The 41636-nt window shown below is 68.5% G+C and carries 35 protein-coding genes and 1 pseudogene; 22 read left to right on the top strand and 14 right to left on the bottom strand.

The genetic code is table 11. The features are described from left to right. Positions 1 to 112: 112 nt before the first annotated feature. Positions 113 to 535, top strand: coding sequence for an Imm42 family immunity protein (locus NS2_RS19305; RefSeq protein WP_033088869.1), 423 nt, complete (start codon positions 113 to 115; stop codon positions 533 to 535). Positions 536 to 975: 440 nt separating this feature from the next. Further along, positions 976 to 1416, top strand: coding sequence for a hypothetical protein (locus NS2_RS19300; RefSeq protein WP_036552343.1), 441 nt, complete (start codon positions 976 to 978; stop codon positions 1414 to 1416). Positions 1417 to 1654: 238 nt separating this feature from the next. Here the strand turns inward: NS2_RS19300 and NS2_RS19295 are convergent, their stop codons facing one another. The 4 genes from NS2_RS19295 to NS2_RS19280 form a co-directional block, all read right to left on the bottom strand. After that, positions 1655 to 4246: an SDR family NAD(P)-dependent oxidoreductase gene (locus NS2_RS19295; protein ID WP_081986037.1), complete on the bottom strand. Its 2592-nt coding sequence runs from the start codon at positions 4244 to 4246 to the stop codon at positions 1655 to 1657. 30 nt (positions 4247 to 4276) lie between these two features. Further along, complete coding sequence (locus NS2_RS19290) at positions 4277 to 5767, bottom strand: flavin-containing monooxygenase (protein ID WP_033088880.1); 1491 nt, start codon at positions 5765 to 5767, stop codon at positions 4277 to 4279. 279 nt (positions 5768 to 6046) lie between these two features. Then, positions 6047 to 6853 carry a putative antibiotic biosynthesis monooxygenase gene (locus tag NS2_RS19285; protein ID WP_147207237.1) on the bottom strand — a complete coding sequence of 269 codons (807 nt, stop codon included), beginning with the start codon at positions 6851 to 6853 and terminating at the stop codon, positions 6047 to 6049. Positions 6854 to 7055: 202 nt separating this feature from the next. Continuing rightward, the gene (locus NS2_RS19280; RefSeq protein WP_033088866.1) at positions 7056 to 7391 is read right to left on the bottom strand and encodes a TfoX/Sxy family protein; all 336 of its coding nucleotides are present in this window, start codon (positions 7389 to 7391) and stop codon (positions 7056 to 7058) included. 105 nt (positions 7392 to 7496) lie between these two features. Between NS2_RS19280 and NS2_RS19275 the strand changes: the two genes are divergently transcribed. Then, positions 7497 to 8585: a glutamate--cysteine ligase gene (locus tag NS2_RS19275; protein WP_033088865.1), complete on the top strand. Its 1089-nt coding sequence runs from the start codon at positions 7497 to 7499 to the stop codon at positions 8583 to 8585. A gap of 6 nt (positions 8586 to 8591) precedes the next feature. On the opposite strand, the gene NS2_RS19270 is transcribed toward NS2_RS19275, so the two are convergent. From NS2_RS19270 to NS2_RS19250, 5 genes are all read right to left on the bottom strand, one after another. Beyond that, positions 8592 to 9425 carry an LppU/SCO3897 family protein gene (locus NS2_RS19270; protein ID WP_143161359.1) on the bottom strand — a complete coding sequence of 278 codons (834 nt, stop codon included), beginning with the start codon at positions 9423 to 9425 and terminating at the stop codon, positions 8592 to 8594. A gap of 100 nt (positions 9426 to 9525) precedes the next feature. Continuing rightward, positions 9526 to 10065, bottom strand: coding sequence for a DUF4333 domain-containing protein (locus NS2_RS19265; protein WP_106852341.1), 540 nt, complete (start codon positions 10063 to 10065; stop codon positions 9526 to 9528). Between the two features lie 165 nt (positions 10066 to 10230). Continuing rightward, complete coding sequence (locus NS2_RS19260) at positions 10231 to 10857, bottom strand: MBL fold metallo-hydrolase (protein WP_370737290.1); 627 nt, start codon at positions 10855 to 10857, stop codon at positions 10231 to 10233. After that, positions 10857 to 11942, bottom strand: coding sequence for an S-(hydroxymethyl)mycothiol dehydrogenase (locus NS2_RS19255; RefSeq protein WP_036548150.1), 1086 nt, complete (start codon positions 11940 to 11942; stop codon positions 10857 to 10859). The genes NS2_RS19260 and NS2_RS19255 overlap by 1 nt, the downstream gene beginning before the upstream one ends. A 105-nt stretch (positions 11943 to 12047) precedes the next feature. Beyond that, positions 12048 to 12929 (bottom strand): LysR family transcriptional regulator ArgP, encoded by an 882-nt coding sequence (locus NS2_RS19250; RefSeq protein WP_033088862.1) that lies wholly within the window; start codon positions 12927 to 12929, stop codon positions 12048 to 12050. 72 nt (positions 12930 to 13001) lie between these two features. Between NS2_RS19250 and NS2_RS19245 the strand changes: the two genes are divergently transcribed. Further along, a complete protein-coding gene (locus NS2_RS19245; protein WP_172416803.1) occupies positions 13002 to 13619 on the top strand; it encodes a LysE/ArgO family amino acid transporter in 618 nt (205 codons plus the stop codon). Positions 13620 to 13638: 19 nt separating this feature from the next. Here the strand turns inward: NS2_RS19245 and NS2_RS19240 are convergent, their stop codons facing one another. Continuing rightward, on the bottom strand, positions 13639 to 14382 hold the full coding sequence (locus tag NS2_RS19240; RefSeq protein ID WP_145961813.1) for a hypothetical protein: 744 nt from the start codon (positions 14380 to 14382) through the stop codon (positions 13639 to 13641). 175 nt (positions 14383 to 14557) lie between these two features. Further along, positions 14558 to 15568 (bottom strand): Gfo/Idh/MocA family protein, encoded by a 1011-nt coding sequence (locus tag NS2_RS19235; protein WP_033088860.1) that lies wholly within the window; start codon positions 15566 to 15568, stop codon positions 14558 to 14560. Between the two features lie 225 nt (positions 15569 to 15793). On the opposite strand from NS2_RS19235, the gene NS2_RS19230 reads away from it, so the two are divergent. Further along, positions 15794 to 17014 carry an IS110 family RNA-guided transposase gene (locus NS2_RS19230; RefSeq protein WP_081986035.1) on the top strand — a complete coding sequence of 407 codons (1221 nt, stop codon included), beginning with the start codon at positions 15794 to 15796 and terminating at the stop codon, positions 17012 to 17014. Between the two features lie 20 nt (positions 17015 to 17034). Here the strand turns inward: NS2_RS19230 and NS2_RS19225 are convergent, their stop codons facing one another. Continuing rightward, a complete protein-coding gene (locus NS2_RS19225) occupies positions 17035 to 18039 on the bottom strand; it encodes a LacI family DNA-binding transcriptional regulator (protein WP_147207236.1) in 1005 nt (334 codons plus the stop codon). A gap of 270 nt (positions 18040 to 18309) precedes the next feature. On the opposite strand from NS2_RS19225, the gene NS2_RS19220 reads away from it, so the two are divergent. The 16 genes and pseudogenes from NS2_RS19220 (at position 18310) to NS2_RS19145 (ending at position 38494) form a co-directional block, all read left to right on the top strand. Then, the gene (locus tag NS2_RS19220) at positions 18310 to 19212 is read left to right on the top strand and encodes a TIM barrel protein (RefSeq protein WP_033088859.1); all 903 of its coding nucleotides are present in this window, start codon (positions 18310 to 18312) and stop codon (positions 19210 to 19212) included. A 19-nt stretch (positions 19213 to 19231) separates the two neighbouring features. Then, positions 19232 to 20227 carry a sugar ABC transporter substrate-binding protein gene (locus tag NS2_RS19215; RefSeq protein WP_033088858.1) on the top strand — a complete coding sequence of 332 codons (996 nt, stop codon included), beginning with the start codon at positions 19232 to 19234 and terminating at the stop codon, positions 20225 to 20227. Between the two features lie 20 nt (positions 20228 to 20247). Continuing rightward, positions 20248 to 21303 carry an ABC transporter permease gene (locus tag NS2_RS19210; RefSeq protein ID WP_081986034.1) on the top strand — a complete coding sequence of 352 codons (1056 nt, stop codon included), beginning with the start codon at positions 20248 to 20250 and terminating at the stop codon, positions 21301 to 21303. Continuing rightward, complete coding sequence (locus NS2_RS19205; RefSeq protein ID WP_155239681.1) at positions 21300 to 22103, top strand: ATP-binding cassette domain-containing protein; 804 nt, start codon at positions 21300 to 21302, stop codon at positions 22101 to 22103. The genes NS2_RS19210 and NS2_RS19205 overlap by 4 nt, the downstream gene beginning before the upstream one ends. A gap of 16 nt (positions 22104 to 22119) precedes the next feature. After that, positions 22120 to 23058 (top strand): 5-dehydro-2-deoxygluconokinase, encoded by a 939-nt coding sequence (iolC, locus tag NS2_RS19200; RefSeq protein WP_033088857.1) that lies wholly within the window; start codon positions 22120 to 22122, stop codon positions 23056 to 23058. Next, positions 23055 to 23943: pseudogene (locus NS2_RS19195) on the top strand (Cgl0159 family (beta/alpha)8-fold protein). The gene iolC and the pseudogene NS2_RS19195 overlap by 4 nt, the downstream one beginning before the upstream one ends. Further along, positions 23940 to 24830: a 5-deoxy-glucuronate isomerase gene (gene iolB / locus NS2_RS19190; protein ID WP_071344305.1), complete on the top strand. Its 891-nt coding sequence runs from the start codon at positions 23940 to 23942 to the stop codon at positions 24828 to 24830. The pseudogene NS2_RS19195 and the gene iolB overlap by 4 nt, the downstream one beginning before the upstream one ends. Next, entirely contained in the window at positions 24827 to 26671 is a 1845-nt protein-coding gene (gene iolD, locus NS2_RS19185) for a 3D-(3,5/4)-trihydroxycyclohexane-1,2-dione acylhydrolase (decyclizing) (protein ID WP_186817605.1), read from the top strand. The genes iolB and iolD overlap by 4 nt, the downstream gene beginning before the upstream one ends. A gap of 159 nt (positions 26672 to 26830) precedes the next feature. Further along, positions 26831 to 28333 carry a hypothetical protein gene (locus tag NS2_RS19180; RefSeq protein ID WP_033088853.1) on the top strand — a complete coding sequence of 501 codons (1503 nt, stop codon included), beginning with the start codon at positions 26831 to 26833 and terminating at the stop codon, positions 28331 to 28333. Positions 28334 to 28524: 191 nt separating this feature from the next. Continuing rightward, a complete protein-coding gene (locus NS2_RS19175) occupies positions 28525 to 30477 on the top strand; it encodes an MFS transporter (RefSeq protein ID WP_033088852.1) in 1953 nt (650 codons plus the stop codon). 46 nt (positions 30478 to 30523) lie between these two features. Next, positions 30524 to 31453, top strand: coding sequence for a winged helix-turn-helix transcriptional regulator (locus NS2_RS19170; protein WP_228102757.1), 930 nt, complete (start codon positions 30524 to 30526; stop codon positions 31451 to 31453). A 69-nt stretch (positions 31454 to 31522) separates the two neighbouring features. Then, positions 31523 to 32983, top strand: a complete 1461-nt coding sequence (locus tag NS2_RS19165) for a carotenoid oxygenase family protein (protein ID WP_033088850.1) — start codon at positions 31523 to 31525, stop codon at positions 32981 to 32983. Between the two features lie 29 nt (positions 32984 to 33012). Further along, on the top strand, positions 33013 to 34287 hold the full coding sequence (locus NS2_RS19160) for an LLM class flavin-dependent oxidoreductase (RefSeq protein ID WP_063864975.1): 1275 nt from the start codon (positions 33013 to 33015) through the stop codon (positions 34285 to 34287). Then, positions 34284 to 35468 (top strand): acetyl-CoA C-acyltransferase, encoded by a 1185-nt coding sequence (locus tag NS2_RS19155; protein WP_033088849.1) that lies wholly within the window; start codon positions 34284 to 34286, stop codon positions 35466 to 35468. Before NS2_RS19160 ends, NS2_RS19155 begins: the two co-directional genes overlap by 4 nt. Before the next feature lie 48 nt (positions 35469 to 35516). Further along, positions 35517 to 37241, top strand: coding sequence for a class I adenylate-forming enzyme family protein (locus NS2_RS19150; RefSeq protein WP_081986032.1), 1725 nt, complete (start codon positions 35517 to 35519; stop codon positions 37239 to 37241). A 44-nt stretch (positions 37242 to 37285) separates the two neighbouring features. After that, positions 37286 to 38494, top strand: a complete 1209-nt coding sequence (locus NS2_RS19145) for an acetyl-CoA acetyltransferase (protein WP_033088847.1) — start codon at positions 37286 to 37288, stop codon at positions 38492 to 38494. 9 nt (positions 38495 to 38503) lie between these two features. Here NS2_RS19145 and ilvD read toward each other — a convergent pair whose 3' ends face one another. Then, positions 38504 to 40357, bottom strand: a complete 1854-nt coding sequence (ilvD, locus tag NS2_RS19140; protein ID WP_033088846.1) for a dihydroxy-acid dehydratase — start codon at positions 40355 to 40357, stop codon at positions 38504 to 38506. A gap of 113 nt (positions 40358 to 40470) precedes the next feature. Here ilvD and NS2_RS19135 point away from each other — a divergent pair, with 113 nt between their 5' ends. After that, the gene (locus NS2_RS19135; protein ID WP_033088870.1) at positions 40471 to 41058 is read left to right on the top strand and encodes a TetR/AcrR family transcriptional regulator; all 588 of its coding nucleotides are present in this window, start codon (positions 40471 to 40473) and stop codon (positions 41056 to 41058) included. A gap of 57 nt (positions 41059 to 41115) precedes the next feature. Here NS2_RS19135 and NS2_RS19130 read toward each other — a convergent pair whose 3' ends face one another. Beyond that, positions 41116 to 41508, bottom strand: coding sequence for a nitroreductase family deazaflavin-dependent oxidoreductase (locus tag NS2_RS19130; RefSeq protein ID WP_033088845.1), 393 nt, complete (start codon positions 41506 to 41508; stop codon positions 41116 to 41118). Positions 41509 to 41636 lie beyond the last annotated feature (128 nt).

Raw genomic sequence — 41636 nt, 5'->3', positions numbered from 1 at the left:
GTACTAGCCCGGTCCGTGTTTGCGCTCGCGCAGGATGGCATTGCCCACCTGGGATTATTGGGCTCGTGAGGAGAAAGGCGGCATCTCAGCATTTGGAGGGTGGTAGTCAACGGTGATCGTGGGCGATCCGGACCGGTTTGCCGTCGAGTTCGAGCTCGATAGCAACAGGATGTCCGAGCCGGACTTCTTCCGTTGGCTGTGGGGGCGCATCCGCTGGTGGTGTGGTGGCCAGTCGGTCGGCATCTTCGAGGCGCAAGCCCAGCTGATCGATGAGCCGACTGAGGTCGCCTTTCGCACGGTGATGGCGGCTCTGTACGAGGACCGCGGACAGACTTTCGAGCGAATGCGCGAGGAAGGCGCCCCAGTCGGATCAGTTCCGGTCGGGCCGCAGGTGTACGAGTTCGATGTCCTTGTGCCTGGGGTCCATTTACGGCAGGTCTGGCTGAGGGCTGGGGAGTTCGACGAAGTTCAGAAAATGTTCCTGGACGAGATCGCGGCCGTGGAACGCGAGTTCTCCGCACGTGACGGTCGGTGATCCAGAACAGTCAAGCGCAGCTGGTGCAGAACACCTGGCTCGCGGCATGACAGCGCGTTCGTAGATCGCCAAATCGGTGCCACCCCGGGTGTGCGCACCGTACAAGATCAGGGAGCTCTCACTGCGGAAATTTGTCCACTTCCCCTCGCTGACAGCTCCCTGATCTTGTCGCTGACGGACCGCGCTGGGAGTGGGACGGTGGCAGCCACCCGGCTTTCGATCGGCTGGGGAATCGGTGGAAATCCTCGATCAATGCTGTTCGTCTGATCCGCGGCGCTAGGACGTTGAAGCCGGCGGCCGCTGCCAACCGGTCGAACGGTCTTATCGCACTGGTCGGTTCGGTCAGCGCGCTCTGCGGCAGTACAGGTCGTTTGCTGTTGGCCTGAAGTGTGTGCCGCAGAGGCGGTCTGGTGTCGGTAGTGCGGAGTACTTTGCTGCGCATGACGCTTGCACTTCCACAGCCTGAGTTGCTCTGGGCGCAGATCGTTGCCAAGGGGCGCGCCTTGTTGAATCGCAAGAAGGATGGTGCGCACGCGATCGCGATACGCCCTTCCGATGATCTCCACTGGGCGGCCGGGGACCGGTTGGTCTCCGAAGACGGGACCGGGAACTGGTTCGTGCTGGTTCACGGGAGCAATGGGCGGGCGTTGCTTTTCGGCGGGGACGAATCGAGCGAGCTGTTCGAGACCGAGTTCGATCCATGGGAGGATGCTCCGGAGTGGGTGCTGGCGGTCGATCGAACCGTCATACATCCGAGGCTCTCGGACGCTGACATCGTTACGTTCGCGCGCTGGTGGGACGGGTCAGCCTGGGCCGGAATCCCATTCGAAGCACATCTGCCAGAAGAGTCTGCTGACGACCCGATGCAGATGACGGTCTGAGCATGGGGCTGCGATCGGTAGTCGATCCGGCGTAAGGCCCCACTCCAGCCTCGTATCGACCTGGCCCCAACACCCCAGCACCATCCACTGTCGCACCCTGTCGCCGGGTGGCGAGCCCCGGAGAGGATTTATCCCGAAAACGCCTCCAGGACTTCGCCGCTCGCCGATTCTGGGGTGGCGCCTCCGCGCCGAGGTGGGCGGGGGCTGGGAGTTGTCGGTGGAAGGCATGATTGGGGCATCATGTCCGGGATCGGTCGGATTCGTCTATGTCGGCGGCGGCGCCTGCGATGACCTCCGGAAGTTGTTGGCGCCGTAGTTTGCCAGCTGTCGTGCGCGGCAACTCCGGGACGAACGCGATGTCGCGTGGGACCTTGTAGTTGGCGAGCGTTGCCTTGATGTGCTGTTGCAGCGCTTGTGTGGTCGTGCGTGCCCCGGCCTCGAGCACTACCGCCGCTGCCAGCCGTTGGCCGAACTCGTCATCGGGTACCCCCACTGCCCCGGCGTCGGCGACCGCCGGGTGTGCCAGCAGCGCCTCCTCGACCTCCTGGGGGAAGACGTTCTCCCCGCCTGAGACGATCATGTCGTCGGAGCGGCCGTCCACGAACAATCGGCCCTCGGTATCGAAATGCCCGAGATCGCCGGAGTCCATGTACTTTCCGACCATCTCCTTGGAGCGGCCGTCGCTGTAGCCGTGGAACATGCTGGGGTTCTTGTTGATGATCCGGCCGGTGACACCTGTCGGTAGCTCTCGGCCGTCGCGGTCGACAATGCGGATGTCGACGATCCCGGTCGGCGGCCGTCCGACGGTGCCCGGCGCGGCGCGCAGATCGGCCGGGGTGGCGAAGGTTCCGGCTCCGGTCTCGGTGGAGGCGTAGCCGTTGAACAGCACATCGCCGAATTCGTCCAGGAAGGCCGTGGCCAGCCAGGGTGGCAGGGGAGCGGCCCCGCACACCACCATTTGCAGGCTTTGCGTGCGATAACCGCGTCGAACCTCCGGCGGCAGCGCCATGATGCGGTTCAGCATGGTCGGCACCAGGCAGGCGATGTGCACGTCGTACCGCTCGATATCGGCGAGAACCGTTGCGGCATCGAACCGCTCGTGCACCAGCGCCGTCGAGCCGAGCAGGAAGGCCCCCGCCAGCGCCAGGAAGCCGTAGGTGTGATGCAGCGGCGGTGCGATCACCATGGGCCGTCCCAGCCGGGGAATCGGCTCGATCCGGGCCAGATCGGCCAGGGCCAGCACCATGCGCGGGTGCAGCCCGGCCAGCGCGGGTCCGGCCGCACCCACGCCCAGTTGCCGGGGCGCGCCCTTCGGCACCCCGGTCGTGCCGCCGGTCAGCAGAATGATCGATCCGCCGGACGCGGGCTCGCGCACCGGCGGCCCGCCCGCCGCGACCAGTTCCGCCACGGTCGGCAGCCCGCCGGCCGCGCCCCGCACCACCACCCGGTGTCCCTCGAAACCGGATTTCTCTATCTCCGTGTGGAATTCACCGTCGTACAGCAGCAGCCCCACCTGCTCCCGGTCGAGCACCTCACCGATCTGCGGCCCCGCGAACCCGTAGTTCAACGGCACCAGATCCGCCGACAGCCGCGCCGCCGCATACGCCGCCACCACGAAGCCGCGATGATTGCGGCACAGCACCCCGACCCGCTGCCCGCGCCCCACACCCCAGCGCGCCCGCAGCGCCGCGGCCAGCCGCCGCACCTGCCGATCCAGCTCCGCCGCGGTGATCGCGCCGTCGTCGTCGATCACCGCGGGCCGATCCGGAAACCGGGCCGCGAACGACGACAGCGTGGTCGCCAGGCTGATTCCATCGCGGAAAGCGGCCGCCAGCTGCGGGATCCGCGCCGGAGGCAGCAGGCCCAGCGCGCCGCTGGCGGGAATCCACCCCGCCACCGTGACCGCGTCATCGAGCAGGTTGGCGGTGCGCTCGACCCGCCCGAGCGGCCCGGCCCAGTCCGCGGGCCGGTTGTTCCAGTTCCCGGCCGTGGAGTACAACGTCAGCAGCCGTTGCACCGCACGGGAATTGTCGAGCGCGTACGACAGCGGCGCACCGGCGCGCTCCCACCACGGGCGAATCGCCAAGGGACGGTCCACGATCGCCCGGCACACCAGCGCGGCCGCCTCGTCGATCGACATGCTCGGGGTGTAGCGGTACATCCGATACGGCCCCAGCATCTCCGAACGCACCAATTGCAGATGGATGGAAGTGACGGCGATGCCGTCGGCGCGCAATTCCGTTGCGGCACCGCGTATCCAGGCGTTGAACGCGGCCTTCGAGGCGATGTACGCGGTCCAGCCGACGGCCGGGCCGTGCACCCCCGCGGTGCTGATGTTCACGATGTGCCCTCGCCGCCGCGCCCGCATGGATGGCAGTAGACTCAGCACCAGCCGCACCGGACCCAGATAGTTGATGCGGGCGGTGTCGTCGAAATTGTCCCAGCGATCCAGCGAATCCGACAGCCAGCGGCGAATGGACTTGCCCGCGTTGTTGACGAACACATCCACGTGCCCGTGCTCGGCCAGGATCCGCGTGATCAAAGCGGCGCAGGCGTCGGGATCGGAGAGATCCGCGGTGTAGGGGTGCACGGAACCGGGGAATCGCGCTGTCTCCGCGCACAATTCGTCCAGCAGTGCGGTGCGCCGCGCCACCGCGAGCACGGTCGCGCCATTGGCGGCCAGCCGTCGCGCGGTGGCGCGGCCGACCCCCGAGGATGCCCCGGTCACCAGAATTATCTTGCCGCGCACGGCCGGTGCCAGCCGGTCGTCGCTGATTCCGTATCCGGCCGCACCCAGCGCGATGCGGACCGATTTCGGCAGTTCGAACATGGGCTCGAAGTTCCTTGTCGAGCAGAAGGGTCAGGCGGTCGGACAGTCGAACTCGTAGTCCGAGAAGGGGAATCGATGGTGCGCGCGCCGCGCCGAGAAGAATCCGGTCGGGCGGATATAGGTGCTGTCGCCCTGCGAATTCCGGTAGTAGGTCGGCACGTGGGCATTCAATTCCGCCAAGTAGTAGCGCATGGCCGCACCGTGCCGGTAGATCCGGCGATGGTAGGCGTCGTGCACGTCCTGGCGGATCGCCACGAACGTCGCCCCCCGCCGCCGCGCCTCCGAAATCGCGCGCACCGCATGGTCGGCCGTCATCTCCACGAAGGCGTGCCAGCCGCTGCCCGACCAGGAGTACGGGCCGACCAGCGTCCACCGATTGGGCAGGCCGGGCAGCGAGACGCTCTCGTACGCCTGCAATCCCGCCGCGGTGTAGTACTTCCCGAGGTCGAGCCCGTCACGGCCGACCACCATGCCCGGGGTGTAGGTCTCCGGATCGGAGAACACGTGATAGCCGGTGGCCAGCACGACCATGTCGAATTCCCGCTCGACCCCGTCGGTGGTGCGGATGCCGTGCGCGGTGAACCGCTCGATCGGAGTCGTCACCAGGTCGACATTGGGCCGGTTGAACGCCAGCAGGTACCCGGTGTTCGCGGTCGGCCGCTTGGCGATCGGACCGTAATCCGGGGTGAGCCCGTCCCGGGTCTGCGGATCCCGCACCATGAGCCGCAGCATGCCGCGATAACCCCGGATCGCCGCCGCGTCGACGGCCCGCATGGTGGGCCGCACCAGCGGCATGGGCGCGTTGGACATGGTCCGCAGCGCGGCGTCCACGACCACCAGCGCCGCGCCGTGCACGGCGGCCTGCACCCCGGGGACCCGCAGCGCCAACCGCACCGCGCGCGGAATCCGCGGATTCGGTTTGGGCACACACCACACCGGTGTGCGCTGATACACGGCGAGACTGCCCACCGCACCCGCGATCGACGGCGTGATCTGCACCGAACTCGCGCCCGTGCCGATGACCGCCACCCGCTTGCCCGTCAGGTCGTAGCTCTCGTCCCAGTCCGAGGGCCGCTGGATCTTGCCGCGATACTCGGCCAGACCCGGAATCCCGGGGTCGATCTTCGGACTGATGAACGCACCCACCGCACTGATCACGAACCGCGCGGTGGTGACCCCGCCGTCGGCGAGGTGCAACCGCCAGCAGTGTCGTTGCTCGTCCCATTCCTCGCCGACCACGGTGGTCCCGAACCGGATGTGCGGATACAGCCCGAAGCGCCGGGCCACCGCCACGTGATACCGCTTCACCTCGGCCCCGGCCGCGAACAGCCTGCTCCAGTCGGGATTTCGCGCGAAGGAGTACTGGTAGGCCAGCGACGGGATATCGACTTCCAGCCCGGGATAGTGGTTTCCGTGCCAGCTGCCGCCGACCTCGTCGGCGCGCTCGAGGATGACGAAATCGTCGACCCCGGCCCGCTTCAATTTCACCCCGGCCGCGATCCCGCCGGGCCCCGCGCCGATGACCGCGACCTCGTGGTCGGGAGCCGTGGGCGCTGCCGCCGCCGTGTCTTCGGCTGCGGTGCCGTGTTCGAATGCGGTGCCGTGTTCGAATGCGGTGCCGTGTTCGAATGCGGTGCCGTCTCTGGCTGCGATGCCGTCTTTGGATGTGCTGGTCACGACGGTTGGGACCTTCCGGACAGACTCCGGCGCTACGCTGCGCCCGTCCCACCAGGGTAAGTCTGTCTGGGACAGTGATCAAGGCCCCTGTGGCAAAGGTGATCTCGTGAATCCGCCGGCTCGTCAGGGTCGGCGGGTGGTGACCAGGGCCAGATCGGTGAGCCGATGCGCCCGCGCGATCTCGGCCGGTGTGAACGGCTCCCCGGTGCGCAGGAAGGTCATGGCCGCGAGCCCCTCGGGCGCGTCGAGCTCGAGCAGGGTGCCGCCCGGAACACGATCCGAGTCCGGATCCGGGACATATTGCGCACCAAGCAATTCCGCGATCACCAGGGGCAGCTCGGCCGGATCGGCGGCGACCCGCGCGGCCAGGCCCAGTGCCCGGGTCTGGCCGTCGACCAGGGTCAGCGCCGAGGCGGGCCAGATCCCGACCGTGATGCCGCCCGCCCGGGAGAGGGCGTGGGTCAGCCGCGGCGCGCCGACGTCGGCGGGCGTGGACACCACCAGCTCGTCGAGCACGCCGTTCTCCAGGTGGTGCACGTGCACGGCGAGAATATTGGCCCGCCGATCCGCCAGCTGCTTGGCGAGCAGCTCGAGCCGGCCCGGCTTGTTGTCCAGGCGAACCCGGATGCGCCACAGCTGTTCGGCACTGTCGAGCCGGTCGCGGTGCCGCAGTTCCGGGGCGTGCAGCCAGCGGGCGAAATACCGCATGGCCCCGGGTTCGACGACCCAGATGACGAGAATGGTGGCGGCCACGGCCAGGATCGACACCGTTGCCAGATAAGGCAATTCGAGGTGGATCACCAGCGCGTGCAGGGCCAGCTCGACCGGGAACACCGCGGCCAGCTTGGCCAGCGCCATCCGGGTGCGACGGGGGTGGGGCAGACGACCGCACACCTCGCACGCCAGCGCATGTATCTCGGTTTGCCTCATGTTCACCACAGTGCGCGACCGAGGTTTCCACACTGTGGTGTGGTGTAAAGACCCGGTGACGGAACGGGACAAAGAGCTTGCGGCAGCTGGAGATTCAGTGAATCGAGCCACAGTCGCGACAGGGCTGTGCCGCGGCGCACATTGTTTGCCTGTAATCCACACGGCCCGCTCGTGTGACCCACGTCCGCGTGGCCTCGTCGTGCTACTTGGGCGGGAGCGTCTTCGCGTAATCGACTCCGCGTCGCACCCACTCGTCGAGCACCTCGTCGTCGGCGACGGCCTCGGCCGAGACCCGTAGCCACCCCGGCATCTTCTTGCCGCGCATCTCCATGGGCTCCACCGACCCGGCGCGCAGCAGCGGCCCGGAGGTCGCGGGATCGGTGCGGGCCAGCAGCCCACCCTGCCCGCTGGCGGCCACCGCCATATTGCCGCCGACCAGAAAGGCCAGCCCGCCGAACATCTTCTTCTCGACCACGTTCACGACCTCGGGCCCCAGCGCGTCCCGGATGCGGTCGGCCAGCTTCTCGTCGTATGCCATACCCGGCATTGTGACCCATCCCACCGACAGATCCGGGCGACGGCACGGCCCGGAGAGACCTTTCCGGCAGGTGTCAGGCCCGCGCGGCTGAGGTACACCTAGTGGGTGGAAGCACCGCCGACCGTCGGTGTCGAAGAGGAGTTCCTCCTCGTGGATCCGCGCACCGGTGTGCCGGTCGGCAGAAATGCCGACGTGGTCCGCACCGCAGCGGATTTCGGCACGGAGCTGCAATTGGAAATCATGCGGTGCCAGGTGGAGACCAGCACCCGCGTGCACACGAATACCGTTGAGCTGCTGCGGGAATTGCGGGAATTGCGCCGCGCCGCCGCGGCTTCCGCGGAGAAGAACGACGCCCTGCTGCTGGCCGCCGCCGTCCCGCCGACCGTGCCCGACGACCTCTCGATCACCGCGACCCCGCGCTACCTGCGGATCGCCGAGAACTTCGGCCGGCTGGCGCACGAGCAGGGCCTGTGCGGCTGCCACGTGCACGTGGCGGTGCCGGACCGCGCCGCCGCGCTGCGGGTCAGCAACTTCCTGCGACCCTGGCTGCCGGTGCTGCTCGCGATGACCGCCAATTCGTCCATCTACCGCGGCGGCGAAACCGGTTACGCCAGTTGGCGAAACATCCTGTGGCGGCGCTGGCCCAGCGCCGGGCCGCCGCCGCACTTCGACTCGGTGCGCGAGTTCGAGACGGCCGTCGAGTCCATGCTGTCGCTGGGGGTCATCCTGGATCGCAAGATGGTCTACTGGGATGTCCGGCCGTCCAGCACCTTTCCGACGGTGGAGGTGCGCGTGAGCGACGTGCCCGCCACGGTGGAGGAGACGGCGCTGCTGGCCAGCCTGGTGCGCGCCCTCGCGATGACCGCCCGCACAACCGATTCCGTGCCCGTGATCGCCGAAGACCGCCTGCGCGCGGCCTATTGGCGGGCGGCGCACGAGGGCATCGACGGCACCGCCGTCGATCCCGTCGACGGCCGCACGGTTCCGGTGCGCGATCTGCTGGACCGCCTCATCGACCGAATCCGGCCCGCCCTGAACGAATTGGGCGACCTCGGCTGCGTCACCGACGCGGTGGCCGCCCTGCTGGTGCGCGGCAATGGCGCACGCCGCCAGCTCAACGCCTTCCGCGCCCGCGGCGAACTCGGCGATGTGGTGGACGAACTGGCCGAGGCCACCCTGCACTCGTGCCGCTAGCCGGAACTACTTGAGCTGCAAGCAGAGTGCGAAGTCTTCGATCTCCGGTCCGTTGCCGATGCTGGTCTTGTGAGTGATGACCACGTCCGCGTTCGGATACTGGGAATCGCACTGGGTGTCGGCCGTGGGCCCGGTCGGCTTGCCCAGCACCGTCGCCTGGGCGCGCGCGTCGCCGCAGTCCACCACCTCGAGCTTGGGGTGGTCGTCGGTGGCGATATCGCCGTTCTTGTCGTGCACGCAATCCCCGACCCGCGCGGACTTGGCGTCGCGGACGGCGGGCGTGGTCGGCACTACCGGGAGGCTGGGCATCGAGGGGATGACCGGCATCGAATAGGTGGTCGGCGGCGAATAGTACGGGCGGCTGGAACTGGATTTCGTCGACGAGCCCGACGCGGCCGCGGCGATGAGGGCCACGATCAACCCCAGCGGCACCAGCGCACCGACGATCGAGGCTCGCTGCCACAGCGGCTTGCCCGGATCCATCGGCAGCGAGTGCGCACCCGGAATCGGCGGCGGCAACTGCCCGACGCGCAACCGGTTCACCAGATTGGCCAGCAGCGTGATCGGGTTGGCGATCAGGAACGAGAACGGTCCCCACCAGCCCTGCACCAGGCTGTCACCGGTCATCTTCCGGAACGACGCCAGCCCGCAGTCGCGGCAGTAGGGTCCGGGCAGCTTCCGGTACTGCATGACGAAGACCATGCCGCGGTGGGCGCGGAAGTCCAGATCGATCGCCGGGGTGGCGCCGCAGAAGCGGCAGTACACGCCATTGGCTTGGCCGAACTGATTGGGCGCCGGCGCGGATTGGGTTGCGCCGAACGGCGATTGCGGCGTTGACACGCTGAGGATCCCCCTGGGGCAGAGCTGGAAACCGCCGTATTGAAACACACCCTGGTGACAATCGCAGATTCCAGCCTGAACGCCCGTCCAGTATCTGGGATCAGGGTAGCGGCTGGTCGTCCACGATCATGTCGTAGTTGACCTTGGTGCCTTCGACATTGGTGGTCTTGGCGGTGACACCCCAGCGGGTGCCGTCGGATTCGGTGATGACGCAGCGGATGGTGGCGCCGGTGGCGCCGCGCAGCAGGCCGTTGCAGGTGGAGGATTTCGGCGCGACGCCGACCTTCTCGCGGTAGAAGTCGGACACGCTGGAGGTGACATCGTCGGGCCCGACGAAGGCGTCGGTGAAGCTCAGGTCGTAGTAGACGTCCTTGCCGTCCACCTTGGTGACCTTGACGGTGATGGGCCAGGATTGGCCGTCGGCGGCGGTGGCGGTACAGCTCTGGGTGGCCTCCACCTTGGCGGGCAGGCTCCCGTCGCAGGACACGGATTTCGCGTCCTCGTGTGATTTGTCCTTGTAGAAGCTGCCGGTCTTGGTCTGCACATCGCTCTTGCTCACCGATCCGGAACCGGACGAGGAGCAACCCACGGCGATAAACGGCACGAACGTCAAAGCCAGCGCGGCTGTCAGCTTTTTCATGAACAACTTTAGGCGCGCGGGCGCTGGGAAAATCCTCGGCATGAAGGTGCAAAACCGACGAACCCGGCGTGTCTGGCTCTGACGCGCCGTCTTTGGGGGCTGGTTAGGGATTTTGACAGCGGTCCGGTCCGGGGCGTGCCCCCGGACCGGACCACCGTCGGTACCTCACTCGACGCGCTTGCGCCACTCGTCGAGCTGCTCGGATTCCGCGCCGATGGTGGTGGATTCGCCGTGGCCGGTGTGGACCAGGGTGTCCGGCGGCAGGGTGAGCAGCCGGTCGGCGATCGACTCCACGATGGTGCCGAAATCCGAGTAGGACCGACCGGTCGCCCCGGGCCCGCCGTGGAAGAGCGTGTCGCCGGTGAACACCGCGCCCAGATCGGGGGAGTAGAAGCAGACCGCGCCCGGCGCGTGGCCCGGCGTGTGCAGCACGTGCAGCTCGGTCCCGCCGACCGAGATCACCTGCTTGTCCGAGAGCTCACCGTCCGGGGCGGTCTCCGGATGCGTGTGCCGCCACAGCACCATGTCCTCCGGGTGCATGAGCACGGGAGCGCCGGTGGCCCTGGACAATTCGGGCGCGACCCGGACGTGGTCGTCGTGCGCGTGGGTGACCAGGATGGCCTGCACCTTGCGGGTGCCGATGACATCGAGGATGGCCTCGACATTGTGCGGGGCGTCGATGACGACGCACTCCAGATCGTCGCCCACCACCCAGACATTGTTGTCGACGTCGAAGGTCTCGTTGTCGAGGCTGAAGGTGCCGACGGTGACGGTGTGGTCGATGTGCGCCATCAGAACACCACCACCGATCGCAGCACGTCGCCGTGATGCATCTTGGTGAAGGCGGCCTCGACCTCGCCCAGCGCGATGGTCTCGGACACGAAGCTGTCCAGATCCAGGCGGCCCTGCTTGTAGAGCTCGATCAGATACGGGAAGTCCCGCGAGGGCAGGCAGTCGCCGTACCAGGAGGACTTCAAAGAGCCACCGCGCGAGAAGAAGTCGAGGAGCGGCATCTCCAGCTTCATATCCGGCGTCGGCACGCCGACCAGCACCACGGTGCCCGCCAGATCGCGCGCGTAGAAGGCCTGCTTCCAGGTTTCCGGCCGCCCCACCGCGTCGATCACGACATCCGCGCCGAAGCTGTCGGTGAGTTCCTGAACCCGTTCCACCGCATCCTCTTTCGCGGCATTGACGGTGTGCGTGGCCCCGAACCCGGTGGCCCACTCCAGCTTCCGCTCGTCGATATCGACCGCGATGATGGTGGTCGCACCCGCCAGCTTGGCGCCCGCGATGGCGGCATTGCCGACCCCGCCGCAGCCGATGACCGCGACCGAATCACCGCGGCTCACCCCGCCGGTATTGATGGCCGCGCCCAGCCCCGCCATCACGCCGCAGCCCAGCAGGCCCGCGGCCGCGGGGGAGACGCTCGGATCCACCTTGGTGCACTGCCCCGCGTGGACCAGGGTCTTCTCGGCGAACGCGCCGACGCCCAGGGCCGGGGTGAGCGGGGTGCCGTCGGTCAGCGTCATCGGCTGCGCGGCATTGAAAGTCGAGAAGCAGTACCAGGGCTTGCCCTTGCGGCAGGCGCGACAGGACCCGCACACCGCCCGCCAGTTGAGGATGACGAAATCCCCGGGCTCCACATCGGTGACGCCCTCGCCCACCGATTCCACGATGCCGGCGGCCTCGTGCCCGAGCAGGAACGGGAATTCGTCGTTGATGCCGCCCTCGCGGTAATGCAGATCGGTGTGGCAGACCCCGCAGGCCTGCACTTGCACCACGGCTTCGCCCGGACCCGGGTCCGGGATCACGATATCGGTGACTTCCACGGGAGCGTTCTTGGAGCGTGCGATGACGCCGCGCACGATTTGGGACAACGAAATTCCTTCCTGGCCGACCGCAATGCCATCGACTATGGCATCAGACCCCGCTCACGTCATCTATTACCCGGGGATACATTCAATGAATCCCGTTGTGTGCTATCACAACAGGACCTGTGCCGCGCCCTCGGCAATGGCGGCCGCGACCAGGCTCAACGCGGGTGAGTCCAGCTTCCACTGCTGCCAGTAGAGCGGAACGTCGACGAATACCTTCTCGTCCAGCGGCACCAGGCCGTCCTCGGGCCGAATCATGATGTCCGGGATCATGCCCCAGCCCATACCGACCCGCACCGCGTCATTGAATCCGGCCGAGGACGGGATGTAATGCCGGGGCGGATCCACCGGCTTGCGGGTGTAGTGGCGCACGAGCCGGAATTGCAGATCGTCCTTGCGATCGAAGAGCACCACCGGCGCGTGCGTGAACGACTTCGCGTTCGGGCCGTCGGGGAACCAGGTGCGCGCGAATTCCGGTGCCGCCATGGGGCGATAGCGCATCGCGCCCAGGCGGCGCACGGTGCAGCCCTGCACCGGGGCGGCGGTGGAGGTGATGGCCGCCATGACGGTGCCGTCGCGCAGCAGGCGGGTGGTGTGCTCCTCGTCCTCGCGGTGCAGCTCCAGGCAGACGCCGCCCGCGGCCGCGTGGCCGAGCGCGTCGATGACCCAGGTCTGCAGTGAATCGGCATTGACGGCAATGGGAATCACCACCGGCCGGTCGGCGGGCTGATGCACGTCGCCGAGTTCGCGCGCGGTGTCGCTGGTGAGCAATTGGATCTGGCGGGCCAGCCGCAACACGGTCAGACCCGATTCGGTGGGCTGCACCGGTTTGGTGCGCTGCACCAGAATGCGCCCGGCCGCGTCCTCGAGCGCCTTGATGCGCTGGCTGATTGCCGAGGGTGTCACGCTGAGTTTGCGCGCGGCGGCGTCGAAAGTGCCCTCGCTGATCACCGCATCGAGGGCACGCAGTTGGTCGAGCTGCAGGTCCATATTAAGAAATCGTAATGGTGCCTCAGAATCTTTAGCTGGCCTGGTCCTGGACGTTCGTCCTAACTTGGGCGGGTGAACGCATCATCGGCGGCCCTGGCGGCCATCTCAGGACTCGGTTTCGGACTCTCCCTCATCGTGGCGATCGGCGCCCAGAACGCCTTCGTGCTCAGACAGGGCATTCGAAGAGAGCACGTCCTGCCGGTGGTGGCGGTCTGCATCGCCTCCGATGTGATCCTGATGACCCTCGGCGTCGCGGGCTTCGGGGCCATCGTCGATTCCGCCCCGATGATCATGACCATCGCCAAGTACGCGGGCGCCGCGTTCCTGCTCGGCTATGCCTTCCTCGCCGCCAAGCGCGCCTTCTCCGCGTCCGGTCTCGCCGCGGGCGGCGGCGCGCCCATCGCCCTGGGCGCGGCCATCGCCACCTGCCTGGCCGTCACCTGGCTCAACCCCCACACCGACCTCGACACCGTCGTCCTGCTCGGCTCCTTCGCCAACACCTACGCCACCCCCGACCGCTGGTTCCTCACCGCCGGAGCCATTGCGGGCAGCCTCATCTGGTTCATCTCGCTGGGTTTCGGCGCGCGCCTGCTCGCCCCGGTCTTCGCCGAACCCAAGGCGTGGAAGGTGCTGGATTCGGTTATCGCCCTGGTCATGACGGCGCTAGCGGTCGGATTGCTGGCGAGCTGACCGGCGATTCGCCCCGGAGTCAGGGCTGGTATTTCCAGTTTCCGATGTACTGGCCGTTGCTGGGGTTGTTGGTCGGCAGGCAGTAGACGGCCCGGCCGCTCGAGGATTGGGCGATGACGTCCTTCGTGAGGTTGCACACCTGGCCCGGGTCGTGGATGCCCGTGGTCAGGGTGCCGGGGTTGTCCCAGACGTATACGGGGGTGGTGGAACCGGCACGGCGCGAGCAGACGAGCTGGGTTCCGTTCGGGGCGTAGGCGAAGGTGCCGGATTCGGAGGCGGCGCAGGCGGATCCGGCCGTCGGCTTGGACACCGGCATCCAGTGCGTCGTGTCGTCCCCGGCGATGACGCAGGTGAGGACCGTGCCGTCGGAGGTGGTGGCGGTCGTGCCGGGCTGCTCGCACGGGGCCTGGGCCGCGATGGTGGCGGGTGTGGTGGTCACCGCGGTGGTGGTCGTCGGCGACGGTCTGGGCGTGGTCGCGTCGGGCGTGGTCGCCGAGCCCGCCGATTGCGTGGTGGTGGTGACGCTGGTGTGCGGCGGCGGTGTGAGAACGACCCTGGGCCCGGTGGTGCCGGTCGCGGCATTGGGGGCGGCATTCCACGAGCCGTGGCCCGACAGCAGCAGACCGCCGATGGCGAGCAGACAGACGACAATCGTCACGCTCAGCCCGATGATCAGGTACTTGCTGGTCTGCGGCTTTTTCGGGCCGCCGCCTCCGCGCGGGCTCGATCCGGTGCCGTAATCGCCGCGAACCGGTTCGAACACCTCCGTGTTCTGGTTCCACAGCTCATCGTTGCGATGATAGCCCGGAGGTATCGAATTCCCGTTCATGCCAATAGCTCTCGTTCGGTGGTCCCGCTGTGATCACCGGGCATACGGAGGATAAACAGGGATGCCGCCGGGCGGTAGCCGAAGTTTCAGCGGCGGCATCCGGCGGGTTTCAGCGGCGGATATCGGACAACCGCACCGGGGTGCCCCGATGGCGGGACAGTTCGCAGGCCTCGGCGATGTAGAAGGCCTCCAGCGCATCGGCGGGAGGGCAGGGATTGGGCACCCGGCCGGTGACGACATCGAGGAAGGTGGCGAGCTCCTCGGTGTAGGCGCCATGGAATCGGTCCATGAAGCCCGGATAGGCGGGTAGCGCCGAAGGCGGGTAGCCGGGCTCCACCGAGTGCAGCGGGGCCCGCTCGTCGAGGCCGACGATGGCATTGCCGTTGGAGCCCAGCACTTCCAGGCGCACGTCGTAGCCCGCGCCGTTGTATCGGGTGAGCGAGACGGTGCCCAGGCAGCCGTCGTCCAGGCGCAGGATGACCGCGGCGGTGTCGACATCGCCGGAGTCGGCGAAGAACTGCTCGCCGCGATTGGCCCCGGTGGCGTACACCTCGACCACCTCACGGCCGGTGACCCAGCGGATGATGTCGAAATCGTGCACGCCGCAGTCGCGGAACAGCCCGCCCGAGCGCGGAATGTACTCGGCGGGCGGCGGCGCGGGGTCGAGGGTGGTGGCGCGCAGGGTGTGGATCCAGCCCAGATCCCCGGCGGCGATGGCGGCCCGCGCGGCCCGGTAACCGGCGTCGAAGCGGCGCTGGAAACCGATCTGCACCGCGACATTCGAGCGCTGCACGTGCTCGACCACCCGCAGCGTGCCGAGAATGTCGGCGGCGATGGGCTTCTCGCAGAAGACCGGAATACCGCGATCCACGGCGGCGGTGATGAGCGCCGGATGCGAATCGGTGGCGGTGGTGATGACCAGGCCGTCGATGCCGGCGGCCAGCAGCGCCTCGATATCGGGAGCGAACTCCACCTCCAGTTTGTCGGCGGTGGCCCGGGCCCGTTCGGCATCGGCGTCGGTGACGATCACGGTGCCGACGCCGGGCAGGGATTTCAAGGTCTCGGCGTGGGAGGCGCCGATGCGGCCGGTGCCGGCGAGGCCCACAGTGATCGGGGACATGGTTGCTCCCTAAGTTTGTAGGTGTCTGGGGTTGGTGCCCCGGATGCCCAGGGCGGTGGGGTGTAGCTGATGGTTGCTTGCCTTTGTTGTGGCTCGACAGGAATGGCTGCCCCGCCGTGCTGGACGCTCCGGCCTCTGATTGAGATCTGATGCGGTTCGTCGCTGATTAGGGACCTGGTGGCGGGGTTGTCCACGGGCTTCGGTTGCGTGAACGGAAGTGCGAGAGTGGCGCTGCGTCAAAAGATCTGGATTGGCATCGATGTCGGCAGGATCGGCCATCACGTGTGCGTGGTCGATGAGAACGGCAAGGTGTGCTGGTCGGGGAAACTGGCCAACGACCAGCGGGCGATCGAAGCGGTGATCGACCGGGCCCGCAAGACCGGGATCGAGTCGCAGTGGGCGATCGAGCTGACCAGTCCGCTTGCCGCACTGCTGATCACGGTGCTGCTGGCCGCCGGCGAGTCGGTGGTGTATGTGCCCGGCCGCATGGTGGCCACCATGACCGGGGTGTTCCGCGGCGAGGGTAAGACCGACGCCAAGGACGCCCACGTCATCGCCGACACCGCCCGCATGCGCGGCGATCTGCAACCGGTGACCGCGCCCGATGAACTGGTGGCTGAGCTGACCCAGCTGTCGAGCTACCGCAGCGACCTGATGGGCGACTGGGTGCGCGGGGTCAACCAGCTGCGCGCCATGCTGGGTGCGATCTTCCCCGCATTGGAGGCCGCGTTCGACTACTCGGCGCGTTCTCCGCTGATCCTGGTCGCCGGGATGTGCACCCCGGCCGAGATTGGGGACGCCGGAATCGATGGTGTCACTGCGCATCTCACCGAGAATGGGGCCTGGCGCAAAGGTATCGACGCCATGGCAGCGGCAGCGGTAGCCGCAGCCGGAACTCAGGACATCGCCGTGCCCGGCGAGGCCACCACCGCCATACTGATCAAGCGGCTGGCGGTCAAACTGCTCGAGCTCGACCGCGAGATCAAGGATCTCGACAAGCAGATCACCGCCCGATTCCGCGAACACCCCCAAGCGGCGATCATCGAGTTGCTGCCCGGGATGGGTCCGCACCTGGGCACCGAATTCCTGGTGAGCACCGGCGGCGACGCGGTGGCCGAATTCCACACTCCGGGCCGGTTGGCCTCCTACGCAGGACTTGTACCGGTGCCGCGCGACTCCGGTCGCATCAGCGGCAACCTGCACCGGCCCAAACGCTACAACCGCAGGCTGCGGCGCGTGTTCTTCATGGCTGCCTTGTCCTCGATCAAGAACGAGGGGCCCTCGCGAACGTTCTACCAGCGCAAGCGAACCGAAAGACTCATTCATACCCAAGCACTCCTAGCCTCGGCCCGGCGCCTGGTCGATGTGCTGTGGGCCCTGCTGCGCGACAACCGGCCCTTCGACACCAAGCCCCCGAGCATCACCGGAGTCCCAGCTGCGGCTTGACATCGTCATTGAGATTCCTGTCAGTCGTGGGGTGGGGCGGTGGTCGAGCGGACGACCAGGGAGGGTTCCAGGCGTTTGCGCAGCGGATCGGTGCGCTCGCCGCGCAGCCGTTCGTGCAGCGCCGCAATGGCCAACTGGCCGATGCGTTTCCGCGGTTGATCTATGGTGGTCAGGGCGACGTGCCGCAGCGCCGCCAGCGAGGTGTTGTCGTAGCCGACGACCGAGACGTCCTCGGGCGCACGCAGACCCGCCTCCTCGAGCGCGGCCATCGCGCCCACGGCATTGAAATCATTGCCGCACACCAGTGCGGTGGGAAAGTTGGTGGGGGAGAAGATGTTCAGCAGCTTGCGGACCGCGGCCGCACCGGCCTCTTCGGTGTGCTCGCTGGCGATCACCATGGGCTCGAGGCCGTATCGGGTCATGGCGGCCGTATAGCCCTTGCGTCGGGGCGGGGCCGCGAAGGCCGCGCCGCCGTCGAGGTGCACGATGCGCCGATGGCCCAGGGCCACAAGGTGATCCACCGCCAGCGCCGCGCCGAGTTCGCCGTCGTCATTGACGGTGTCGACGGCCGGGCTGGTGGAGGTCCGCGACACCAGCACGATCGGGCACCGCGCCGCCGCATCGCGAATCGCGGCCGCGGGCAGCACCGGCGACAGCAGGATGATGCCGCCCGGCCGGAACCCCAGCAGGCTCTCCAGCGCGGTGCGCTCCCGGGTCGCGCTGCGGCGGCCGGTATTGAGGATGAGTTCGAGCCCGGCCTCCTGTGCGGCCTCGTCCATGCCCTCGATCACGTCGGCGAAGAAGGGATTTCGCAGGTCCGAGACCATGACCTCGACAATGTTGGAGGTCCGGCTGGCCAGCGAACGGGCCATGGCGTGCGGCTGGTAGCCGAGTTCGGCGGCCGCGGCCAGCACCGCGCGGCGGCGATGCTCGCTCACCTTGGGCGAATTCCGCATGACCAGCGAGACCAGGGCCCGGGAGACGCCCGCGGCGGCGGCGACGTCCTCCATGGTCGGTCTGGTCATGGTCGCCTCCATGTCCTCGGGATCGGTGTTGTCGGACTCGGGATCGGTGTGTGTCGCACGCTACAGCGTTGCCACCGGGCGAGGCAATAGAGCGCTCTAATCAGATATTCGGGGCATGGATTCGGTCCGGCATTTGGCCTGCAAGACCATGTTTTCCGTGGCCACACAGCAGTTTTCGATGCATGTCGGACTCTTGACACGGGAGTGAGCCAGGTTACATTGTTGGAGCGCTCCAATGCTGAGTACATACGACGGGTCTGGGAAGTGCCGATGACCGAATCGCTGAATCCACTGCGTATAGCTGCCGCGCCGATCTCCTGGGGAGTCTGCGAGGTACCGGGCTGGGGAGAAGTCCTCGCCCCCGAGACGGTGCTCGCCGAAATGGCGGCACTGGGAATCACCGCCACCGAGTTCGGGCCACCGGGGTACCTACCCGATGCGCCCGGCGAGCTGTCCAAAGCCCTGCGCGCCTACGGAATCGCGCCGATCGGCGGCTTCCTCGCGCTGGCGCTGCACCGGGAACCGAGCCGGGCCCTGGCCGCCGCCCGCGAGACGGCCGCGCTGTTCGCCGCCGCCGGGGCCGAGATCCTGGTACTGGCCGCTGCGACCGGAGACGACGGCTACGACACCCGCACGTCGCTCACCGATCGCGAGTGGAAGACCCTGATCGACACCGCGGCCACCGTCGGCGATATCGCCGCCGAACACGGCCTGCGCGTCGCACTGCATCCGCACGTCGGCACCCATGTCGAGACCGCCGCAGAGGTGGCGCGTTTCCTCGCCGACTCCGAGCTGGACCTCTGTCTCGACACCGGCCACCTGCTGATCGGCGGCACCGACCCCGTCGAGCTGGCCCGCCGCCATGCCGACCGCATCGGCCACATCCACCTCAAGGATGTGCGCGCCGCACTGGCGGCCGAAGTGCGCGACGGCACTGCCGATTACAGCGACGCCGTGCGCCGCGGGCTCTACGTCCCGCTCGGCAGCGGCGATGTCGATATCGCGGCCCTGGTTCGCGAGGTGCACGCGGCCGGTTACCGCGGCTGGTACGTGATCGAGCAGGACACCGCGCTGGCACCCGGCGACTCCGCCGCGGTCCCCACCGCCGACGCTCGAGAAAGTCTGCGACACCTGGCCGAGATCGGCGCTGGTCTCGCCTCGGCTCGGATTTAGTGGGGAGGTGAAGACGACGATGTCCGCGAACCCCCGATCGCGCCGCCCTCGTTGGCTGCGACTGTCGCCCTGGCTCGCCGCGGCGGCGGTGCTGGCAGCCTGCGCCGGCCCCGGCGCCGATGTCACCGGACCCGCCCAGGCCCCGGCCGCGGTGGGCACCCTGAAATCCGTGGCCGTGGTGACCCACGGCTCACCCGGCGACGCCTTCTGGAATGTGGTCAAGAACGGTGCCGAGGCCGCTGGGAAGGATCTCGGCGTCCGGGTCGAGTACAACTCCTCGGGCGATCCGACCCAGCAGGCCAAGCTCATCGACAATGCCGTGGCCCAGGGCGTCGACGGCCTCGTGGTGTCCATGGCCAATCCGGACGCCCTGAAGCCGTCTGTCGAGAAGGCCGTCGCCGCGGGCATTCCCGTGGTGACCATCAACTCCGGTGAGGCCGAGAGCGTCCAGTTCGGCGCCATCGGCCACGTCGGGCAGAGCGAGCGCATGGCCGGTGAATCCGCCGGCAAGCGACTGGCCGCGGCCGGGAAACACAAGCTGCTGTGCGTGATTCACGAGGCCGGGAACGTCGGCGCGAACGAGCGTTGCGCCGGAGCCACCCAGGGCTTCGGCACCGCGACCACGCTGCAGGTGGACATCAACAACCCGACCGACGTGCAGTCCCGGCTCAAGGGCGCGCTCGAGGCCGATCGCTCCATCGACGCCGTGGTCACCCTGAACTCGCAGATCGCGGCCCGCGCCGTGGATGCGGTGAAGGAGTCCGCGTCGCAGGCCACGATCGCCACCTTCGACCTGAATTCCGATGTGGTGAGCGCCATCCGGGCCGGGTCCCTGCTTTTCGCGGTGGATCAGCAGCAGTACGAGCAGGGCTACCTGCCGGTGGTCATGCTGCAGCTCTACAAGACGAACCTGAACACCGTCGGCGGTGGCCATCCGGTGCAGACCGGTCCGGCGTTCGTGGACAAGTCCAATGTGGAAGCCATTGCCGCGCTGGTCGGCCAGGGCACACGGTGAGCGGGCCGGGAGAAAATGAAATGACTGCTACGACAACGACATCCGAGACGACACCGGCCGCACCGCCGCCGGACCGGCTGGCCATCCTCAACCGGCTGGTCGCCCGCCCCGAAGTGGGCGCGCTGCTCGGCGCGGTGGTGGTGTTCGTGTTCTTCACCCTCATCACCACCAAATTCGTGAAACCGCTGGGCATCTCGACCTGGCTCGACGACGCCTCCACCCTGGGCATCATGGCGGTGGCGGTGGCGCTGCTCATGATCGGCGGCGAATTCGATCTGTCCACCGGCGTGATGACCGCCTCCACCGCGCTCATCGCCGGCCTGCTGGCGGTGCACGCGGGCTGGAATATCTGGCTGGGACTGGCGGTTTCGCTGGTCTTCGCGCTCACCGTCGGCGCGCTCAACGGCTGGGTGGTGATGCGCACCGGGCTGCCGAGCTTCATCGTCACGCTGGGCACATTCCTGGCGTTGCAGGGCTTGAATCTCGGCGTGACCCGCTGGGCCACCGGCACCGTGCAGGTCTCGGGCGTGCGCGGCGCCGACGGATATCATTCCGCCGGTTGGGTTTTCGCCTCCACCACCAAGATCGGCAGCGCCAGCGTCCAGGCGTCGGTGGTGTGGTGGATCGTGGTGACCGCCATCGCGGCGATCGTGCTGGTGCGCACCAGGTTCGGCAACTGGATCTTCGCGGTCGGCGGCTCGCTGCCCACGGCCCGCGCGGTCGGCGTCCCGGCCACCCGCACCAAGATCCTGCTGTTCATGACCACCGCCTTCGCGGGCTGGATCGTGGGCGCGTGCAACCTGCTGCGCTTCGCCAGCGTGCAGGCCAATCAGGGTGTGGGACTGGAATTCCAGTACATCATCGCGGCCGTCATCGGCGGCTGCCTGCTCACCGGCGGCTTCGGCTCGGTGGTCGGCGCCGCCATCGGCGCGCTCATCTTCGGCATGGCGCGCCAGGGCATCGTGCTGGCCGGGTGGAACAGCGACTGGTTCATGCTGTTCCTCGGCGTGCTGCTGTTCTCGGCCGTGCTGGTCAACAACGCATTCAAGAAGCGGGCGGAAAGGGTACGCCGATGACCGAGCAGACCGGAACAGCCGGGGTGCCGTTGATCGAGACGATCGGCATCGGAAAGAGTTACGGCGGCGTGGTCGCGCTGCGCGATGTCTCGACGGTGGTGAATCCCGGCGAGGTCACCTGCGTCCTCGGTGACAACGGCGCGGGTAAATCCACCCTGATCAAGATTCTGGCGGGCGTGCACCAGCACGACAGCGGAGAACTGCGCATCGAGGGCGAGGCCACGCGATTGTCCTCCCCGCGTGCGGCTTTGGACCTCGGCATCGCCACCGTCTACCAGGACCTGGCGGTGGTGCCGCTGATGAGCGTGTGGCGCAATTTCGTGCTCGGCTCCGAGCCCGTCAAACGCTACGGCCCCCTGGAACTGCTGGACCGCAAGCAGGCGCAGGAGATCGCCCGAAAAGGTCTGGCGGACATGGGGATCGACATCCCCGACCTGGAGCATCCGGTCGGCACCCTGTCCGGCGGCCAGCGTCAGTGCGTGGCCATCGCGCGGGCGGTGCACTACGGGGCCAAGGTGCTGATCCTGGACGAACCGACCGCAGCCCTGGGCGTCAAGCAGGCCGGTGTCGTGCTGCGCTACGTCGTGCAGGCCCGCGATCGCGGCCTGGGCGTCGTGCTGATCACCCACAATCCGCATCACGCCTACCCGGTCGGCGATCGCTTCCTGCTGCTCAAGCGTGGCGCCATGCTCGGCAGCTACGAGAAGTCCGAGATCGACCTCACCGAGCTGACCCGGCAGATGTCCGGCGGCGCGGAACTCGAGGCGCTGCAACACGAATTGGAACGGGTGGTGTCGTGAGAACGGGGCTGGTGTCGTGACCGGGCTGGAGGTACTGACGATCGGCCGGGTCGGGGTCGATCTGTATCCCGAGCAGAGCGGTGTCCGGCTCGCCGAGGTGAAGACGTTCGCGAAATTCCTCGGCGGGACGGCCACCAATGTGGCGGTGGCGGCGGCGCGGCTGGGTCGCCGCACCGCGATCCTCACCAAGGTGGGGCCCGACGGGTTCGGGGACTTCGTGCGAAACGCGCTGGAGGAGTTCGGTGTTTCGGCGCGCTACGTCGGGACGTCCGCGAATTTGCAGACGCCGGTGGTGTTCTGCGAGCTCGTGCCGCCCGCGGATCCGCCGCTGCTGTTCTATCGCGCCCCCATCGCGCCGGACCTCACCCTCACCGAGGACGAGATCCCCTGGGACGTGGTGGATTCGGTGCCGCTGCTGTGGGTGACCGGGACCGGCGTCAGTGCCGAGCCCGGCCGCACCACCCAGCGCGCCATCCTGGAACGCCGGGCCCGGCGCGGCCACACCGTCCTCGATCTCGACTACCGGCCCATGTTCTGGCCCGATGTCGAGACCGCGCGCGCCGAGATCGGCTGGATGGTCGACCACGTGAATGTGGTGGTGGGCAATCGCACCGAGGTCCAGGTCGCCGTCGGCACCGCCGATCCGGACGAGGCCGCCGATCGCCTGCTGGCCCGCGGCGTCCGGCTGGCCGTGGTCAAACGCGGCGCGGACGGCGTGCTGATCGCCACCGAGACCGAGCGCTGGACGGTGCCGCCCTGCCCGGTCGAGGTGCTGTGCGGCCTCGGCGCGGGCGACGGCTTCGGCGGCGCGCTCATCCACGGTCTGCTGTCGGACTGGGATCCGCACCGCCTGGCCAGCTACGCCAATGCCGCCGGGGCGCTGGTGGCCTCGCGCCTGGCCTGCGCCGACGCCATGCCCACCGCCGCCGAGATCGAGGAGCTGCTGTGCACCTGACCGATGCACGCTGGTACGACCTGCTACACACCCGCGCCACCGACCCCGAGGCCGTGCGGCGGGCCTACGCCGACCGCCGTCGGCGGCCGAACCTGCTGTCGGACAAGGGAACCCTTTTCCTGGTGGCCGCCGACCACCCCCCCCCGAGGCGCGCTCGGCGTCGGCGCGGACCGCACCGCCATGGCCGATCGCCGCACCCTGCTGGAACGGCTGCTCATCGCCCTGGCCAACCCGGCAGTCGACGGCGTGCTCGGCTCCCCGGACATCGTCGAGGAACTGCTGCTGCTCGACGCCGTGCACGAGAAGATCGTCATCGGTTCCATGAACCGTGGCGGCCTGGCCGGAGCCGACTGGGAAATCGACGACCGCTTCACCGGCTACGATGCCGAATCGCTGGTGAAGTACCGCCTCGACGGCGGCAAAATGCTGCTGCGCCTGGTGGATTCGGACCCCGGCACCATTCCCACCCTGGAAGCCTGCGCCCGCGCGGTGTCGGAGCTGGCCGAGCACGGCCTGATGGCCATGGTCGAACCGCTGCCCTATGCCCGCGACGGCTCGGGGGCGCTGACCATGCACAAGGACGCCGCCTCCCTGCAACGCGCCATCACCGTCGCCTCCGGACTGGGTGTCACCTCCGCCTACACATGGCTGAAAATCCCCGCGCCCGACGAGGTCTCGGTGCTCGACGCCACCACCCTGCCGGTGCTCGTGCTGGGCGGCGCTCCCTCCGGCGACCCCGAAGCCGATCTGGCCTCGTGGGGAGCGGCCCTGCGCCACGACGTCGCCCGCGGTCTGGTCGTCGGACGCAGCCTGCTCTACCCGCCCGACGGCGATGTCGCCGGAGCGGTGCAGGCGGCGGCCCGCGTACTGGAGGCAGCGAGATGAAGCACCTGCACAGACCCGCTGGGACACTGGCGGATTCGGGCGATCCCGTCCTGCTGACACCGGAGGACGCGGGCTGGTCCTACGCCGGGTTACGGGTGCTGCGGCTGGAGCCGGGGGAGCGTCGGGTGATCGACACCGGGGAGTTCGAGGCGTTCGTGCTGCCGCTGTCCGGATCGTGCACGGTGCGGGTGGACGGGACGGTGTTCGAACTCGCGGGCAGGGATTCGGTTTTCACGCGGGTCACCGACTTCGCGTATGTGCCGAGGAATGCCGAAGTGGAGTTGTCCACCGAGGATGGCATCGAGGTGGCGCTGCCGACGGCCCGATGCCTGAACCGGCTCGAACCCAGATACGGCCCGGCCGAACAGGTTCCGGTGGAGGTGCGCGGGGCGGGCCGGGCGACGCGGCAGGTGACGAACTTCGGTACGCCCGGGGTGTGGGACCACGCCGACAAGCTCAATGCCTGCGAACTCATCACACCGGACGGCAACTGGTCCTCGTATCCGCCGCACAAGCACGACGAGGCATCGGAGTGCGAGGTCGTCAACGAGGAGATCTACTACTTCCGCATCGCCGGTCGCGACGGAATCACCCCCGGGCGTGAGGGATTCGGCATGCACCGGACCTACACCGCCGACGGTTCCCTCGACGAGAACGTGGCGGTCCGCGACGGCGACGTGTTCCTCGTGCCGCACGGCTACCACGGTCCCTGCATCGCCGCACCCGGCTACCCCATGTACTACCTGAACGTATTGGCCGGTCCCGCACCGGAACGATCCATGGCCTTCTGCGACGACCCCGCACACGCCTGGGTGCGCTCCGCCTGGGCGGGGGAGCCGCTGGATCCCCGGTGCCCGGTCACCTCCCACGAAGGACGGCTCGGATGAAACTCACGACCGCGCAAGCGCTGGTCGCCTGGTTGGCCGCGCAGCGGTCGGAAACCCTCGACGGTCGCGAAGTTCCGCTGTTCCCGGCGGTTTTCGGAATCTTCGGGCACGGCAATGTGCTGGGGCTGGGCACCGCGCTGGTGGAACGACGCGACGAGCTTCCGGTGTGGCGCGGGCACACCGAGGAGGGCATGGCCCTGGCCGCGGTCGGGCTGGCCAAGGCGACGCACCGGCGGCAGGTCGGCATCGCCACCTCCTCCATCGGGCCCGGAGCACTGAACATGGTCACCGCCGCCGGTGTGGCGCATGCCAATCGGCTGCCACTGCTCCTGCTGCCCGGGGACACCTTCGTCAGCCGCGCCCCCGACCCGGTGTTGCAGCAGGTCGAGCACTACGGCGATCCGACGATCACCGTCAATGACGCATTCCGGCCCGTGAGCCGGTATTTCGACCGCATCACCCGGCCCGAGCAACTCATCGCGACCCTGCCGCAGGTGGCGCGCGTCCTCACCGACCCCGCCGACGCCGGACCGGTCGTGCTCGCCCTGCCGCAGGACGTCCAGGCCGAAACCTACGACTTCCCCGATGCCCTGTTCGAACCGGTCGTGCACCGCGTGCCGCGCCCGCGCCCCGACCGGCGAGTCCTCGCCGAGGCCGCACACGTACTGCGCGAGGCGCAGCGTCCGCTGCTCGTGCTCGGCGGGGGTGTCCGCTATTCCGGCGCGGGGGAGCGGGTGCTGGAATTCGCCCTGCGCCACGGCATCCCGGTCACCGAAACCACAGCCGGACGCACCCTCGTCCCGCACGACCATCCGCTCTACGCGGGCCCGCTCGGCATCACGGGCGCGGCCTCGGCCAACACCCTCGCCGCCGCGGCCGACGTAGTCCTGGCCGTCGGCACCCGGCTCCAGGACTTCACCACCGCATCCTGGACGGTCTTCGCCCCGGAAGTCCGCATCGTCCATATCAATACGGCCCGCTTCGACGCCGTCAAACACGGCGCGCTGGCGGTCGTCGGCGATGCCGACGCGACGCTGCACGACTGCGGCCCCGAACTCCGGGACTGGCGCGCCGACCCGACCTGGACGGCCCGGGCCGCCACGGTCCGTGTCGAATGGGACGCCCACATCGACAAACTCCGCTCACCCACCCCCGGATCGCCCAGCTACGCCCAGATCGTCGGCGCGGTCAACGACCTCAGCGACCCCACCGACTACGTCATGACCGCCTCCGGCGGCCTCCCCGGCGAACTCATCGGCGGCTGGCGCGCCACCGGCGGCACCCCCACCATGGACGTCGAATACGGCTTCTCCTGCATGGGCTACGAACTCGCCGGTGCCTGGGGTGCAGCCATGGCCCGTCCTCAGGGCCTGGTCACCACCCTGCTCGGCGACGGGTCGTACCTGATGCTGAACTCCGAGTTGTTCTCCGCCGCCTTTGCCGGACATCCGCTGGTGGCCGTGGTGTGCGACAACGACGGGTACGCGGTCATCGCGCGGCTGCAGGAGGGGCAGGGCGGGCAGGCGTTCAACAACTTCTACGCCGACTGCCGCACCAACCACGCCGATCCGCCGCGCGTCGACTTCGCCGCGCATGCGCGTGCCCTCGGCTGCTCGGTGTTCACCGCGGGCGAACTCACCGAGTTCCGCGAGTCGTACGCCCGGGCGCGTAGCGCCGCCGTGGCCGAGCGGCGGCCCGCCGTGGTGGTGGTCCGGACCCAGCCGTCGGCCTGGACCGAGTCCGGGGCCTGGTGGGAGGTGGGTGTGCCGCGATATCTCTCGGGGCGCGCGGAATTCGAGCGCGGCAAACCGCGGCAGGTGCGCTACACGCGGCCGAGCTGATCGCTCCGGCGTTGCGCGGATGATCGTCGATCCGGGCAAACCACCAGTTGGGTGACCGGCGCGCCGAATCTGTGGCAGACTCGGCGCAAACACACGTAGGCCCTGGTGGCCACGGTTGTTCATCGCACAGGGCACAGCTACGGGAGTTTGAAGGTCGCAATGGATCTCAGCGCCATCGAGCGCCAGGTGGCCGCGGATCGCACGGCCGCGCGGGACCGGACGCCCGAAACCGAGCTGGCCTTGGCGACCTCCCTGTGCGCGTTGGCCCGCGCCCTGATGGCCACCAAATCCGACCCGGCGCAGCGCGATCGCTCGCCCTCGGCGCTCGAGCCCGCGCAGGAGGCCGTGCTCATCCGGCTGCGCTGGCTCACCGCAGGCCACGTCACCGCCCCCTTCGCCGCCGAGGTGACCGAGGCGCTGCGGCTGTTCGAACAGGCCGCCCGCACCATCGGGCACCGCGAACTGGCCACCTCCACCATCCGCAATGCCTGCCAGGCGTATCGGCATGTGGCGCAGAACTATCCGCTGGCCGCGGGCGCGTCCGCGGACGCGCTGTCGAAGTGCAGCGTCTGGCTGTGCCGCCTGGATCCCAAGGCCGCGGTGGCCGCGGGCGAGGACGCGGTCCGCATCCGCGCCGGCCTCTTCGCCGCCGACCCGGACCAGGCCAACCGCTACCTGAGCTCGCTCAACACGCTGCTGCGCACCCTCATGGTGGGCCGTCAGCGCAAGCAGACGCTGGCCATGTACCGCGAGTGCTACGCGGGCGTCACCTCCCCGGCGATGACCCAGCGGCTGCGCGAAATCCGGGTGGAGGACATCGGATTCACCAGCAAGACGGTGACCGCCCTGCGCAAGCTGGAGTGCGCCACCCTGGAACGGGCGGGCTTCCTGACCCAGCAGCAGATCCTCTACCAGACGGCCGGTGACCTGGCCACCATCGAGGAGATCAACTGGCAGCTGGCGCTGGTCGGACTCAAGCCGATCGCCGCGGGCGCGCTGCCCGATCAGCCCTCCAAGCCGGTGGAGATCAGCACCTCCTTCGGCGCGCTGGCGGTGCGCTGCTCCTCCCGCAATGCCGTCACCCTGGTCCGCGCCGCCATCCTGGCCGCCTACGGCGGCGACGACGCCCAGCCCGTGCCCAGCACCGCCTACCTCGGTGTAGACGAAAAGCACTGGAGCACACCGGAACCCGAACCCAACCCGGCCGAACGCCTGGGCGAGGACGTGGTCCTCGTCGAAAAGGTCTCCGAGCACTGGGTCTCGGTGAAGAGCCTGAACTGGGAGGTGACCCCGGTCGGCCGACACCCCCTGGCGCTGCGCCTGTCCCAGGAATGGCCGGTGGTCAGCGTGACCACCACCGAGAACATGTCCTACGAACTGTGCTGGTACGAGGGCGGAGCCGCCACCCAATACGCGGCCCTGGGCCTACCGGCCGCCCAGACCCCTCTCGAAAAGCCCCTGGCACCCCTGGATTTCAAGGTCCTCTCCGACTACGGCGCCGACTACGCCTCCGAAACCCAGGTCCGCTCCGCCTTCGGCAACACCACCATGTTCACCAAACTCACCTGCCTCCCCGGCAGCGGCATCCGCCAGGCCGCCGAGGCGGGCCCGCTCGCCGCCCACGGCTCCAACATTCTCTATTTCCGCGCCGCCGCGAAGTAATCCGCGCTGTAGAACAGGCATTCTGCGGGTGTCCGATTGGCGCAGTTTGTCGCAACTGTCCAGTACTAATTTCGGTAACAGTGATCCAGGCCACTCATGACCGCTACCCTGTGTTCACCCGGCTGGTCGTGCTGTGTCGCGAAGGGTCCTCCGGTCGCACGAAAAGCCGTGGAGAGAAAGGCGTCTCGATCATGAGTAGCACTCCTACCGCGGTGCCCCCGGCCGCGGAGTTCCCCCCGCCCACGTTGGTCACCGGATTGTGGCAGCGCAAGCTGCCGCACTATCCGGACACTCCCGCACGGTCCTGGTATCTATTCCTCGTTGTCGTCGTGTCGGTCGGGCTGTACTACCAGCTGTTCGTCTCGGGCGCGGTGGGCAATCAGCTCATCGCCTACTTCCACCTGACCTTCGCGTATTTCGTCGGAATCTTCATTGTCGGTGCGGCTTTCGGGGCCGTGGCCTCGGTGGTGACCGGTCTGCTCGATCGGTGGGGGCGCGCGAACATCGTCGCCTACGGGACCGTCGTCACCTCGCTGCTCACGCTGTTCGCGCAGCCGGCGTGCACGTCCAAGGAGGCGTTCCTCGCCGTCTACTGCATGATCAGCATTGTCGAGGGCGCGGTGCTGGTGGCCACGCCCGCCCTGGTGCGCGACTTCTCGCCGCAGCTGGATCGCGCCTCGGCCATGGGCTTCTGGACCCTGGGGCCGGTGCTGGGCGCACTGGTCACGACCGAGATCTCCACCCACACCCTCGACGCGCACCCGGACTGGCAGTACCACTACCGGCTGGCGGGCGTGATCTGCACGGTGATCTCGATCATCGGCCTGGTCGGGCTGCGCGAGCTCAGTCCCCGGCTGCGCGATCAGATCATGGTCTCGCTGCGCGACCGGGCGCTCATCGAGGCGCGGGCGCGCGGGCTGGATGTCGATGCGCTGGAACGCAATCAGTGGAAGCAGATGATGCACCTCGACATCGTCGGCTCGGCGCTGGCCATCTCGATCTTCCTCGCGTTCTTCTACACCATCGTGTCGTTCCTGCCGGTCTACATGGCGACCAACTTCGGCTTCACCGCCGCGCAGGCCAATGCCCTGGGCAACTGGTACTGGATCGCGAGCGCGCTGTCGCTGGTGCTGACCGGGATCGTGTCCGACGCCCTGAAGGTGCGCAAACCCTTCATGGTGTTCGGGGCCATCATCTCGATCATCGGCACCTTCGTATTCCTCGGCTACACCGACAACCCCGGGACCGACTACTACACCTTCGCGGTGGTCATGAGCTTCACCGCGGTCGGATCCGGCATCGCCTACTCCACCTGGATGGCGAGCTTCACCGAGACGGTGGAGAAACGCAATCCGGCGGCCACGGCGGTCGGGCTCGCGGTGTGGGGCGGCGTGCTGCGCACTGTGGTGACCTTCGTACTGCTGGGTCTGCTGTTCGTGGTCACCGCGGCGGGCACGCTGGTGAACTACGGGCCGCGGTTGCAGACGATCAGTGCCAAGTACCACGACGAGATCACCACGATTCAGACCGTGGGCGCGGATACGCTCACGGCGCTGGGCAAGAATCCGAACGACGAAGCGGCACAGGTCGATGCGCTGGTCAAGCTGACCGGGGCCGCCCCGGCGGATGTGAAGACCACCGTCGAGCTGCACGCCAAGTATCCGAACGAGCTGGCCACCCTGCAGGCGATCGATCAGAAGGTGCTGGTGGCGCTGCTGACCAATCCGAACGATCAGGCGGCCGCGGCCACCGCGGTCGGGCAGGTCGCGCAGAAGTTCTCGGTGCCGCCGGATCAGGCCGTCGCGCGCATCACCGCGGCCAAGCAGGTGCCCGTCGATCAGCTGGCCGTGGCCTCGCAGACCGGTCCGGCGCTGACCGCGGGCAGTGCCAAGCTCAAGGCCGTGAGCGCGGTGCCCGCCGACGACCTGGCCTACCTGTCCGCGCACGGCAAGGATGTGCAGCAGGCGCAGGCGGATTCGCCCAAGCAGTGGAAGCGCTGGTGGTGGATCTGCCTGATCGCGCAGATCTGCTTCATCCCGTTCGTGTTCATCATGGCCGGGCACTGGAGCCCGAAGAAGGCGGCCGAGGAGGCGGCCGAGCACGATGTGGCCGTGCAGCGCGAGCTGGCATCCATATCGAACTGAACGCACCGGCTCGGACTGAACGGTTCGTTCCAGTACAGTTATCGAAGTGACGAATCCGGTGGCCGCGACCTTCGATCTGCTCGGCGATCGACTGACGCTGACGATCCTGCGGCACGCCTTCGTCGATCACGCGCGCCGGTTCACCCAGTGGGCCGACCGCACCGCGGCGCCGCCCGCCGTGCTCACCGCCCGGCTGGCGGCGCTCGTCGATGCCGGGGTGCTCGAACGCGTGTCCCGGCCCGGAGCCGCGGAGCGCCCCGGTGCGGCGGAACGCTGCGAATACCGGCTCACCGCACTGGGTTTGGCGACCTGGGAGATCCTGGTCTGCGTCTGGTCCTGGCAGCGGGAATGGACGCCGGAGTGGGCGCTGCTGCCGGAATTCACCCACGGTGAGTGCGGGCACCGCGGGCCGCCGGTGGTCATGTGCCGCGGCTGCGGGCGCGATGTCACCACCCAGGACACCGAGGTGGAGCTGGACCGGGAGGCGTTGTGGCAGCTCACCTCCGGGCGGCGGCGCTCCGGGCGGACGGTTCCGGCGCGCGGTGACGCGCGCTTCGACGAGATCATGGAGGCCATCGGCGACCGGTGGAGTGCGGCGGTCACCGGGCTGGCGCTGGCCGGGGTGCGGCGGTTCTCGGAATTTCGTGCCGCGCTGGACATGTCGCCGACCACCCTGACCGAGCGGCTGTCGCGGCTGGTCGAGGCGGGCATCCTGGATCGGGCCGGGGCGGGCGGGCGCGACTATCGATTGACGCCGCGCGGGCGGGCGCTGTTCGGCGTCTTCGCCTTCCTGCTGGCGTGGTCGACCCGGGCCCATCCCGAGACCCCGGAACCGGGATTGCTGATCCGGCACAAGGAATGTGGCGCGGTGCTGGTCCCCGCGCTGCGCTGCCGGGGTTGCGGGGCGGTGCTCGGCCGCCGCGACGTCCGCTTCGAGCCCCTGGCGATCCGACCGGCTATTGACAGCCAACGATGAGATGCGTATCACTTCATTAACTGTAGTGAAATTGCCGGGTGTTGCTCGCCCGACCGCTGGAGGCTCCGCATGCCGCTCAATGAAGAACTCATCGCGCCCGCCGCGGCCGCGCTCACCAATCCGTACCTGGAAGGCCCCTACGCGCCGTGCGCCGAGGAGATCACGGCCACGAATCTGCCTGTGCTGCACGGTGAACTGCCCGCCGACCTCGACGGCGTGTACGTGCGCAACGGGCCGAACCCGCAGTTCGCGCCGCTGGGCCGCTACCACTGGTTCGACGGGGACGGCATGCTGCACGCGGTGCACTTCGAGAACGGCCGGGCGACCTACCGCAATCGGTTCGTCCGCACCGCCGAATTCGAGGCCGAGCACACGGCGGGAACGGCACTGTGGCGCGGGGTCATCGAGCCCTGGGACACGAATCCGGCCGGAGATCGCCGGGAGCGTAATTCGGCCAATACCGATCTCGTCTACCACCACGGCAATCTGCTTGCCCTGTGGTACCGGGCGGGCAAACCCTATGCGCTGGACCCGATCAGCCTCGAGACCCGCGGTGTCGACACCTTCAACGGCACGCTGCACGGCGAGGTCTCGGCCCACGCCAAGGTCGACGAGCACAGCGAGGAACTGCTGTTCTTCGACTACGGCATCCACTCGCCGTACCTGCGCTACGGCGTCGCCGACCCGGACGGCACGGTCAAGCACTTCACCGGGCTCGAGCTACCCGGCCCGCGCCTGCCGCACGACATGGCGATCACCGAGAACTATTCGATCCTCATGGATCTGCCGCTCTACAACGATCCCCGCGCGGCCGCCGCCGGACGGTTCAAGATCTTCTTCGATCGCACGCTGCCCAGCCGCTTCGCCGTGCTGCCGCGTTACGGCGCAGGGGCGCAGGCGAAGTGGTTCGAGGCCGAGTCCGGCTACATCTATCACACGGTGAATTCGTGGGAAGAGGGCGAGGAGATCGTCCTGGTGGTGTGCCGGGTCAGTGAGCCCAGCCCCGTCTCCGACCGCGCCCACCCGCTCGCCCAGCTGCTCGCGTATCTGCGGCCCGAGGCGAAGCTGCACAAGTACCGCTTCAACCTCCGCACCGGTGCCACCACCGAGGAGGTCATGGACGACGTGAACACCGAATTCCCGGCCATCGACCAGGGTGTCACCGGGCACCGCGGCCGCTACTCGTATCAGATGCGCCTGTCGGTGGACCGCACCATGATCTTCGATGCCGTCATCAAATACGACATCCTCACCGGCGCAAAGCAAACCGCTCCCTTCGGCGACGGCATCTTCGGCAGCGAACTGACCGTGGTCCCACGCCCCGGCGGCACCGGCGAGGACGACGCCTGGCTCACCATGTTCGCCCACAACAACCACACCGGCCGCGGCGAAGTCTGGATCTACGACGCCGCCGACCTCACCGCCGGACCCGTCTGCCGCCTCGGCCTGCCCGTCCGCGTCCCCCTCGGCTTCCACGCCACCTGGGTCAGCGCCGACCGGATGCGCGCCGCCGCGCAACCGGAGCAGTGAAATGGGTTGTCCGAGTGACTTTTCCGAAGTTGAGTGTCAGCCTACCCTATTGGCAGAACCGCCCGCCCCTCGATGCCCTGGCGGTAGCCGAAGCCGCCGAGAAGCTCGCCTACCACCGCCTCTGGATAGGCGAAATGGCCACCTTCGACGCCTTCGCCCTCGCCACCGCCATCGGCCGCAGCCCGGGCCGAATGCCGCTCTGCCTCGGCCCCTTACCTATCGGTGTCCGCACCCCAGCCACCATCGCCATGGGCGCGGCCACCGTCGCCGCCCTCACCGGCCGCCCGGTCGACCTGGCCCTCGGCACGTCGAGCACGGTCCTGGTCCGCGACTGGCACGGCCGCCGAAGACACCGCACCGCAAGACATCTGGATGAAACCACCCGCATCGTCGGTGCGCTGCTGGCGGGTGAGAAGGTCGAATACGACGGCCTGATCGAACGCACGAGAGGCTTCCGGCTGCGCCTGCCCGCCCTGCGCCCCACCCGCGCTCACGCCGTACTCGGTTCGGGCGCGGCGGCCCGCGGCTGGCCCAGCGTCGGATCCACCACCGGTCGTGGACCTTCCACCGGCGACCGGCCTTCGGCGGCTCACCGGGCGGCTCCGGCCGATGTGGGCCCGGGTGGCGAGATCGCGGTGGCGGCATTCGGGGAACGGGCGCTCGACGTCGCGGCGCGGTGTGCGGACCGGGTGGTACTGAATCTGGTCACGCCCGCTCAGACCGCGCGATGTGTCACGGCGATAGGGGAATTCGCGGCTCGGGCGGGGCGGGCAGCGCCGCCGGTGTCGGTCTGGGTCACCGCCGGGGCCGATCCGGATGCGGACATGTTCACCACCGTCCGGTCCGGGGTCGTGGGATACCTGCGGGCACCCGGTTACGACGCCATGTTCACCGAGGCCGGGTTCGGCGAGGTGGTCCGGCTCGCGCATGGCGGTGCCCATCCCCGCGACGTGCTAGCGGCCATCCCGGACGAATTGCCCGCGGCCGTAGGCATGTTCGGCGATCCGGCTACCCTCGCGGCCCGGCTCGGCACCTACCGCGACGCCGGAGCCGACGAAGTGGTCGTCGTACCGGTGACGACGGCCGCGGATCCGGCCGGATATCGAACGCTCGACGCGCTGGCCGCGATTCGCGAGTCCGCCACGCGCCCCGGGGCCGAACTCCGAGGCCGGCTGTTGCCCGGATCGGGGTCTGGACCGCATGCGAATGGTGCTTCCCGGTCCGGATCCGGTCCGGCCACGGGCGAGGTTCCCCGATTCGAGACACCGGGTGCGGCAGGAGATTCGGCGGGGTCGGGCCGATGACCGAGGCGTTCGTCTATGACGCGGTGCGGCTGCCGCGGGGGCGGGTGCGCAAGGGTGGGGGAACGTTGGCGGAGGTACCGCCGTACGAATTGCTCGGGCAGTTGCTCGTGGCGCTCGAGGAGCGGGGATGTCCGTCGGCGGCGGTCGACGATGTGCTCGTCGGGGTGAGCACGGCGGTGGGGGAGCAGGGCGGGGATATCGCGCGGGCGGCCGCCATCTGGGCAGGGTGGCCGGATTCGGTTCCGGGGGCGGTGGTTTCGCGGCTGTGCTGTTCCGGACTGGACGCGGTCGAGAGCGGCGCCGCGCGGGTGGCGGCGGGGTTCGCGGATCTGGTTGTCGCCGGTGGGGTGGAGTCGATGTCGCGGGTGCCGATGCTGGCGGATCGGCCCGCCATCGCGGTCGATGCCGACCTGGGGGAGCGGACCGGGTTCGTGACCATCGGGGTATCTGCGGATCTGACGGCGGCCGAGTACGGGATCACGCGGGCGGAACTGGATGCCTTTGCGGTGCGGTCACATCGAAAGGCCAGTGCGGCAGTCGTTTCGGAGTCGTTGATTCCGGTGCGCAAGGGTGAATCCGTAGTGCTGGCCGCCGACGAGGGTGCACGGCCTGACGCGTGCGTCTCCGCGTTCGCCGCGTTGCCCACGCTGTTCGGTGCGGATCCGGCCTGGGAGCGGGTGGCGCGGCGGCTGCCGGGCGCGGCGCATCCGGTCGGCGGGCTGCACACGATCGCCACCGCGCCACAGCTCGCCGACGGGGCTTCGGCACTGCTGCTGGGCAATCGGCGAGCCGAGCAGGCACTCGGACGGCCACCGGTGGCGCAGATCGTGGGCACCGCGCAGACAGCGGTCCGGTCGCCGCTGCTGAGCGCGCCGATCAGCGCCGCGCGCGTGGCCCTGCGACGCGCGGGCATCTCGGCCGCCGACCTGGACGGGATCGAAGTGAACGAATCCTTCGCCGTCACACCGCTTTTACTGAGGCGCGAACTGAGCCTCGACCCAGCGCGCGTGAACCCGTCCGGCGGCGCGATGGCGGTCGGCCACCCACTGGGCGCAACTGGCGGCATCCTCCTCGTCTCGGCCCTCGACGAATTACGCCGCCGTGACGGCGAATTCGCACTCATAGCCATACCCGCCGCCCTCGGCCTGGGCTCCGCCACCGTCCTGCGGCGTATCTCCTGAGCTCCGGCTCGGGGCTGTGACCGGAACATCTAGCACCAGGGAAACGAAATGGTCGAAACATCCACCTCCACGGGCACTTCGAGCAGTCGGCGGATGGTGCATCCGTGTCATTCCGAGGAGACGGTGCGGGAGTATCTGGAGCGTGGGTGGTGGCAGCCGGAGACGATTCCCGAGGTGTTCCGGCAGCGTGTCGACGAGACGCCGGATGCTCCGGCGGTCAGCGATCCGGCGAATCTGGTCCAGCTGACCGGTGCGGAACCTCGCACCCTCACCTGGCGCGAACTCGACGATCTTGTCGGTGATATCGCGGCGGTGCTGCTGGCCAACGGGATCCGCCAAGGTGCCGTCGTTGCGGTGCAGCTGCCCAATTCCGTCGCCTTGACCGCAATCTATCTGGCGCTGTGGCGGTTGGGCGCGGTGGCGACACCCATGCCGGTGTCCTTCCGGCGGCACGAACTGTCGGGGATCGTGGCCGCGACCGGGGCGGAGGCGCTCATTGCCGTTGGAGCGCTGGGCGATCGGGAACTCGCGGCGGAAGGCCTCGCGACGCGCGGACTGCGTACCGTCTTCGCCTTCGGGCCGGGTATTCCGGGGCGGGCGGTGGCGATCGGGGAACCGGTGGACGCGCACGCGCGGAATCGGGTGCGTGACTATGCGTTCACGCTGCCGGTGACGGTGAACGATCGGATCACCATCTGCTGGACCAGTGGCACCGAGGCCACGCCGAAGGGGATTCCCCGTTGTCATGGTGATTGGCTGGCGGTGGCGAACGGTGTTCAGGACGGGCTGGGCGTGACTACGGATTCGGTGGTGCTCAATCCGTTTCCGATGGTGAACATGGCCGGGTTCGCGGGCTCGTTCCTGCCGTGGCTGCTGGCGGGCGGGCATCTGGTGCAGCATCATCCGCTGGATCTGGCGGTGTTCTTCCGGCAGATCGCCGAGCATCGGGTGACCCACACCAGCATGCCGCCCGCGCTGCTCACCATGCTGTTGCAGAACGACGACCTGCGCGCCCGCGCCGACCTGTCCTCGCTGCGCACGGTCGGTTCCGGTGGGGCTCCGCTGCCGCCGCCGGTGGTGCGGCGCTGGCAGGAGGAGCTCGGCATCCAGGTGCTGAACTTCTTCGGCTCCAACGAGGGTGTGAGCCTGCTGGGCGCGCCTACCGATATCCCCGATCCGGAGGTGCGGGCCCAGCACCTGCCGCATTACGGCGCGGCCGGGGTGCGCTGGTCCACGCGGCTGGCCGACAGTACGGCGGTGAAGCTGGTCGATGTCACCACCGGGGCAACCGTCACCGAGATCGGCGGCCGCGGCGAACTGCGGCTGCGCGGCCCGGCCGTGTTCGGCGGCTACCTGCCGGGCACCGCCGCCACCGAGCCGTTCGACGCGGACGGATACCTGTGCAGCGGAGACGTTTTCGAGCTGTGCGGCGAGGGCGGCCGGTATCTGCGTTTCGTGGACCGGGTGAAGGAGATCATCATTCGCGGCGGGATGAATATCGCGCCCGCCGAGATCGAAGGACTGCTCATCGGCCATCCGGCGGTCGCCGATGTCGCGGTCGTCGGCTATCCGGATGCGGTGCTCGGTGAGAAGTGCTGTGCCGTAGTCGTTCCCGCGCCCGGTGCGAGCGTTGCCCTCGCGGATCTGGTCGCGCATCTGAAGGCCCGGGAGGTCGCCTCCTTCAAACTTCCCGAGCGCCTGGTGATCACCGATGCTCTTCCGCGCAACCCGGTCGGCAAGCTGCTGCGCCGCGAGCTGCGCGCTCGACTCTGAATCCCATCGATCGACAGCAGGAGGTCCTCGTGTCCGTGCATATTATGGGCGGCGCTCAAACCGATTTCGCCGTCAACTGGCAGCGCGCCGGAGCCTCGTTCGATGCTCTGGTCCGCACCGTCCTGGAGGAGGCGCTGGACGCCGCGCGCGTGGCGGTGACCGACATCGGCGTGATCCACGTGGGCAATGCGTTCGGTCAATTGTTCACCGGTCAGGGCCATCTCGGCGGCATGCCCGCCACCGTCCATCCGGAGCTGTGGGGCGTGCCCGCCTCCCGGCACGAGGCGGCGTGCGCCTCGGGCAGCATGGCGGCCCTCGCCGCCATGGCCGACCTCGAGTCCGGGCGCTACGACTGCGCCCTGGTGCTCGGGGCCGAATTGGAGAAGACCGTCCCCGGCGCGCAGGCGGCCGCCTACATGGGCGCGGCCGCGTGGGCGGGCCACGAGACGCTCGACACCGACCTGGTCTGGCCCACCCAATTCGCCGCCGTCGCCGATGAATACGACCGCCGGTACGGCCTCGATCCCGCGCATCTGCGTGCCATCAGCGAGCTGAATATCACCAATGCGCGCCTGAATCCCAACGCCCAGACCCGGGATTGGCGTTACGGCGAGGCCGCCTTCACCGCCGACGACGCCGCCAATCCGCCGGTCGCCGGGATGCTGCGCTGCCAGGACTGTAGCCAGATGACCGACGGCGCGGCGGCGGTCGTCCTGGTGTCGGATCGATTACTGAAGCGGCACAATGACATCCGTGTCGATCGCACCGCCGTGATCACCGGCGGGGGTCACCGCACCGTCGGCCTGCCGCTCGACGAGAAGTTCCGCGTCTCCGCGGCCGATCAGTACGTCTTCCCGCACGTCCGCACCGCGGTCCTCGACGCCCTGTCGCGGGCGCGGCTTGCCGACATCCACCAGCTCGACGGTGTCGAAGTGCACGACTGCTTCTCCATGTCGGAGTACATGGCCATCGACCACCTCGGCCTCACCGCCCCGGGCGAGAACTGGAAAGCCGTGGAATCCGGCATGATCGCCCGCGACGGCAGCCTGCCCATCAACCCGGGTGGTGGTCTCATCGGCATCGGCCACCCCGTCGGGGCCACCGGCGTCCGCATGCTGCTCGACGCCTACCGGCAGGTCACCGATCAGGCGGGCGAGTTCCAGCTCCCGAATGCGCGGCGCTACGGCACCGTCAATATCGGCGGCAGCACGACCACCGTCGCGAGCTTCGTCGTGGCGGCGGCCGACGACTGAGGCCGGGGCTCACCCGTCGAGTTTCGCCGGATCACGGACGGCGCCCTTGTCGGCCGAAGTGGCCAGCAGGGCATAGGTTTTCAGGGCGGCGGACACCTGTCGTGCGCGGTTGCGCGGCCCGTAGCCGCCATGGGCTTCCAATTCCTTTCGGCGGGCGGCGAGTTCGTCGTCGTCGACGTGGACGGTGAGGCCGCGGGACGGGATGTCGATGGTGATCGAATCCCCGTCCCGGACCAGTGCGATCGGGCCACCGGCGGCGGCCTCGGGGGAGATGTGGCCGATGGAACAGCCCGAGGATCCGCCGGAGAACCTGCCGTCGGTGATCAGCGCGCACTGTCCGGCCAGACCGAGACCCCTCAGATATGACGTGGGGTACAGCATTTCCTGCATGCCCGGTCCGCCGCGCGGGCCCTCGTAGCGGATCACCAGGACATCACCCGCCTTGACCCGCTTGGACAGGATGGCCTCGACCGCATCCTCCTGGGACTCCAGCACCACGGCCGGGCCGGTGAAGGTGTGCATGTGCGGGGCCACACCGGCGGACTTCACCACCGCACCGTCGGGGGAGAGGTTGCCGCGCAACACCGCCAGGCCGCCGTCGCGCGAATGCGCGTGGGCGACATCGCGAATGCAGCCCTGCGCGGCATCCAGGTCGAGGGTGTGCCACCGCTCGGACTGCGAGAACGCCTCGGCCGAGCGCTTGCCGCCGGGGGCCGCGTGGAACAGCTCGAGCGCGGCGTGGCTCGGAGCGGCCGCGCGGACATCCCATTCGGCGAGCCAGCCGTCGAGCGAATCCGCGTGCACCGCACGGACATCGCGGTGCAGCAGTCCGGCCCGGTTCAGCTCGCCCAGCAGCGCCGGAATGCCGCCCGCGCGGTGCACGTCCTCGATCAGATAGGTGCCATTGGGTGCGACCTTGCACAGGCACGGCACCTGTAGCGACATCTTCTCGATATCGGTGAGGGTGTAGTCCAGTCCGGCCTCCTGGGCTGCGGCCAGCAGGTGCAGCACCGTGTTGGTGGAGCCGCCCATCGCCAGATCCAGGGCCATCGCATTGTCGAAAGCACTGCGGGAGGCGATATTCCGGGGCAGGACCGAATCGTCGTCCGCGTCGTAGTAGCGGCGGGTGATGTCCATGACCGTGCGCCCGGCCGCCCGGTACAGCTCGGCGCGGGCGGTGTGGGTGGCCAGCACGGTGCCATTGCCGGGCAGGGCCAGGCCCAGCGCCTCGGTCAGGCAGTTCATGGAGTTCGCGGTGAACATGCCCGCGCAGGAACCGCAGGTGGGACAGGCGTTCTCCTCGATGCGCGCCATGTCCTCGTCGGACACCTCCGGCGACACCGCCTCGGACATGGTGACGATCAGGTCCAGACGGCTGCGCACGGTGCCGTCCACCAGCACCGCGGTGCCGCCCTCCATCGGGCCGCCGGAGACGAACACGGTCGGGATGTTCAGCCGCAGGGCGGCCATCAGCATGCCGGGAGTGATCTTGTCGCAGTTGGAGATGCACACGAGCGCGTCGGCGCAGTGCGCGTTCACCATGTACTCGATGGAATCCGCGATCAGATCGCGCGAGGGCAGCGAGTACAGCATGCCGCCGTGCCCCATGGCGACGCCGTCGTCCACCGCGATGGTATTGGACTCGCGCGCGATGCCGCCCGCCGCGCGCACCGCCTCGGCGACCATCCGGCCGACCGGCTGCAGGTGGGTGTGACCCGGCACGAACTCGGTGAAGCTGTTGGCGATCGCGATCACCGGCTTGCGGCCGATATCCGCGGACGGAACGCCGCTGGCCCGCATGAGGGCGCGCGCCCCGGCCATATTCCGTCCGTGCGTGACCGTGCGAGAGCGCAACTCGGGCACGATGCCACCTCCTGCCTCATCTGCAACCGTTTGGTTGCAACCGTGTGGTTGGAGTTTGCCACAGCCGGGAGCCCAACCGCAACCGTCCGGTTGGAGATGGTTGGATGGACCCCATGGCGTGGGATACCGAGAGAACCAGACGGCTGCTGCTCGAGGCGGCGGTGCACGAGTTCGCCGAACGCGGTCCCGACGGCGCCCGCGTGAACGCCATCGCGGCCCGCGCCGGGATCAACAAGGAACGCATCTACCAGTACTTCGGCGACAAACGCGGCCTGTTCGAAGCCGTCCTCACCGGCCAGCTCGAACAATTGGCCGCGGCCAGCCCGCTGTCCGCCGACAAGGCCGGAGATCTCGCCGAATACGCCGGCCACGTCTTCGACTTCCACCGCACCCACCCGCAGTTCCTGCGACTGATGTATTGGGAAGGGCTGCAACCTCGAGAGGGCGAACTACCGGCCGAATCGGCGCGCGCCTCCCACTACGCGGACAAGGTGGCCGCGCTCGCCGCCGCCCAGCGCGCCGGAACCCTCACCGCCGATGTCGCCCCCGGCTATCTCCTGTACGCGGTCGCCGCCCTGGCCGCCTGGTGGTTCGCGGCCCCGCAGGTGGTCCGCATGATCCTGGGCGCGGACACCGACGATCCGGACACCTTGCGCGCTGCCTTGGTCGCGCTGGTCCGACGGCTCGAGGTCCGTGGCTAGCTACGCACCGATTCCCCGAGCGCGCAGAATCGGTTCACCACAGACCGATTCGCGGCGTCAGTCGGCGGCGACGTCCGCGACGAACAACGGAAGCCGGCGTGCGGCGATCCGAGCGGCGAGCGGGAATTCCGAGCCCGCTTCACCGCGCCCCACCACCCGCGGATTCACCAGCCGATAGTGGCGAAAAGCGTAGCGCGCACCCGCTTCTCCCGCCGCGAGCGTGTTCCTGATCCAATCGGTCCGCCCATGCCCCATAGCCACATAAAGCCTGCCGCCGACGCGAAAAGCATTGACAGGGGTCGCATACGGCTGCCCAGACCTGCGCCCCACATGCTCGATAACGGCGAACCCGGGCAGAAACGGCGCCACCGGCCGAACCACCGGATTCATATATCTGGTCTGTAGCCGGTCGAACCACGCCGGAAAGTGATTACGCTCAACCGTCGACATATTCAGCACCTTCGCCCGAAACCTGATGTCTCAGACAGCTTACACAAGGCGACGCGGCACGGAGCGGTCCAACCGTGGAAGCACCGATCTATCTGCGCCATCCGTGGTTTCGCAATCGGCTAGTGTCG

The sequence above is a fragment of the Nocardia seriolae NBRC 15557 genome, assembly GCF_007990715.1.
Lineage (GTDB): Bacteria > Actinomycetota > Actinomycetes > Mycobacteriales > Mycobacteriaceae > Nocardia > Nocardia seriolae.
The sequence above is the reverse complement of the archived record's forward strand: the minus strand, read 5'-3'. Positions and strand labels throughout refer to the sequence as shown.

Excerpts from the sequence above, each read along its gene's own strand:
- NS2_RS19295 (WP_081986037.1), bottom strand. The coding sequence starts at position 4,246 with ATGTTCGAACTGCCGAAATCGGTCCGCATCGCGCTGGGTGCGGCCGGA.
- NS2_RS19250 (WP_033088862.1), bottom strand. The coding sequence starts at position 12,929 with ATGGACCTGCAGCTCGACCAACTGCGTGCCCTCGATGCGGTGATCAGC.
- NS2_RS19215 (WP_033088858.1), top strand. The coding sequence starts at position 19,232 with ATGTCCGCGAACCCCCGATCGCGCCGCCCTCGTTGGCTGCGACTGTCG.
- NS2_RS19155 (WP_033088849.1), top strand. The coding sequence starts at position 34,284 with ATGACCGAGGCGTTCGTCTATGACGCGGTGCGGCTGCCGCGGGGGCGG.
- NS2_RS19300 (WP_036552343.1), top strand. The coding sequence starts at position 976 with ATGACGCTTGCACTTCCACAGCCTGAGTTGCTCTGGGCGCAGATCGTT.
- NS2_RS19175 (WP_033088852.1), top strand. The coding sequence starts at position 28,525 with ATGAGTAGCACTCCTACCGCGGTGCCCCCGGCCGCGGAGTTCCCCCCG.
- NS2_RS19260 (WP_370737290.1), bottom strand. The coding sequence starts at position 10,857 with ATGGCGCACATCGACCACACCGTCACCGTCGGCACCTTCAGCCTCGAC.
- iolB (WP_071344305.1), top strand. The coding sequence starts at position 23,940 with ATGAAGCACCTGCACAGACCCGCTGGGACACTGGCGGATTCGGGCGAT.
- NS2_RS19130 (WP_033088845.1), bottom strand. The coding sequence starts at position 41,508 with ATGTCGACGGTTGAGCGTAATCACTTTCCGGCGTGGTTCGACCGGCTA.
- NS2_RS19285 (WP_147207237.1), bottom strand. The coding sequence starts at position 6,853 with ATGAGGCAAACCGAGATACATGCGCTGGCGTGCGAGGTGTGCGGTCGT.
- NS2_RS19205 (WP_155239681.1), top strand. The coding sequence starts at position 21,300 with ATGACCGAGCAGACCGGAACAGCCGGGGTGCCGTTGATCGAGACGATC.
- iolD (WP_186817605.1), top strand. The coding sequence starts at position 24,827 with ATGAAACTCACGACCGCGCAAGCGCTGGTCGCCTGGTTGGCCGCGCAG.
- NS2_RS19210 (WP_081986034.1), top strand. The coding sequence starts at position 20,248 with ATGACTGCTACGACAACGACATCCGAGACGACACCGGCCGCACCGCCG.
- NS2_RS19135 (WP_033088870.1), top strand. The coding sequence starts at position 40,471 with ATGGCGTGGGATACCGAGAGAACCAGACGGCTGCTGCTCGAGGCGGCG.
- NS2_RS19235 (WP_033088860.1), bottom strand. The coding sequence starts at position 15,568 with ATGTCCCCGATCACTGTGGGCCTCGCCGGCACCGGCCGCATCGGCGCC.
- NS2_RS19280 (WP_033088866.1), bottom strand. The coding sequence starts at position 7,391 with ATGGCATACGACGAGAAGCTGGCCGACCGCATCCGGGACGCGCTGGGG.
- NS2_RS19265 (WP_106852341.1), bottom strand. The coding sequence starts at position 10,065 with ATGAAAAAGCTGACAGCCGCGCTGGCTTTGACGTTCGTGCCGTTTATC.
- NS2_RS19165 (WP_033088850.1), top strand. The coding sequence starts at position 31,523 with ATGCCGCTCAATGAAGAACTCATCGCGCCCGCCGCGGCCGCGCTCACC.
- NS2_RS19145 (WP_033088847.1), top strand. The coding sequence starts at position 37,286 with ATGGGCGGCGCTCAAACCGATTTCGCCGTCAACTGGCAGCGCGCCGGA.
- NS2_RS19180 (WP_033088853.1), top strand. The coding sequence starts at position 26,831 with ATGGATCTCAGCGCCATCGAGCGCCAGGTGGCCGCGGATCGCACGGCC.
- NS2_RS19225 (WP_147207236.1), bottom strand. The coding sequence starts at position 18,039 with ATGACCAGACCGACCATGGAGGACGTCGCCGCCGCCGCGGGCGTCTCC.
- NS2_RS19220 (WP_033088859.1), top strand. The coding sequence starts at position 18,310 with ATGACCGAATCGCTGAATCCACTGCGTATAGCTGCCGCGCCGATCTCC.
- NS2_RS19150 (WP_081986032.1), top strand. The coding sequence starts at position 35,517 with ATGGTCGAAACATCCACCTCCACGGGCACTTCGAGCAGTCGGCGGATG.